Origin of the sequence: Reyranella sp. (assembly GCF_004296935.1) — a bacterium.
Classification (GTDB): Bacteria; Pseudomonadota; Alphaproteobacteria; order Reyranellales; family Reyranellaceae; genus Reyranella.
In genome coordinates this window covers 1-56,569 of record NZ_SCVH01000137.1, presented here as the reverse complement: position 1 = coordinate 56,569, position 56,569 = coordinate 1, and the positions used below count along the sequence as shown (strand labels likewise).

Here is a 56,569-nt window from a genome sequence, read left to right as displayed (position 1 = left end):
CCATGATGTACATCTGGGCATGGCACGCCGCGGCGTTGCAGCCGGCACGGTGGATCTCCTCGAGCACCGCGCTTGCCGCCGAGATGCCCAGACCCGACCCGCCATATTCCTCGGGAATAAGGATCGCGAGCCAGCCCGCTTCGGTAAGAGCCTTCACAAAGGCAGTCGGATAGCCACGCTCACGATCGAGATCACGCCAGTAGGCGCCGTCGAACTTGAGGCAGAGCTGACGAACGGCGTCGCGGATCTCGGGATGGGTCGGGGCGTAGGGATTTTCCATGGCGGCGCAAACTAGTCCGCCATCTGCCCCCACGCAATGCGACCCAGTTCGTCGATCAATGCACCATGGATGTCGGGACCAAAGCCATCGACCGTGGCCTCGCATCGTGCGGTGACGCCATCGACGGCGCCCGCCTTGTCGACGATCGCTCGCGTGACGGCAAGGTCGCGTTCCGCTGTCAGGAACCTGGCGAGCGTCGGCCGCCAATCGACGCGCAGCACGGCAAGTGCAGCCATCAATCCATAGGCGCCCCAGTTCGACACGCCGGCGACGACGAGATGATCGCAGGAGGTCACGCAGGCGATCTCGGCGCCGTTCGGCACCGTCCGCGCGATCAGGCCGGCCGGCAGCTTGCCCATGCCGATCTCGTTGCCGCCATCGCCGACCGCGAGCTTCGCCCAGGGGCCGCCGTGGAACAGGTCGTCGAGTGGCGCCGTCCAGGGCGAAACGTCGACGCCGCGCATGTTGCGTGGCCGGCCGTCGACACTGCGGCCGCAGCGTTCGATCGCGATTGCGTGGCTGACGCCGGCATTGCGCCATGTGCCCAACAAGCGATCGAGGCCTGCACTGTCGCCTACTCCCACTTCATCGACGGTGACGCCGCCGCCTGCCGCATCGACGGCAACACGCACGGCGTCGGCGCAAGGCGTATCCACGGCGATCCGTGCCGGCACGCCACACGCCGCGATCCCGGCGGCGAGGAGTGCCGTCCCAACCGGACCGTCGGTCTCGGGCGCGGCGACGTCTCCTCGTGGCACGAAGAAGCCGGTGATGAGGCCAACCGTCGATGCCCCGGCAAGGGATTGCGCCGCCGCCGACATATCGCCCCTGCTTGCCGCGATCAGTTCCCCCGTCTTGCGCCCGACATCGCGACAGACCAGGGCTTCGATGGCGGCGATCCGCCGCTCGGCCTCACTTCTCTTCAGCGACATACGCTCCCGTCCAGTCCTGCGGCGCATCGTGGATCAAACCGTCGATCCGCGCGCGCATCATTGCGTAATACCCCTGCTGCCAGCCGGCGGCCTCCGCAGCCACTTGGCAGTCATCGATCATCTTCAGCGCCTCGATAAAGGCTCCGGCTCGATAGTGCCTCAGCAGGGCCGTCTGGCGCTCCACCAATGCCAGAAAGGGAGACAACTGCGACATCACCCGGTCGCCCAGATATGAATAAGTGAAGCGCAGCGACCATCCGCAGGCGGGACGGCACGCGGGGTCGGCGGCCGGCGGGAAGAGCACGTTCGCCAGCACGAGCAGAGCGATGGCCACCGGGGGCGCGCAGCGCATTATTGCGGCCAAACAACCAGTTCATGCGCATCTGACGGTGGTCCCTCCTGCGAATGTCACTTTACGGAACGAGCTGGACTAAGCCAAATGCCGCACCTTGTCCGCCCTCAACAAACACGCCGCCCTGCACGGCATCTATCTCAAGCTGAGCTCACTGGTGCTGTTCTGCACCATGGACGCCATGGTGAAGGCGCTTGGCGACACCTATGGGTCGTTTCAGCTCATGCTGTTCCGCAGCGCCATCGCCCTGATTCCAGTTGCGGTCCTGATCTGGCGCGCCGGCGGCCTCAAGATCGTGCGCGCCAACCGGCCGTGGCTGCAGGCGGCTCGCGTCGTCATCGGCTTTGGCAGCCTGCTGGGCTTCTTCTACGTCTTCCCGCGCATGCCGCTGGTCGATGCCTATGCGATCTCCTTCGCCGCCCCGCTCTTCATGGTGGCGCTCTCGGTGCCGTTGCTGCGCGAGCCCGTGGGTTGGCGACGCTGGAGCGCGGTCGCTGTCGGCTTCGCGGGCGTGCTGATCATGCTCGATCCATGGGGCATGGAGATCCACCCCATCTCCCTGATCCTGTTGGCCGCCACCTTCTGCTACGCGCTCTCGACCATCCTGGTCCGGTTGCTGAGCCGTCACGACCACGACATCGTCACCCTCTTCTGGTTCGCCCTGACGGCCAGCGGCGTGTCGTTGGTCGGTGCCATTCCCGAGTGGAAGTGGCCAACCCCGATGGACTGGGTCTGGCTGACCGTACTTGGCCTGCTGGGCGGCGTGGCACAGATCCTCATCACCCGGGCCTGGCGGCTCGCCCCGGCGGCCGTGCTGGCGCCTTTCGACTACACCTCGATCGTACTCGCCGTCCTGTTCGGCTACCTCTGGTTCCACGAAGAACCCTCGTGGACGGTCTGGTACGGCCTGCCGCTGGTCATCGGCTCAGGCCTCTATATTCTGCATCGGGAGCGCGTTCGAGCCCGCGAAAGAGCCCCGATACCCGCTTCTTGAGGGGCTTTCCCGCACCTCATTTGAGGATATTAGACGCATTGACGAACCGGCCTTCCAACCACATCTTGTAGGCATGACCGACACCACCTTCTCCGTGACCCAGAGCGCCGCCAAGCGGATCGCCTTTCTGGCCTCCAAGGAAGCCAAGCCCGTGATGATGCGCGTGGCCGTGCTGGGCGGCGGCTGTTCGGGCTTCCAGTACAACTTCTCCTTCGAGGACGCCCGCAGCGACGACGACCTCGTGATCGAGCGCGACGGTGCCGCCGTGCTGGTCGACAGCACCTCGCTGGAGCTGCTCAAGGGCAGCCAGCTCGACTATGTCGAGGAAATGGTCGGTGCCTCGTTCCAGGTGAACAACCCGAACGCCACCTCGTCCTGCGGCTGCGGCAACTCCTTCAGCGTGTGATCCGGCCGCGATGAAGATCGCGACCTGGAACGTCAATTCCGTCCGCAAGCGGACCGGAAACCTCATTTCGTGGCTGGAGCGCACCAAGCCGGACATCGTCGTGCTGCAGGAAATCAAAGCGCAGGAGCCACAGTTTCCCAGGCTCGAGGTCGAGGCTGCCGGCTACAAGGTGGCGATCGTGGGCCAGAAGGGCTTTAACGGCGTCGCCCTCCTCTCGCTGCATCCGTTCGATGTCACGGCGCGCGCCTTGCCCGGCCATGCCGACGACGAGCCGGCGCGTTACGTCGAGGCGCGCGTGGCGACACCATGCGGTCCCCTGACAGTGGGTGGCATCTACCTGCCCAACGGCAATCCCATCGGCACCGAGAAATTCGCCTACAAGCTCGCCTGGATGGAACGCCTGCTTGGCCATGCCCGCGAACTGCTGGCCAGGGAGGAGATGTTCGTACTGGGCGGTGACTACAACGTCTGCCCGACCGAGGTCGACGTCTACGATCCCAAGGCCTTCGCCGATGACGCGCTCTGCCAACCCGAGTCGCGCGCTGCCCTTCGGAAACTTCTCAATCTCGGCCTGACCGACGCCGTGCGCGCCTTCCATGCCGACGGCGAGTGCTACACCTTCTGGGACTACCAGGCCGGCGCCTGGCAGAAGGACAACGGGCTCCGCATCGACCACCTGCTGCTCTCGCCGCAAGCCGCCGACCGCCTCACCGCCGTCGGCATCGACAAGGCCGAACGCGGCAAGACCGAGCCGTCAGACCATGTCCCGGTGTGGTGCGAGCTCGACGTCGCAGCCTGATCGCTACTCAGCTCCCGCGCCGATCACGCCGCCATCGGCGATGATGCACTGGCCGCAGACGAAGGCGCCGGCCTTCGACGCGAGGAACACCGCGACGCCGCCGATGTCATCGGGCTGGCCGATGCGCTTCAGCGCCGCCTTGCTCTCGTTGGCCTTGCGGATCTCGGGATTGTCCCACAGCGCTTTGGCGAAGTCGGTCTGGATGAGACCAGGCGCGATGGCGTTGACGCGGATGTTGTGCTTGCCCCACTCCATGGCCAGCGACTTCACCAACGAGAGATCGGCCGCCTTCGACATGTTGTAGGCGGCGATATGGGCGGAGCCCACGAGCGCGCCGATCGACGACACGATGATGAAGGCGCCGTCCTTGCGCTCCGCCATCTCCGGCCCGACCATGTTCATGAGCCACAGGTTAGACATGACGTTGTTCATCATGATCTTCTGGAACACGTCCTCCTCCAGACCGGTGAGTGGACCGAAGTAGGGGTTCGAGGCCGCATTGCAGACCATGATGTCGATCTTGCCGTAGGCCTTGCGCGCCTCGGCGACCAGGTTCTCCAGTTGGGCCTTCTCGGAGATGCTGGCGGCGACGGCCGTCGCCTCGCCGCCTTTGGCCTTGATGCCCTTCACGACCTCCTCGCAGGCCGGCAGCTTGCGGCTCGAGACGACGACCTTGGCGCCGTGCGCGGCCATCTGCTCGCAGATCGAGCGGCCGATGCCGCGGCTGCCGCCGGTTACGACCGCGACCTTGCCTGTGAGGTCGAACATCATCTGAGATCTCCCGGATTCATTTCTTGGCGGACCTTAGCGGCGCACGGACAAACAGCGCAATCAACTCGACATGCGGCGACCACAGGAACTGATCGATCGGCAGCAATTTCTCCAGCCGGTATCCGCCGTCCTGCAGGGTCCGCGCGTCGCGGGCGAAGCTGCCGGGATCGCAGGCGCCGTAGACGACCCGTGGCACCTTGGAGCGCGCGAGTTCGGCCGACTGCGCCACGGCGCCGGCGCGCGGCGGGTCGAGCACCACGGCATCGAAGGCATCCAGTTCCGCCGCCATCAGCGGATTGCGGAACAGGTCGCGATGGACCGCCGTCAGTTTCCCGCTGCCCAGCCGGCGGCCGGCGGCCTCGACCGCCGCCATCGACGGCTTGTCGCTTTCATAGAGCGTCGCGCGCCACGGCCGTCCGACCGTGAGCGTGCCCATGCCTGCGAACAGGTCGGCCACGCGCTTCGCCTCGCCGAGCCATGACGCCACGGCCTCGCGCATCGCCTGCTCGGCCCGCCGTGTCGCCTGCAGGAAGGCGCCCGGCGGCGGCTCCAGCACGACGTCACCGAAGGTGAGGCGCGGTTGGCGGCGTGTGACCAGCGGCTCCGCCGTCGCACGATCGCCCCAGCTGAGACGCGCCAGGTCGGCGGTCCCGGCGAAGGCAACGAGCCTCTGGTTGGCGTCCAGCGACAGGGCGAAGCGCTTGTGTGGCCGCACCAGCACGTCGAGGCCGGCATCGGTGTCGTTCACGATCGCATCGGCCGAGGCGCCCTCGGGCAGGATACCGGCCAGTACCGTGCGCAAGAGCGGCAACAGCGCGACGAGCCTTGGGGTGACGACGAAGCATTCGGCGAGGTCGACGATTTGCTGGCTGGCGCGTTCATGGAAGCCCGCAACCGACCGCCGCCCTTGCCGGCGCACGACGAAGTCCGCCCGGCGGCGTTCGTTCGGCAATCCGCCAAGCGCCGGCTCGAAGGGAGGTGCCACGACACCACGCTGCTCCAGCGCCCGCACGATCAGTTCGTTCTTCCAGCCGGCATAGATGTCCCGCCGCCAATGCTGCAGGGCGCAGCCGCCGCAGGTGCCGAAGTGCTTGCAGGGCGCCGGCTCGCGGTGGCGCGACGGGGCGAGTATTTCTGCGAGATCGGCGACGATGCCTTCTCCCCGCTTGTCGCGCGGCTCGGCCTCGACGATTTCGCCCGGCAGGGTGAAGGGCACGAAGTAACGCTGCCCCTCCTCTTGTGCGACCCCGTCGCCGCGAGCACCGATCTCGAGGATATTGAGCGTGACGGTCACGCCGCGCTCAGCCGAGCCAGCTCTTCGCTGGCCTCATCTCGCCGACCAGCAGGCCGACGACGTTCCTGATCGGGGGATGCACGATTTCTTCACGCTGGTCGGCAGGCAGAACGCCGAGATGATCCAGCAGCGTCGCCATCGCGACCTCGGCCGCGCGGCCGGCGCCATCCCACATCTTGATCGCCACACCCAACCCGAGCGTCGGCAGCATGGCGCAGAACACGCCTTCCGCGCCGGTCTTGACCTGCGCCACGCCCGGCAGCGCGCCGTTGATGCGGGTGCAGAACCGGCCGCTGCCCGCGACCATGAAGGGCTCGGCATTCATCGCCGCCCGGATGCGGGTTGCCGCTTCGGCATGCTTGTTCGAGAGCCGCGAGGGGTCGGCCATGCTGGCCATTGCCCGCGCCAGGCTTTTCAGCGGTGTGGCGAGCGTGGGAATGCCGCAACCGTCGGTGCCGTGCGGGAAGGCATGGGCGTCGATGCCGCAGAGGTCGCTCATGACGTCGCGCAGGCGGCGCTGCACGGGATGGTCGTACTTGATGTAGCCCTTCGTCGGTTCGCCATACTGAACGGCCGTGGTCAGGAAGCCGCTGTGCTTGCCCGAGCAGTTGTTGTAGGCAGCCGTCGGCACCGCATTCGCGCGTATCAAGGCCTCGACAGTCTGCGGCAGGCGCGGCGCATGGGTGCCGCATTCGAGGTCGTCCTCGCCCAAGCCCACCTTCTTCAGCCACGCGCGCACGGTCTCGACATGTCGCGGCTCGCCGCTGTGCGAGGCGCAGGAGAGCGCGATATGTTCGTTGCCGAGCCCGAAGCGTTCGACCGCACCGCTTTCGACGAAGGCCATGGCCTGGATCGGCTTGTTGGCCGAGCGCGGCAGGATCGGCGCGTCGATGTCGCCCCACGAGGCCACCACCGTGCCGTCGGCTTTCACGACCGCGGCAATGCCCTCGTGCCGGCTTTCGACCACGGGACCGCGTGTGACCTCGATGACGACGGCGCCCCTGCTCACGCGCCGCGCTCCAGCTTGACGACCGTGACGTTGTCCTGATGTTCCTTGGCGGCGGCCAGAACCGCCTCGACCAGGCCGCCCGCGGGTCGCGAAGCTGCCGCCGCGATCTGTTCGTTCGTGAGGGACTGCACCCCGTCGCTGCACAACAGCAGCTTGTCGCCGGGACCGAGCCGGCGGTTGCCCTTGTCGATCAGGCTGAGCGGTTCGCCCATGACGGCCTCGCGCAGCGTGTGGCGGCCGGGATGGTGCTCGGCTTCCTCCGCCGTCAGCATGCCGCGCGCCACCAGCGCATCGATCTGCGGCGCCATCGAATGGTCGGCGTTCAGCTGCTCGAGCTTGCCCGCGGTCACGAGATAGAACGGCGAGTCGCCGACGCTGATCCAGCGGACCTCGTCGCCGCGCACGAGCGCCGCCACGACCGTGGCGCCCATGCCGTTGAGATCGGGCTTGCCCTCGGCGCCGACCCGCACCGCCTCGTTGGCGTCCTGCAGACCGTCGGCCAGGCCGCCGCCCTGCTCAATCGCATGAACGAAGGCATCGACGGCAAGCTTGCTCGCCACGGCGCCGCCCGCGTGGCCACCCATGCCGTCGGCCACGATCGCCAGCAGCGAGCCGTCGGCCAGGCTCACCAGCTTCCAGCTGTCTTCCTGGTAGGGCCGACCGCCCTGGTGCTGGCTGCCCTCTCCCCGCCACCGAACCGCCATGTCTAATGCCACACCGCCGGCAGCTTGCTGAGGCCGCGCAGCGTGAAGCTTCGCCGCCATGCCGGTGCGTCCTTCTCCGGAAGTTTCAGATTGGGCAGGCGTTCGACCAGAGCGGTGAAGACCAGCTCGGCCTCAAGGCGCGCGAGCTGGGCACCCAGGCAATGGTGGATGCCGCCGCCGAACGACAGCGGCCGGATGTTCTGGCGGCCGACATCGAGCTTGTCGGGGTCCGCGTACTGTGCCGGATCGCGGTTGGCCGCGCCCAGCAGCATCACGATGCTCTCGCTCGGTTGCAGCGTCACGCCGCCGACCTCGACCTCGGCGTTGGTGACGCGGCCGGTGAGCTGCACCGAGGAATCGAAGCGCAGGAGCTCGTCGATGGCGTTGGCGATCAGCGACGGATCGGCCTTCAGCCGTTCCCACTGCTCGGGATGGCGATGCAGCGCCAGCAACCCGTTGCCGATCAGGTTGGTCGTGGTCTCGTGGCCGGCGCCGAACAGCAGGCCGATGTTGGCTTCGAGCTCGGCGGCCGTCAGCTTGTCGCCCGCCTCCTCGGCCTTCACCAGTTCGGTCGTGAGGTCGTCCCTGGGCTCGCGGCGGCGCAGCTCGCAGAGCTGGTTGAAATAGGCCCCCGCCATCCTGGTGTTCATGTTGGCCTGGTCGAGTTCGGCGCGGGTCATCGGCACCGGCTCGAGGATGCGGCCGTTGACGTTGCTGCCGGCCAGGAATGGCGCGCGGTGTTCCTCGGGGATGCCCAGCATGTCGCAGATCACGATCACCGGCAGGCGATGCGCGAGGTCGCGCATCACGTCCATCTCGCCCTTGCCCGCGACACGATCGAGTTGTTCGTCGACCAGGGCCCGGATGCGCGGGCGCATGTCGGCGACGCGGCGGGCGGTGAAGGCCTTGGTCACCAGGCCGCGCAGCCGCGTGTGGTCGGGCGGATCCTGTACCAGCATGGTGTTGGCGAGGCTGGCGATCGCCGGCTCTTCCATCCGGTCGGTCCCGTAGCGGCGTATGTTGTTGCCCGCGAAGTCCTTGCCGAAGCGGCGGTCGCGCAAGGCGAAGGCCATGTCTTCGTAGCGCGTCATCAGCCAGAAGCCCTGCGGCGTCTTGAAGACCGGCGCGGTCTCGCGGAGCGCGCGGTAGAAAGGATAGGGGTCGGCGATGAAGGCCGGATCGAGCGGATTGAAGGCAGGCGGCGCGCGATCCTGCACGGGCGGGGTCATGTCATTCATGCCCCTTTCTGTAGCATGAACTCCCTTGCCGCGCGACCGAACGCGGCCCTAGCATCACCCCACTTTCCATCCGCCCGCACCATGCAGAAAGACCGTTACCATGCTTGGCGTGCCTGCCGCCTACGACTGGATCGCCCACCACGCCGGCCGCCGGCCGGCCACGCTCGCCATCCACGACCTGCAGACGGCACGGAAGTTCACTTATGCCGAACTCGATGCGCGGACGGATCGCCTCGCGGCGGCGCTGGCCGCGCTGGGCATCGCCCGCGGCGACCGCGTCGCCCTCCTCGCCCCCAACTGCGCCGAGTACTTCGAGGTCCAGTTCGCCTGCGGGCGGCTGGGTGCCATCATGCTGCCGCTCAACTGGCGCCTCACGGTGCCCGAGCTCGAATACATCCTGGGCGATTCGACGCCCACGCTCCTGATCCACGACAAGGCGTTCGCCCAGCAGGCGCGCGAGCTGTCGAAGCACCTGCTCGAGATCGATCATGACAGGCCCGACGGCGCCCCCGACAGCGCCTACGAACGCGCACTTGCCGCCGCACCCGCCGCCTCCGCGCCGGTGGCCCTGAGCCACGACGACGCGGCCATGGTGATGTACACGTCCGGCACCACGGGCCATCCGAAGGGCGCGATCATCACCCACGGCATGGTGTTCTGGAACTGCGTCAACCTCGGCATCCCCGCCCTCATCACGCCCGAGACCGTGCAGCTCGTCGTGCTGCCGCTGTTCCACACCGGCGGCCTCAACTGCTACGCCAACCCGGTGCTGCATGCCGGCGGCACGATCCTGATCATGCGCACCTTCGATCCCGGCCTGGCACTCGACTATCTGTCCGACCCAAGTCTCGGCATCACCCATTTCTTCGCCGTGCCGGCGCCGTATCAATTCATGATGCAGCATCCGAAGTTCCAGGGCGCCGATCTCTCGCGCCTCAGGATCGCCGGCGTCGGCGGCGCGCCCTGCGCGCTTTCGATCCTCGAAACCTGGACCGGGCGCGGCGTGCCGCTGGTCCAGGGCTGGGGCATGACCGAGACGAGTCCCGCTGGCACCATGCTCGATGCCGCCGACGCCATCCGCAAGCTGGGCTCGGCCGGCAAGGCGCTGATGCACACCGCCATCCGCATCGTCGACGACGAGGGCAACGACGTCGCGCCCGGCGGCATCGGCGAGCTGCTCATCAAAGGTTCCAACATCACGCCGGGCTACTGGAACAAGCCCGACGCCACCAAGAGTTCCTTCACCGGCGACTGGCTGCACACCGGCGACGCCGCGCGCCTGGACGAGGAAGGCTTCGTCTATATCGTCGACCGCTGGAAGGACATGTACATCTCGGGCGGCGAGAATGTTTACCCCGCCGAGGTCGAGAACGTCCTGTTCCAGCTGCCGCAGGTGGCCGATGCCGCCATCATCGGCGTGCCCAACGAACGCTGGGGCGAGGTCGGCATGGCCATCGTCGTGCGCAAGCCCGACCAGGCGCTCGACGAAGGCGACATCATCCGCCACTGCCTCGCCCGACTCGCCAAGTTCAAGGTGCCGCAGTCCGTGGCCTTCGTCGACGTCCTGCCGCGCAACGCCACCGGCAAGGTGCTGAAGCGCGAGCTGCGTGCTCAATTCACCCCTTAGAGCAGCCGCTCCTAGACCAACGGCACATAGTCGTACTCGCCGACGCCCTGCAGGATCAGAAAGGTGAGCGACCCTTCCCCGGCGTTCGTCACCAGATGCGGCCGACCCGCGACGGCCACGAAGCTTTCGCCGACGCCCAGCCGCACATCCTGCTTGGGGTTCTGCAGGAACAGCCGCATCTTGCCTTCCAGCACATAGAAGGTGTCGCTGATGTTGGTGTGGAAGTGCCACGGTACCGTCTGCGTCGGCGACAGCTGCAGTTCGCTGATCCGGAAGCCGGGGCGTTCGGCATGGCGCGCCCGACGCTCGACCTCGTAGAGATGGCTGGCGTCCTTGACGGCTTCGAGCTTCCTTTCCGCCTTCATTTCCATCTCCTTCGTGGGACACGGGTTGCCGTCGATAAGCCTGGCATGCTTCGGCCGCTAACGCCTTGATGCTACGCTTTTTCTCCCGGCTGGTCCCGATCGCGCCGTGGGACACGGAATGACCTGTTTAAAGTCGTCCGCTTTTCCCCATCGGCTCGCTCAAATGCGTTGTCCCGCCGGCACGCAAAGCCCTATGAACGATCTGCACGTTTCGAACAGGATACTAGTAGGATATAATAGGAAAGTCAATATGCTGACGATTTATGGCGTCTACCGCTCCCGCGCCTCGCGCAACATCTGGCTGGCCCACGAACTCGGCCTCCCCTTCAAGCAGGTGCCGGTGATCCAGCACTATCGCCTGCCCGACGCCAAGGCCGCCGGCGCGCCGCTCAACACCCGCTCGCCCGAGTTCATGAAGGTGAACCCCAACGGCCACATCCCCTCGATCGACGACGACGGGCTGGTGCTGCACGAGTCGCTGGCCATCAATCTCTACCTGGCGAAGAAGCACGGCGGCCCCCTCGCCCCGGCCAACGTCGCCGAGGATGGCGAGATGGGCATGTGGGCGCTGTGGGCGGCGACCGAGGTCGAAACCCATGCGCTCAACATCCTCTACCACCGCTCCGGCAATCCGGCGGTCTCCAGGGAGATGGCCGACGCCGCCGTCGAGGCGCTGAAGGCGCCCTTCGCCGTGCTCGACGCCGCGCTCGCCAAGACCGGCTTCCTGGTCGGCGGCCGCTTCACGGTAGCCGACATCAACGTGGCCGAGATCATGCGTTATGCGCAGGCCGAGCCCGCGCTGTTCGAGGCGGCCCCGCGCGTGAAAGCCTGGCTCGCCGCCTGCCAGGCGCGACCCGCCTTCAAGAAGATGATGGACGCGCGCAACAAGGAGCCGGCCTAGAGCGTCGACCGCAAGAATAGACTCGGCTCATTGCTGGGAGCGCGCCACTCCAGTGGCGCATCATCTCTTGAGCATGAGCGCCACTGGAGTGGCGCGCTCCCAGCAAGACTGCTCTAGCGGCCCCTGAATGCCTTTGCGATCTGGTCCTGCATCGGCTTCACGAGGTAGGACAGCACCGTGCGCGGCTCGGTCTGCATGAAGACCTCGACGGGCATGCCGGCAACCAGCCGCAGCCCTTGAAGGCGGGCAAGCTCGCTGTCGGGCACGAGGATGCGTACTGAATAGTAGCTCTCGTTCTTCTTCTCTTCCTGCGTGACATCGGCGCCGATGCGCACGATCTCGCCGTCGAGCTCGGGCGTGGTGCGCTGGTTGAAGGCCGGGAACCGCACCACCGCCCGCTGGCCGACATGCACCTGGTCGATCTCCTGCGGCGCGATCCTGGCCTCGATGATCAGCGCATCGGAGTCGGGCACGATCAGCATGACCGGCTCGCCGGCCTGGATCACGCCGCCGATCGTGTGCACGCTGCGCTGGAAAACCCTGCCGTCCTGCGGCGCCACGAGATCGACGCGCTTCAGCTGGTCCTCGGCCGCGACCCGCCGTTCGATCAGCTCGGATTTCTTGCCGCGCATCTCGGCGAGTTCCTTGCCGACCTCGGTCCGCAGATCCTCGTCGACCTGGAGGATTTTGAGCTGGATCTCCGCGATCCGGCCCTTGGTCTGGGCCATCGCGGCAATCAGCGCGCCGCGCTCGCCATCGAGCCGGGCACCGTCACGTTCGAGCGTGGTCACCCGCGCGAACGGCACCAGGTTCTTGGACCACAGATCGCGAACGCCCTTGAGTTCCTGCTGGATCCAGTCGATCTCCCGGGCTTTCGCGGCCTCCTGTTCGCGATTGCCCAGGATCTGCTGCTCGAGCTGGGCGACCTGCTCCTTGAGCTGGGACTTCAGTCCCTCGCGTCCGGAGCCGCGGATCTCGAACAGCCGTTGCTCGCCCGCCATCACCTGCAGGACATCGGGATCGGCGGCCCTCGCCAGCAGGTCGGGCGGAAAGGCCACCCGCTGGGCCGCGTCGCGTTCGGCCTCGCTCCGCGCCTGGCGCGCCGCGAGTTCGTCGAGCGCCTTGGTCACGATCGCCAGGCCGGCACGGGTCTGGGTCTCGTCGAGCCGCACCACGACATCGCCTGCCTTGACGCGATCGCCTTCCCGGACCCTGAGTTCGCCTACAACGCCGCCGGTGGGGTGCTGGACCTTCTTCACGTTCGAGTCGACCACGAGCTGGCCCGACGCGATCACTGCCCCGGACAGTTCGGTCGTCACCGCCCAGCCCCCGACGCCACCGATCAGCAGGACGATGGCCGAGCCGCCGAGCACGAGGTGCCGGCCGATGGATTGATGAGAGCTCATGATGCCGCCACGCGCAGCGGCGTTGCTGCCACGGCAGGCGGCCGCTTCGGCAACAGTTCGCGGAGCACGGCGTCTTTCGGCCCGAAAGCCTGCTGGCGGCCGCCGCGCATCGCCAGGAGAGTGTCGACGCCGGCGAGCGCGCTCGGGCGATGGGCGATCACGACGACGATGCCGCCGCGCGCACGAACACCCAGGATGGCGCGCGTCAGCGCTTCGTCACCCTCGCTGTCGAGACTGGAATTGGGCTCGTCGAGCACCACGAGGAACGGATCGCCGTAGAGGGCCCGGGCGAGCCCGACGCGTTGACGCTGGCCGGCCGACAGGGCAGCGCCGGCCTCGCCAATCTGTGTCTCGTAGCCGTCCGGCAGGCCCAGGATCAGTTCGTGGACTCCGGCGGCACGGGCCGCGGCGATGATCGCTTCCGACGACGGCGCAGTCTCGAAGCGTGCGATATTGTCGGCCACGCTGCCGGCGAACAGCTCCATGTCCTGCGGCAGGTAGCCGATATGCGGACCGAGCGCTTCCGGCGACCATTGATCGAGCGCCGCACCGTCGATGCGGATCCTGCCTCGAGCCGGCGTCCAGACTCCTACCATGGCACGTCCCAGCGACGACTTGCCCGAGGCGCTGGGACCGACGATCCCCAGCCCCTGCCCTGCCTTCAGTTGAAACGCCGCGTCCAGGACGACAACCCTGCTGGTGCCGGGAGGAACGAGGCTCACGGCCTCGAAGGTGAGCGACTGAGCCGGTTTCGGCAGCGCCATGCGCGGCATGTCGGCAGGCATCTTGGCCATGAGGTCGTTGAGGCGGCGCCAGCTCTGCCGGGCCGCGACGAACCCCCGCCAGTGCGAGATCGCGAGTTCTATGGGCGCCAGCGCCCGCGAGGTCAGGATCGAGCTTGCGATGATGATGCCGGCAGTGGCCTGGCCATGGATCACGAGATAGGCGCCGATTCCGAGCACGCCCGACTGCAGCACCATGCGGAGAACCTTCGAAAGGCCGCCCAGCCCTCCGGCGACGTCGGCGGCGCGCCGCTGCGCTGCCTGGTAGCCACGGTTGCACTCGCTCCATAGCGCGCCGAGGCGTCCCGCCATCCCCAACGCATGGACGACTTCGGCATTGCGCCGGCTCGCTTCGGCCAAGGCACTGCGGTTGTTCGCCAGCGCCGCGGCCTTGCCCGCGGGCGCGCGCGTCAGGAACTCGGTGAGCAGCGTGACGACGACGAGGACGAGCCCGCCCACCGTCGCCGCGATCCCGATCCAGGGGTGAAACAGGAAGCAGATGCCGAGATAGAGCGGCATCCAGGGCAGGTCGAACAAGGCCGCCGGCCCCACGGTCGACAGGAAGGAACGAACCTGGTCGAGGTCGCGCAGCGGCTGGAGACCATGCTGCCCCGGTGCCTTCAATGGCAACTTCACCAGAACATGATAGACGCGCTGGCTCACCGCCTCGTCGAGGGAACCCGCGATCCGCACGAGGACCCGGCTCCGGATGATGTCGAGCACGCCCTGGAAGCCGAACAGGACGAGGGCCAGCACGCTGATGCCCACGAGGGTGGGCACGCTGCGGCTCGCCAGCACCCGGTCGTAGACCTCGAGCATGTAGAACGAGCCTGTGAGATAGAGCACGTTCAGGATGGCGCTGAACACGGCCACGCCGAGGAAGGCCTTGCGGCAGGTGGCAAGTGCTGCCGACAGTTCCGAGAGCGGCTTCTGGTCTGGACGTGTCGTGGGGCGCATCAGATTACACGATATGGTCGAAGTCGTTCAGGATGCCGGAAAATTCGAACGGGTTCTGGGCGATGCCGCTGCTGTCCGACGAGGTGTAGTGGGCGCCGGCCGAGTTGCCGTTGTCGCGCGCCACCGACCACATCGAGAGCATCGCCACGTCGGGATCGTTCGCGGCGTAGTCGAGCAATGCCCGGGCATCGGCCAGGGTGAACACTTCGGAGACGATGTCGTTGACGCCGATCATCGGCGTGATGCCGATCTTGGCGTCGAGGCCCATGGCCGCGAGTTGCTGCTGGGTCGCCTCGGAGGCCTGGATGGCGCTCAAGCCCATCTGGCCGTTGTTGTCCTGCCCCTGGCCGTAATCCATTGCCATGATATTGACCATGTCGATCCGCACGCCGTCGTTCATCGCGCTCTGCAGCAGGTTCAACCCGCTGTCGACGAGGCCGAACGGCATCACCGGCAGGGTGAACGACACTTTCAAATCGGGGTTGGCCGCCTGCAGCCCGACGATGGCCTGGTCGCGCATCGTGATCGACGGCTGGTCCAGCACCGCCGCCCCTTCGATGTCGAAGTCGATCGAGGTGATGTTGTAGCGGTCGATCACCGACTGGTACTGGGCCTGCAGGACGGTCGCGTTGGGCGCGACCAGCGCCGCTTCCGTCCCGGCCGCACCGCCGAACGAGATGGTGATGTTGCCGCCGGCCGCCTGGATCGCCTGGACCTGCTCCAGGATCGTCGTGGTCGCCCCCGACGTCGTGTAGAGCGTGTCTTCGTCGATCGATCCCGCGCCCTGCCAACCGATGCCCTCGCTGGATGCGAGCACGAAGGCCAGGGTGAAGTTTTCGATGCCGCCTGCCTGTGAGATGCCGACCAGGTCGGCATCGACCGGCATCGCCATGTCGATGTAGGGCGAGAACATCTGTTCCAGGCTGCCGTGCGGATCGAGAATGGTGGTGTGCACGGAGATCGGGCTCGCCTGCGCCGACAGGCCCAGGGCGTCGATCGCCGCCACGGAAAACTGGTAGTCCGTATCGGCCGTGAGGTCGGTGACGGTGTAGTGCGTGCCGGTCACGGTGGCGATCTGCTGACCGTTCTCGAACACCGCATAGCCGGTGACCGTGCCGCCGCCCGGCACGCTCGATGCATCCCAGCTCAACATGGTCGAAGTGCTGGAGACGGTCGTGGCTTCGAGGCCGGTCGGCACCGATGGCACCGAGTCCGGCAGGTCCTCTACGACAGCATGGACCTGGACGGCCGACGGGTTCAGCTGCCCGGAAGCGACGAAGCCGAAGCTCGCCTCGCCGCCCTGCGCGAGCTGGCCGTTCCACGCCACATTGCCGATCACATAGCCGTTGGCATCGTGCGAGATGATCCGCGCGTTCCAGATGTCGGTGATCAGGTACGGCATGTCGATCGCGATCTGCCAGCCGCCGCTCAGGTTCGCGCCGTCGTTGTGCACGGTCACATTGCCGTTGAAACCGCCGCTCCAGGAATCGGTCACGCTGAACTGACCGCTGAGGTCGCCCGTCGGACCCGGCGGTGGCGTCGTCGTGTCGTCATTGGTGATGGTGCCGGCGCCGCTACCGTCGGCCAGGGTGGCGCCGACCGGGTTCGTGAGCACGACCGTAAAACCTTCGTTGGCTTCGACGACGGCATCGCCGATCGCCGCGACCTGGATGGTCTTCTGGATTTCTCCTGGAGCGAAGGTGAGCGTGCCGGACTGCGCGACATAGTCAGCTCCGGCCGTCGCCGTGCCGTTGGCGGTGGCGTAGGTCACCGTCACGGCGGTGGCCGAAGCGGCCGACAGGCTTACCGTGAAAGTGGCCTGCCCCGGTGCGGCAGCGCTGCCTTCAGCGAAGGTGGCGTTGCCGATGGCGAGCGTCGGTGCGGGCGGCGGCGGCGCCGCGTCGTCGTCAACGATGGTGGCGGTGCCGGTGGCGCGCGACAGGGTGGCGCCCGATGCGTTGCTCAACACCACGGTGAAATGCTCGTTCGCCTCATCGATATCGTCGGCCGCGATCGGGATCGAGATCGTCTTGGTCTGCTCGCCCGCGGCAAAGGTGACGGAGCCGCTGCTGCCGATGAAGTCCGCCGTGCCGGCGTCACCCGCCACGGTATGGAAATTCACCGTGACGGTGCCGGTTGCCGGCGCGGAGAGCGTTAGCACGAAGTCGGCATGGGTGGCCGCCCCGGGCTCGCCGTCGCCGTCCCCCACAGCGTTGCCGAAATCGAACTGGATCGGCGTCAGATAGGCCATCTTGTTCTGGTTAACGCTCTGCCAGTCGTTGGCCAGGATGCCGCCGGTATCACCGGAGTTGGGATTCCACGACCAGAAAGTCCAGCTCACACCCTGATCGCCGGCCGGCAGGTCGTGCGTGCCGTTGTTGTCAAGATCGCCCGAGAGGTAGGAGGTGATGGCCTCCAGCCACGGCGCATCCTTGGGGTCGGTAAGATTGGTGCCGAACTCGCCGATGTACACCGGCGCGATCCCCTCCTTGTAGATGTAGCCCCACATCTGGTCGAACTTGGCCGGCAGGCCGGCGGCGAAGTCGTCGCCCTCGAACCAGGGCTGGGGCCAGACCGAGTTCGGATAATCATGCGCCGAGTAGACCAGCTTGTTGTCGACCGCGAGGTCGATCGGCCGGTCGCGCACGCCCATGAGGTTGCCGCCCCACCAGTAGTTCTCACCCTGGTAGGAGGCTACGCCCTCGACGAAGATCAGCATGTTGGGATTGACCGCGCCGATGGCGTTGCCGGCACGTTCGGCCGCCGCCGCCCAGTCGTTGGGTCCGCCACCGCCCCAGGTGCCGGCATGAGGCTCGTTGTGCAGGTCGGCGCCGATCACCGTGGGATTGTCGGCGTAACGCTCAGCCAGCATCTGCCAGTCGGCGATCCACTGCGCCTCGCTATGCTGGGCGTCGTACCACAGGCCGTTGGCCGAGGCGCCTGCGCCCGAGTCGTTGCGATGGTGATCGAGGATGATTTTCAGCCCGATCTCGCCGGCATAGGCCACGATCTTGTCCATGACCTGCATGGCCGTGAGACCTTGCAGATCCGGGTTTGCCGAGTAGTTGATGTTGGGCGTGCCGGTGGCGCGGAGCGTGTCGTTGGAGAACGGCAGGCGGATGGTGTTGAACCCGAGGTCCACCATCTGGTCCATCATACTCTGGTAGTTGCGGGTCCAGAGGCCATGCGGCGCCAGGTCAGAATTTTCGAAGCCGAACCAGTTCACGCCGGCGATCTGGACCGAGTTGCCCGCGGCATCGACGATCTGGTTGCCCGAGGTGCTGAACCAGCCCGACGCCGTCCCGCCGGTGCCGGGATCGCCCTCGATCACCGAGGCATCGGAGATGCTGAGCGTTGGCAACGGCGGCGGCGGGCCCACATCGTCGTTGGTGATCGTGCCAGCCGCCGTGCCATCGGCAAGCGTGGCGCCCAGCGGATTGGAGAGCACGATGCTGAAGCCTTCATTGGCTTCCACCGCTGCATCGCCGATCGCCGACACGGTGATCGTCTTCTGTGTCTCCCCGGGCGCAAAGGTGAGCGAGCCGGTCTGGGCGGCATAGTCGCTGCCGGCGGTCGCGGTGCCGTTCGCCGTGGCGAAGTTCACCGTCACTTCCGAGGCGGAGGCCGCCGACAGGGTGACCGTGAAGGTGGCATGGCCCGGTGCCGCGACGCTGCCTTCGGCAAAGCTCGCGTCGCCGATGCTGATCGTCGGTGGCGGCGGCGCCGCGTCGTCGTTGGTGATGGTGCCCAGGGCTGAGCCGTCGGCGATGGTGGCACCGCTCGGCGACGACAGGTTGAGGGTGAGCGTCTCGTTGCCTTCCACGACCGTGTCGCCCGACACCTGGACACGGACCACCTTCGATGTCTCGCCGGCCGCGAAGCTGAGTGTGCCCGCAAGCGCCGCATAGTCCGTGCCCGCGGCTGCCGTTCCGTTGGCGGTGGCATAGGCCACCGTCACGGGACCGGCCGCAGCCGCCGAGAGGGTGACGGTGAAAGCGAGTTCGTGGCTGCCGCTGTTGCCTTCGGTGACCGTTGCATCGGCCACCGAGAGGGTCGGCACCACCGGCTCGGGATCTTCCCCAACGGCAACGCCGTTGATCGTGAAGCCAGAGGCCGCCGTGCCGGCACTGCCGGGCGTCGCCTGGAAGCCGAACGAGACGTCCCGGCCGCCGGCCACCTGGCCGTTCCAGCCGGCGTTGCGGACCACGTAGTGATCGCCGACGTGGCTCACGATCTCGGCGTTCCAGATGTTGGTGATGGTGAACGAGGCATTGAACTCGACGGTCCAGCCGTTGAGGCCGACGGCACCGGCGCCGACCGTCATCGTACCCGTGAAGCCGGAACCCCAGTTGCTGCCGACGTCATAGTCGAGCGAGGCACCACCGGTTGGCGGCGGCGGCGGCGCCGCATCGTCGTTGCTGATGGTGCCGACCGCCGAGCCATCGGAGATGGTGGCCCCGCTCGGTGACGACAGGTTGAGGGCAAGGGTTTCGCTGGCCTCGACGGCGCTGTCGCCGGTGACCGGCACGAGGATCGTCTTGGACGTCTCACCCGCCGCGAAGGTGAGCGTGCCCGACTGGGCGCCGTAGTCCGAGCCTGCCGTTGCCGTGCCGTTGGCAGTGGAATAGTGGACCGCGACCGGTCCTGCGGCCGCCTGCGAAAGCGTGACTGTGAAGGCGAGCTGCGATGTACCGGCGCTGCCTTCCACGACCGAGGCGTCGCCGACCGAAAGAGACGGCACCACGGGCGGCGGCGGGTCGCCCGCGCCATTGAGCACCAGGCCCGATGCCGCCGTGCCGCCGGCACCGGGCGTCGCCTGGAAGCCGAAGGTGGCGGTCCCACCCGCCGATATATTCGAGTTCCAGGCGACGTTGCGGACCACGTAGTGATCGCCTACGTGGCTCACGATCTCAGCGCCCCAGATGTCGGAGATGGTGAACGAGGCGTCGAACTCAACGGTCCAGCCGTGGAGATCCTGGGCTCCGGCCGGCACGATCATGTTGCCGACGAAGCCCGATCCCCAGTTGTCTCCAACGGTGTAGTCGATGCTCGCCATCTCGCTGCCCCTCCCAGGAACGCCGCGTCATGCAGCCGCAGTCGCGATATGTCACCGCCGCCGGGCGATCGCATCGGCCCGGACACCGCCACTCGGTGAACCCGGCAGAAAAATCGGTGAACGCGGCGGCAAGCGCGGCCTGGCGGCGGGCGCGCGCTTGCCTGTGGCCATCAAATGCCCTTTGCTCCCGTGGACAATTCCCAACCAGAAATCGCCGGAGCCACCAGCTTGACCGCAACCGTCTTCAGCAGGACTGCCGGCGCGGCCCGTACCCGATGGAACGGTGTGCCGGTGTTCTGGCAGGCGCAGATCGTAGGCTGGGGTCTGTTCGCGATCGTCGACCTGGTGAACCTGCGGCTGCTCTTCCACGACTTCCCGGTCGCGCTTCGCCGGACGACCCTGATCGTGGTGTGCCTGGTGCTGATCTCCACCGGCATGCGCAGGATTTATGCTTCCCGACACTTCGGTAACACACTGACCCCGCGGACGGTCGCCTGGATCGCGCTCCTGTCGGTGGGCGGCGGCGCGGTCGTCTCGGCTCTGGTGTTCGTCGTCCGCGATCTTGCCGGCTGGTCGATCCCCGGCCGCACCGCGCTCGACGAGTTCGTCTTCCCGCTGACGCACTACTCCATCATGCTGGCGGGCTGGAGCCTCTGCTATTTCTGGATCCACGCCGAGGTGGCCGAGCAAGCCGAGCACAAGCGCGCCCTGCGGGCGGAAGCCGAGGCGCTGCGCGCCGAGCTCGAGGAGCTGCGGCTGCAGCTCGATCCCCACTTCCTCTTCAATGCGTTGAACGGCGTGGCCGAGGAGATTCCGGAACATCCCGATGCGGCGCTCGCCATGCTGCGCGACCTCACGGCCTATCTTCGGCACTCACTCGACGGCATCAAGCAGACCGTCGTCACGGTCGAGGCCGAGGTCGGCGGACTCTCGGCCTACCTGCGTGTGCAGCAGGCGCGCTTCGGCGACCGCCTCCGGACGAGGGTCCACATCGATCCCGCCGCAGCATCGCGCCGGATCGCGAGCTTCCTGCTGCAGCCGCTGATCGAGAACGCGGTCAAGTACGGCCGGCGCGAGAACGGACTGGATGTCGGCATCGACATTCGCCTGGTGGGCGATGCGCTCCATATCGAGATCGACAACACCGGATCGCTCCACGATGTGCCGAAGACGCGGCAGCGCCGCTCCGGCATCGGCCTGGAGAACGTGCGCCGGCGCCTCGCCCTGCACTACCCCGGGCGCCACCAGTTCACGCTCGGCGATCGCGGCGGCGGAGAGAACAAGGTGGTGGTGAAACTCATCCTCGAGGGCGATCCGTGCGAGTCCTGATCGTCGACGACGAGCCGCTGGCGCGCTCGGCGATGCGGCGCCTGCTCGCCGCCCATCCCACGGTCGAGATCGTGGGCGAGGCCGACAGCACCCAGCAGGCCATCAGCGCCATCGAGCGCACGCAGCCGCAGCTGGTCTTTCTCGACATCGAACTGGGCGGCAGCGACGGCTTCGACCTGCTCGCCGCGCTGGAGCGGCCGCCGATCGTCGTGTTCGTCACCGCCTATGCCGAGCATGCGGTCGAAGCCTTCGCCGTGGATGCCGTCGACTATCTCCTGAAGCCGGTCGCGCCGGAACGCCTGGCCGAATCGCTGGCCCGCGTCGAGCGGCAACTCGCCCAGGCGGCGCCGACCACCGGCTCAGGCATCATCGAACTCAAGACACCGAAGCGGACGGTGCTCGCCCAGGCGGCCGAGATCGTGGCGTTGCGCGCCGACGGCGATTTCACGCGCGTCCACGTCGCCGATCAGCCCGAGGTGATGATCTGGCGGACCCTGGCGCATTTCGAGAGCCTGCTGCCGTCGCCGCCCTTCCTGCGGCTCGGCCGATCGCTGATCATCAACCGCGACCGCCTGCGCAACATCGAGACGCAATCGCGCGCGAGCGCGCGCATCACGCTGCAAGGAATGGCCGAACCGCTGATCCTTGGCCGCGCCGCCGCCGCACGACTGCGCGAGGCACTGATCGACGACAAGCCCTGACCGTGCGACTTCAGGCCAGCGCCGCCAGGATGCGTTCGCGCGTGAGCGGCATGTCGCGGAGGCGGACACCGAGCGCATGATGAACGGCATTGCCGATCGCCGCCGCGGTCGGGCCCACCGTGCATTCGCCGACGCCGAGCGCCGGATTGCCCGAAGCCTCGACGAACTCGACCCGCATTTCGGGAATCTCGCTGAAGCGCAGGATCGGGTAGCTGTCCCAGTCGCGCGAGGCGATGCCCTCGCCGTCGAAGCGCACCTGTTCCTTGAGCGTCCAGCTCACCGCCTGGACGATGCCGCCCTCGAGCTGGTTGCGCGCACCGTCCGGGTTGACCACCAGTCCGGCGTCGGCCACGCACCAGACACGATCGACGCGCACCGTCTCCTCGACGGTGACGGCCGCGACCACGGCGGCATAGGCGGCGCGGTTCTTGTAGCGGGCGAAGCCGAGTCCGAGCCCCTTGCCGGCACCGCCCGTGCCACGCGACGCCCAGCCGGCACGCTCGGCCACCGCCTCGACCAGTCGCCGGGCGCGCGGCTCGGACAGGATCGAGAGGCGGTAGGCCACGGGATCCTCGCCCAAGCGCGCCGCCAGATCGTCGATCAGCGATTCGATGGCATAGACATTGGGCAGCGCGCCGAGGCCGCGCAGCGCCGAGGTGCGGACCGGCGGACGCATCACCAGGTGATGGACGATGCGGTGCGCCGGCACGTCGTAGATCGGCGCCGCGTTGCGTGTTCCCCCACCGCCGCGCTGCTCCGTCGGATCGAACGGCGCCACTTCGGGCGGCGGATTGGCCAGCGCCTCCGAGGCCAGCAGGAAGCCGGTACCGGTGCCCGGCCGCTGGACATGGGTCGGGCTCCAGATCTCGGTCGTCCAGTCGGCCGGACGGCCCCGCGCATCGAGATCGACATGCAAGGTCACCAGCATGGCGGGCCCGACGGGTTCGAAACCGAACTCCTCCTCGCGGCGCCATTGCAGGCGGATGCACTTGCCGGGAAGCCGCAGCGCGATCAGGGCCGCGTCGAGAGCGGCATCGTCGGCGCCGTTGTGGCCATAGCAGCCGGCGCCGTGCAGATGCTGGCAGGTGATGGACTCGATCGGCAGGCCGAGCGCCGCCGCCAGGTTCTGGCGCAGCGGATGCATGCCCTGGCCATGCGAGCGGATCGTGAGGTGACCATCGCGGTACTCAGCCAGCGCGCAGGACGGCGCCATCGACCCGTGCGAGATGTAGGGCCGCGAGAAGGTCGCCTGTACGAGGTTCCTGGGTGGCGTCGCCGGTGGCGGCGCACCGATGTGGCGATCGTCGCTGGGCCGGCCCTTTAGCCATGCGGCCTCCTGCTGCTCGGGCTCGATGCGCCGCACGCCATTCCATTTGGCATGCCGCGGCGCCGCGACGGCGGCGGCCTGGGCCACGGCCTCGACCGGACTGACAAAGGCCACGAAATTGGCGTCGCGCACGATCTGCAGCTCGCCCTTTGCCGCACGCCGGATCGCCGCTTCGTCGAGCGAGGCGAGCACGGCGCCGCGGTTGGGTTGGCGCAACGTGCGCGCATGCAGGACATCGGCCGGCAGGACATCGTGCACGAAGGCGGCGCCGCTCATCTTCCCCGGCAGGTCGACGCGCGGCACGCTTTGGCCGACCACCTTGTACGAGGCGACCGGCTTGGGTGGCGCCGTGCCGGTCACGGCTTGCGTGAGGTCGATCTCGGCCGCAACCGTCCAATAATCCTGGCCGGTGGGGGCGCCATTCTGCAGGAACCTGCCGTCGACCACCGTGAGCTCGTCACGACTGCAGTTGAGCCTGAGTGCCGCGCGTTCGAGGGCCTTGGCCCGCACCTCGGCGCAGACCAGCCGCACCGAGCCGCCGGACACGTCGACCGACAACGACGACGTCGTATAGAGCTCGTCGGGCCCATGGGTCGTGTCGCCCGAGAGCACGGCGACGCGACCGAGCGGCACATCAAGTTCCTCGGCCGCGATCTGGCCGATGGCGGTGACGATGCCCTGGCCCATCTCGACCTTGCCAGTGGCGATGCGCACGGTGCGGTCGGCCTGGAATTTTATCCAGCGATCGAGGCGGGGGTTCTCGATCAGGCTTGCCGGGAGAACAGACGCGGTCATGCCGGCCTCCTCCCTTTTGTTCCTTGCGCACGAAGCGTTGCCGCCGCGCGTTCGACCGCACGCAGGATGCGCTGGTGCGCGCCGCAGCGGCAGAGATGCTTGTCGAGCGCGGCCACGATCTCGGCGCGGCTGGGATCGGGGTTGCGGTCGAGCAGCGCCTTGGCGGAAATGAGGATGCCGGACAGGCAGTAGCCGCATTGGCCGGCCTGCTCGTCGAGGAACGCCTGCTGCAGTGGATGCGGCCTGGCCTCCATACCGAGCCCTTCGATGGTCGTCACCTGGCGGCCCGCCACCGTGCCCAGTTCGCGGGTGCAGGCATAGGTCGGCTGTTCGTCGACCAGCACCATGCAGCAGCCGCACTGCTCCAGGCCGCAGCCGTAGCGCGTACCCATCAGCCCGAGGTGGTTGCGCAGCACTTCGAGGAGAGACGTTGTCTCCGGCGCGCCGACCGATCGGGCCTCGCCGTTGACCGTGAGGATAATGTTCATGATCGCCTCCCTCCGGCGATCAGATCATCCTCGGCACCTGCTCGGCAAGCGAGGTGTCAGGCCGCCTGTTCCGCAGGCGCCGCCAGGCGTGCCTTGGCCGCGGCGACAGCATCGGCAGAGAACTGCTCGGGGTATTTCAGCACGAGGCTCTCGCCCGTCATCTCGGTGAGGCCGTTCGCCGTCAGCAATTCATAGCCTTCGGTCGGTGTCTTGCTGGTCACCCAATCTTCCAGGCACTGGATCACGCCCTTGCTTTTCAGCTTCAGCCGCGTCCGGCTGGCGCGGGTGGCACGTCCGTTCTTCTGGCTCAGCAGGTGCTCGTAGGCCGCCAGGGTCTCGTGGAAATCGCGGTGCAGAGGGTCGGTCTGATCGGCGCCCTCGAGTTCGCACAGCCGCCGGAATGCCTCGCGCCAGATGTCGTCACGCCCCAGTCGTTTGGCGTTCGTCATCAGCGTCCGGAGATCGGCCGGATTCGTGTAGCCCGAAATCGGCTTGGCCATCGTCTGCTTCAACACAGCCGGTGGCTTGGCGACAGTCGTCTGCTTCGCGTTGTTCTTTGCCACGACAACTCCTGCACTTCGTCCAGCACTGGGTGTGCAAGAGATGTGAGCATATCACATTGCCCGGCACCCGCGTGGATTGCTTGCAGCGGCGGAAACGCCGGAAACACTCATGGAAGCGCCGCCGCGTGTCTGCCTAATGCAGCCGAAACAAGGCACTTTCCGCCTTTCCGGCCACATCGCGGAGTCACGCCGCCCGGCTCAGCCAGTTCACGGACACGCCGAAGCCGAGACGCTCGTAGAAGCGCAGGGCGTGTCGGTTGACGGCATGGACACCCAGTTCGACATGGCTGGCGCCCTGCCCGCGCGCCCATTCCATCGATGCCGCCACCAGTCTTTCCCCGATTCCCCGGTCGCGGCGGTCAGCCCGAACCACGAGATTGTCGATCACCACCACCTTGCGCGGCACGGCACCGGCGAACGGCGCCGGCGGTCGCGGCAGCAGCACGGCAAGGCCGATGACGTCCGCCTCGTCCTCGGCCCCCTCCGCGGCCACCAGCACGGTCGAGCCCGGGCCGGCCAGCCACTGGCCCACCTGCTCCCAGGTCCGCGCCGGCCCGTCGAAGCGGCGGAAGAAGTCCGGCCGCTTCAGGCGGTGGAACTCGTCCAGCTCCTCGAACAGGGCACAGAGCGCGGGGTAGTCGCGCAACGTGGCCGGGCGCACCGCGGTCGACATCACGCCGCCAGCACCAGCCGATCGTGGGCCGCGGCGAAGCCGAAGCTCTCGTAGAACCGCCGGCCATCGCGGTTGACGTCGCCGACGACAGCCTCGACCTGCACGGCGCGGCGCTGGCGCGACCATTCGACGGCGGCGGCCAGCAGGCGCCGGCCGATGCGGCGGCCGCGCAGGTCGGCGCGCACCACGAGATTGTCGACCTCGACGACCTTGTGCGCCCCGGCGCCGGGCACCGGCACGATGCGCGTCAGCAGCACGGCAACGCCCAGGAGTCCCATCTCGCTCTGCGCCACCAGCAGGGTCGTGCCGGGGCTTTCCAGCCAGGTGAGCACCTGCTCGCGAGCCCCGGCCGGGTTGTCCAGCAGGTCGCACAGTTCTTCGCAGTCGCGCGGCCCCGCCAGCCGTACGCGAATCGGCAAGTGCGGCGGTTCTATCGCTTCAGGTTCTGTTTCGATGATCGACATGTCGTCCTCCGGTTGCGGTCCCGCCGCGGCCCGGAGGCCTATCCAGAAACACAGAAGCCGCCGGGATGCGGCGGCTTCGTTGAGTCATGACCCTTCGCGCCGCCTATGTAAGGGGCGTAAAATACCAAGCGTTCTGGGACAGGGTCGTGCGCATAACGAATTATACGTTCCAGATCGCAGAACTGTCAATGCTTCGAGTCTAAACCGCTTCAGCACAAGAACCTCACCCTGAGGAGCGGCCGCAGGCCGCGTCTCGAAGGGTGGGCGACAGCCGGCTGTGTGGCCCATCCTTCGAGACGCCGCGCTTTGCGCGGCTCCTCAGGATGAGGTGGGGTGCGATCCGCTAGCCTATTCCGCCGCGACGGCCATCGCCTGCTTGAGGCCGGGCATGGTGAAGCCGAGCTTGTCGAGCTTGGCGATCATGTCCTTGCCGGTCTTCTCGTCGATCTCGACCAGCGGCGGGCGAACCGGGGTCCAGTGGGAATCGGCGCCGTAGTGCGCGATGCAGTACTTGAGGCCGGGGATCATGACGTAGCCCTGCATGACGCCGCGCACCTCGTTGATCCAGGCCTGCAGTTTCTCGCCCTCGGGCGTCGCGTACTTCTTGTAGGTCTCCGCGATCTTGCCCGGGTTGATGTTGGCGGTGGCGCTGATGCAGCCCGCGCCGCCCGACTTGATGTTCTCGATCAAGGGCTTCTCGTTGCCCGAGAAGACATCGAAGCCGTCCTTGGCGAAGGCGTCGATCATGCTCTTGGTGTGGGGCCAGTCGTCCGACGAATCCTTCATGCCGGCGATCTGCTTCGGGTACGCCTTCATCAGCCGCTCGACCAGCTTGCGCGTGATCGGCACCGCCGACACCGGCGGGATGTGATAGAGATAGACGCGGAGCCGATCGTCACCGACGCGCTGCACCACCTCCGAGAAGAAGCGGAACAGCCCCTCCTCCGGAACGCCCTTGTAGTAGAAGGGCGGCAGCATCAGCACGCCCGACACGCCGAGCCTGGTCGCATGCGCGCTCACCTCGGCCGCCTCGTTGATCGAACAGGCTCCGGTGCCGGGCATCATGCGCGCCGTCGGCACGCCCGCCGAGACGATGGCGTCGAGCAGGCCCATGCGCTCCTTGGCCGACATCGAGTTGGCCTCGGAATTGGTGCCGAACACGGCAAGACCGCAATCCTGGCTCAGCAGCCACTTGCAGTGGGCGATGAATCGGCCGACATCGGGCGACAGATCGCGCTTGAAAGGTGTGACGACCGGCGAAAGTACGCCTTTGATCCGCGCTGCGACCATGATTTGATTTCCCCCTCAGGAAATAGCGTGGGAGTGGCGCGCCTTTTCTGCAACGAAGCGCCGGAGACGTCCAGTGGCAGGTTCATCGAGCGAGATTCTTCCCGAGGACGGCACCGCCGGCACCCTCGTGGGCCGTGTATGGCGAAAGGGCTCGCCGGGCGGCCCGAGCGTGGTCGCGATTCGGTCCGACGGGGTTTTCGACATCACTTCCGCCGCCCCGACCGTGGCCGATTTGTGCAATGCGGCCGATCCGCTGGCCCAGGCAAGCACGCCGGGCGAGCGCATCGGCGCGCTGGAAGAAATCGTTCCGAGCCTGCTGGCGCCGATCGACCTGCAGGCCATCAAGGCGGCCGGCGTCACCTTCGCCGTCAGCCTGCTCGAACGGCTGATCGAAGAGCACGCCAAGGGCGATCCCACGCGTGCCGAGACCGTGCGAGGCGAGCTGAATTCGATCATCGGCGCCGACGTCAGCACCATCAAGCCGGGTTCGGGCGAGGCCGAGGCACTGAAGAAGACCCTGATGGCGCGCGGCGCCTGGTCGCCCTATCTCGAGGTCGGCATCGGCCCCTATGCCGAGATCTTCACCAAGGCGCCGGCCATGGCCGCCGTCGGCTATGGTGCCGAGATCGGCATCAGGTCGGACTCCGACTGGAACAATCCCGAACCCGAAGTGACCTTGGTGGTGAACGCCAAGGGTACGATCGTGGGTGCGACCCTGGGCAACGACGTCAACCTGCGCGACATGGAAGGCCGCAGCGCGCTCCTGCTCGGCATCGCCAAGGACAACAACGGCTCCTGCGCCATCGGCCCCTTCGTGCGGCTGTTCGATTCGACCTTCTCGCTCGACGACGTGCGCAAGGCCAAGGTCGAGCTGGAAGTGACCGGCCCGGACCAGTTCCGTCTGCGCGGCGCGAGCGATCTCTCCAAGATCAGTCGCGATCCAACCGACCTGGTGCGCCAGGCGATGGGCGGCACGCACCAGTATCCCGACGGCATGGTGCTGATGACCGGCACGCTGTTCGCGCCGACGCAGCCGCGCACGCCGGGCGGCACGGGCTTCACCCACATGGTGGGCGATCTCGTTTCGATCCGCTCGCCCAAGCTCGGCACCCTCACCAACAAGGTCAACCATTGCGACAAGATCCCGCCCTGGACCTTCGGCACGTCGGCACTGATGCGCAATCTGGCCAGTCGCGGGCTTCTCAAGTGACCTCTCTCCCCGTCATTTCTTTCAAGCTCCTCTCTCGCTCTAGCGGGGGAGAGGAACATGAGGGGACAGGGCGATGACCGACCTCACTCGCCTGCCCGCCTCCATCCTGCGCGAACAGATCGCGGCAAAGAAGGTCTCGCCGGTCGAGCTGACGAAGGCCGTGCTGGCGCGCGCGGAGAAACTGCAGCCGGTGCTGAACTGCTTCATCACCATTGCCGGCGAGCAGGCGCTGAAGGCGGCACATGCAGCGGAAGCGGCCATGATGGAGGGCAAGCCGCTCGGGCTGCTGCACGGCATCCCCTTCGCCGCCAAGGACCTCGTCAACACCGCCGGTGTGCGCACCACCTTCGGCTCGCTGCTGCACGAGGATAATGTTCCCAAGGAGGATGCTGTCGCAGCCGCGCGCATGAAGCAGGCGGGCGCCATCCTGTTCGGCAAGACGACGACGCCGGAGTTCGGCCACAAGGCGCTGACCGATGCGCCGCTGTTCGGCCGCACGCGCAATGCCTGGAGTGCGGCGCACACATCGGGTGGCTCGAGCGGCGGGGCGGCCGTCGCGGTGGCGACCGGCATCGGCCCGATCGGCATCGCCACCGACGGCGGCGGCTCGACCCGCATCCCGGCCGCGGCCAACGGCATGGTCGGGCTGAAGCAGAGCAACGGCGTCATCCCGCACAGCCAGGTGGCCGACGCCTTCGGCAACTACACCTACGTGACGCCGATGACGCGCACGGTGATGGACACCGCGCTGATGCTGCAGGCCATGGCCGGGCCGCATCCCTCCGACCCCTGGTCGATCGGCCTTGCGCCACAGGACTACATCGCGGCCGCCCGGCCCGAAGGCACCCTTAACGGCAAGCGCATCCTGTTCAGCGCCAGTTTCGGCAAGACCACGGTGGCCAAGGAGGTGCGGGCCGCGTTCGAACGCGCGCTCGGCAAGCTGCGGGCGCTGGGCGCCGAGCTGATCGAGCTCGACGAGGATCTGCCCGACATGGAGCCGATCTGGAAGGTGATCAATCACACGACCTGGAAAGCACGCTTCGACGATCTGATCCGACGCGACGGCAACCGCATGTCGTCCTCGCTGGTGCGCCAGGTGGCGATGGCGGCGGAATGGAGCGGCGCCGACTACCAGCGCGCCCAGTTCCAGCGCACCGAACTTTTCCGCCGCGTGCAGGGCTGGTTCGAGACCGCCGACTATCTGGTGACGCCGACCCTCTCGCGCACGGCACTGCCGATCGACCAGGACCTGTTCGAACCGATCCGCGTCGACGGCGTCGAGGTGGGAGAACTGCGCCGCAACTGGTTTCCCTACACCATGCCCTTCAACATCACCGGCCATCCGGCGTTGACGCTCTGCTGCGGCTACGATTCGGAAGGCCTGCCGATCGGCCTGCAGATCGTCGGCCGCTTCCGCGACGATGCCTCGGTGCTGCGCGCCGCGGCGCTCTATGAGAATTCCGAGGACTGGCTGTCGCGCTGGCCCGATCTGTGAAACGGCCACCTCCCCTGTCAGCGGAAGAAATCCAGGCGCGCGTGCTCCATCGCGACGGGCTGATCCTGGTCATCGACAAGCCGGCCGGCCTCGCCGTCCATGCCGGCCCCAGTCGCGCGCCCAACCTGGAGGAATGTTTCGACGCCCTGCGCTTCGGCCTGCCGCGGCCGCCGGCGTTGGCCCATCGTCTCGACGCCGACACCTCGGGCGTGCTTGTGCTGGGCCGCCATCCCAAGGCGCTGGCCAAGCTCGGGCGCCTGTTCTCCGGGCACACGACCGAGAAGACTTACTGGGCGGTCGTCGAGGGCGCGCCGCCCGCCGAGGAAGGCGTGTTCGACAAGAAGCTGCTCAAGCTCAACAGCAAGACCGGCTGGACGGTGAAAGTATCGGACAAGGGCCAGACCGCCGTGACGCGCTACCGCACCCTGGGGCGCGCGCCGGGAATGACCTGGCTGGAACTGAAGCCGGAGACCGGCCGCACGCATCAGATCCGCGTCCATTGCGCCGACGCCGGCTGCCCGGTGATCGGCGACCGCTTCTACGGCCGGCCCGAGCCCGGACAGCAACTGCATCTGCATTCGCGGGCGATCGTGCTGGCGCTGTCGAAGAACAAGCCGCCCGTGGTCGTGACCGCCCCGCCGCCGTCGCACATGATGGCAGCGCTCCTGGCTTGCGGCTTCAGTCCTTCGACCTGACCCAGATCCGCAGCTTGTCGCCGACCTCGAAGCCCGCATCGCGCGCCGCCGCGAGTTCGTCGCCGGATTCGTAGCCGACCAAGGGCAGCCGCGGGAACGTCTGCGCGGCCAGCAGAGCCAGCGAACGCCAGACCGCGCGCGCATCGGCGGCGTCGGCGACCACGTTGGACAATCCGACGACACCTTCGGCGCGATAGAGCATGCCGCCGGCCACGACCTGGAAGCCGCGGCGGCCGGTGAACATAGCGAAATCGGGGTCGTCGAACGGCAGGCCCCCCGCTCCCTTAGCCGTTCCCTGGGTTTCACGCTGCCAGACGATGTCCGACGAAGGACCAGGCAAGGGCATCACATTGCGGATCCAGCGTGCCTCGAACGGCGGCTCGAAGCCCAGGCGCGAGAGATCGAGGGTGCGGAAGCTGTCCTTCACCGACCAGCGCCCGGGCAGGTTCGACTTCACCAGAAGGTCGACGGCCTCGCGCTGCTCGGCCGCCACCGCCTTGCCCGGCTGCAGGGTGACGACGTTGGGATAGAAGCGCGGCACCGGTTCGGCGTTGACCCAGCTGTGCACCAGGAAACGTCCGGGATGGCCCGAGGCGCGGCAGACCGCGTCGCACCAGCGTGCGTTGTTGAGCGCGGCCGGGAGGGTGAAATCCTTCAGGCCCGCACTTCCTCTCGCTGGAAGATCACATAGGCGGCGGCAAACACCACGATCATGCCGGCGATCAACCCCGTCATCTGCGGCCAGATCAGCAGCAGACTCTGGTCGAGCGGCAGCGGCGCGCCTGGAATGACGCCGCGCATCTGCGCCGGCAGCATGCTGCCGAAGGTTCTTGTCTCGGGATTGAGCAGGCCGACGACGGCCTCGCTGAACAGGGTGCCCGGCGAGAACCGGGACAGCACAAGGCCCAGCTGCTCGACCGCGAGATATTCCTCGGCACTACGGATCTGCGAGGGCGCGAAGCCCAGGGTGATGGCCGAGGCGATCATCGGCCACAGGAGGAAGAAGAACAGCCAGAGGCCCAACGCGCAGAGCGCCGATGTGGCCGTCGAGCGGAAGATCACCGAGAACAGCAGCGAGGCCGCCAGCCACACCCCGCCATAGGCGATCGCCGCCAGCAGGAAGCAGGCACCACGGGCGACCTCGACTCCGCGCGGCGGCAGGCCGAGCAGCAGCAGGCCGGCCCCGAACACGATCAGCCAAAGCGCCGTCATGACCACGGCGAGCGTGGCGAGGCCGCCCAGGAATTTTCCGAGGAGCAGCGCGTCGCGATAGATCGGCTGCGACAGCACGCGCGAGAGGGTGCGGCGGTTGAATTCGGAGTTCACGGCATCGAAACCGAGGCCGATCGCCATGACCGGGATGATGAAATTGAGCGCGAAGACGAAGGAGATCGGCAGGCTCTCCGGCGCCGAGGTGAAGATGCGCAGGAACAGGTAGGAGTCCTGCTCGGTGACGGTGCGCAGCTGCTGCAGCGACGAGGCCACCGGAAAGGCGCCGAAGACGATGACGAACAGCATCAACACCATCATGCGGGCGCTGGAAAGGTGGTCGGCGAATTCCTTCATGAACACCGGGCCGAGGCCGGTGAAGGGCGAACCCTCACGGCGTATACCTGCAGAGCGGGCGGGCTTACGCGGCATCGCGTTGCTCCTGGAAGTAGCGCGTATAGACCTCTTCGAGGCTGGGCTGCAGGTCGGCCAGGCGCGTCAGCGATCCGCCCGAGGACACGATGCGCTGGGCTACTGAAGCACGCACGTCGCGATCGGCGACCACGCGCCAGGCCCCCTCACCCTCAGGCACGACCGTCTGCACGCCCTCGATGCCGCGCAACGCGGCCGCTATGTCGATGCCCGAGGCCTCGACCAGAATGGGATGGCCCGCCCCCAGTACCTGGTTGGCGAGTTCGACCACCGAGCCCATCAGGGCGATCTTGCCGTGGTTGAACAGCGCCACGCGATCACAGACGCTCTGCACGCGGTCGAGCAGGTGCGAGGAGATCAGCACGGCGACGCCCGCCTTCTTGAGACCGCGGATCATCTCCAGCAGTTCGAAGGTCGCATGCGGATCGAGGCCGGAGGTCGGCTCGTCGAGGATGGCGATCTCGGCCTTCTTCATCACGATCTCGGCGATGCCGAGGCGCTGGCGCATGCCGCGCGAGAAGGTCGAGACGCGCTTGTCGAGCACGTCGGCGAGCTGGACGCTCTCCATGGCGTCGCTGATCCGCTTCTCGGCGTCGCGCCGCGGGGTGGCGAGCAGCCGCGCGGTGTAACGCAGGTTCTCGCGCGCGGTGAGATGGTCGTAGAAGCCCACGGCATCGGGCAAGTAGCCGACCCGGCGCTTGACCTCGAGCGGCTGGCGCACCGGATCGAAGCCCAGCACGTCGACCGTGCCGCCGCTTGTCTCGGTGAGGCCGAGCAGCATCAGGATGGTCGTGGTCTTGCCTGCGCCGTTCGGACCCAGCAGGCCGAAGATTTCGCCGCGGCGGATATCCAGATCGATGGCGTCGACGGCGCGGTTCGCGCCGTAGAGCTTCAGCAGCCCGCGGACTTCTATGACGTTGTCGGTCACAGTCTATCGCCGGCCGAAACGCGCGACCGCGCCCAGCAGCACAAGCAGCGCCACGGCGATGATGCCGATGCCTACCAGGCCCCACAGTGTCGAGGTCGTGACGGTGATGCGGAAATCCGCCGCGCTCGATTCGCCGCGCGCGGTCGAGCGGAACGAAGCCACGTAGTCGCCGGCGATCGCCTTGTCGGCCGGCGTCACCATGACCTGGACCTCCTTCTTCTCGTTGGGCGCCAGGGTCGCGATGGTCTTGGGGTTGAACTCGACCTTCCAGTTGGTGGGCACCGTGCCCGACATCTCGATCTCGTCGACCGCCGCGGTGCCGTCGTTGTTCAGCACCAGCGTATAGGTCGAGGTCTTGCCGATCTCGGCCTCGCCCGAGAGACGGCCGTCCTTGGTCGTGAGCGCGAGCCTCCCTTGGCCGCTGATCTGCAGGGTGACGCGAAGGTCGGCCGTGGCGCCCTCGGCCGCGACCTTGACCAGCACCGGATAGTCGCCGGCCTTGACGTCACGCGGCGGCGTCACCTTGACCTTGATGTCCTTGGTCTGTCCCGCCTCGACCGGGATCGAACTGATCTCGTTGGAGCCGAAGCCCTCGGTGAAGGTGGTCTGGAAGTTGGCCGGCCCCTGGGCCGACAGCGCCACCGTGAGGTCCTTGCCGCTGTCATTGCCGACGGTGACCGTATATTCGAACGACGAGCGCGGCGTGCCGCGCAGCGACGGCAGGCGCGACTTCAAGCTGAGCTTGGCCGGCGCCTCCGTGCCGACGGTGAGCGTGAGCGGCAGCTCAGTCGTCTGCAGCCGCGCGCCCTTGGCGCTCAGCACGACCTGCTGCGAGCCCGGCTTGGCATCCTTGGGAACCTCGACGCGAAGCTGCAGCGAGACGCTCTCGTTCTGGCCCGGCATTGCCGACGCCACCGCCTGGCCGCCGCCCAGGATGTCGATCTTCCATCCCGCCGGCACGCCGGACAGCGTGAGTGCCATCGGCTCGGGCGCCAGTCCGGAGTTCTGCATTTTTATCCGGATGGTCGTGATCTCGCCGGCCCGCACGGTCTGCGACGGATAGTCGGTGAGCAGGAACAGACCCTGCATCACCGGCGACATCGGGGCCTGGGCGAAGGCCTGCGAAGCGAGGACGGGAAGAACAAGAGCAGCAAACAGAGCGATCAGACGGCGCATCGTTGGTTTCCTTGAGCTCAAGCGGTGGCGCTGGGACGCGCCTTCATGCGGCCGAACCAGGCCGTGAGATTCCTGCAGTCGGGGCTGAGCGGCTGGCCGACGTTGGCGAAGAAATCGAGAAAGGCGAACAGGAAGATGTCGGCCAGGGTGAGCTTGTCGCCGGCGATGAAGGGCTTGCTGCCCAACAGCCCGTCGAGCCAGACCAGCTTCTTGGCGGCCGCGGCCTTGAGATCGTCGGCGGCCTGCGGAATGCAATGGACGCGATCCTGGAACATCTTCAGGCCTTGCGAAAAGCGGAAGCCGTTCGCGCCGGGTTCGGCGATGTTGAGGTCGATGCGGCGGACCCACATGCGGGTCTTGGCGCGCTCCTCCGGCGTGTCACCGATCAGCGAGGGCGTGTCCTTCTTGATCTCGTCGATGTACTCGCAGATTGCCGTGATCTCGGCCAGCACAGTGCCGTCGTCGAGTTCCAGAGCCGGGCATTGGCCCGACGGATTGACCTTGAGGTAGGGCTCGCGGCGGTTCTCGCCGCCGCGCAGATCGACCTCGACCTTGGGCACGTCAAAGCCTTTCTCGGCCATGAACATGCGGACCATGCGCGGATTGGGGCCGACCGAATTGTAGAACTTCATTCTTCCTTTTCCTCCCTCAGCGCCCCGATCTTACCGCCAGGGCTCGACCAGAATCTTGGTGTGTCTCTCCGGATTGGCCAAGGCCTCGAACGCTCCCTTTACACCATCCAGCCCGACTTTGGACGTGATCAGCGCCTCTGCATCGACCTTGCCGTCGGCCAGCAGGCGGAGCGAGCGCGCGAATTCCTCCGGCGTGTAGCCCAGGACGAACTGGAGGTTCAATTCCTTGAAGATGGCGAACATCGGCTCGATCGTGTCGGGCTCCATGCAGACGCCGGCCACGATGATCCGGGCATCGCGCGGCGCCTTCTCGAACACCTGCTGAAGCAGGCCCGGAACGCCCACGCATTCGAAGATCGCCGCGCGCCTGTCGGCCGCCAGTTTGGCATAGGGCGATTCCTGCGCCGGATCGACCACGACATCGGCGCCCAACTTGAGGGCGAGCTCGCGCCGCTTGGGCGAGAAATCCGCCGCCACGATCGGCTTGATGCCTTTCAGCCGCAGCGCCGCGATGACGGCGAGGCCGACCGGGCCGCACCCCACGACCAGCGGCGCTTCCTCGCCGGTCAACGCCCCCTTCTCGACCGCGTGCACACCGACGGCCAGCGGTTCGGTCAGCGCTGCATGCTCCGTCGGCAGGCCGTTGGGCACTTCGAGCATCAGCGGCGCCGACAGCAGCATCTGTTCGGCGTAGCCGCCGACGTAAGTGTTGGAATAGCCCATGCCCTTGGGCCCATCGGCCTCGATCATCAGCGGCATGGCGCAGACGCGCGTGCCGACCTTCAGCCGGCGCTCCGTCTGCGGGCCGTAGTCGAGCACCTCGCAGCAGAATTCGTGGCCGAACACGATGTCGCGCGAAAGGTCCATCGGCACGCGGCCAGGCGTGCGCCTGGCCACGGCCACCATGCGATGGGCGTGCTTCGCGGCATGCAGGTCGGAGCCGCAGATGCCGCAGGCCAGCGTCTTGACCAGGACCTGCCCGACGCCCGGCACTGGCGCCGGCAATGTGTCGACGACGATGTCGCCGCCGCGAAAGATCGCCGCCCTCATGCGATGAAACCCTTTGTCGTCTGAACGAAATCATTCAGCCGGTCGTGGTGCACCCAGTGCCCGGCATTGTCGAACTCGACGACCTTGGCGCTCTTGAAATGTACGAGGCGGCCGTCCTTCTCCGGATTGGAAGCCCAGCTCTCCTTGCCGTAGACCAGCAGGGTCGGACAACTGATCTCGGTCCACAGCGTCTCGATGTCGGCGTAGCTCATGTCGTAGGGCGGCCAGGCGCGGACATAGTTGTCGAACTTCCAGCTATAAGTGCCGTCCTCGTTCTGGTTGACGCCCTGCTGGGTGAGATGGCGCGCCTGCTCGGCGCTCAGGTGCTTGTTCTCCTCCTGCATGCGCTTGAAGGCGTCCTCGATGGTCGGATACTTGCGCGGGCCGCGGGCCGACAGCTTGCGCTGCTCCTCGACCCACTCACGCATACGCTCGGCCATCGTCTTCTTGCGCTCGGCGATGACCCTGGGCGACGGGCCCAGTCCCTCGATGGCCACCAGCCGGCGCACCTTGTCGGGATAGATGCCGGCGTAGCGCAGGCAGATGTTGCCGCCCAACGAATGGGCCACGATCGTCACCGGCGCCAGCGCCTGCTGATGGATGAGCTGCGCCAGATCGTAGATGTAGGCCGCCATGGAATAGTTGCCGTCGGGCGACCACTGGCTGTCGCCGTGCCCGCGCAGGTCGGGGCAGATGATGTGCCAATCCTTGCGCAGCGCCTGCGCCACCCAGTCCCAGTTGCGGCAATGGTCGCGGCCGCCATGGACCAGCAGCAGCGGCGGCGCCTCGGGATTGCCCCAGTCGACATAGTGAAGACGCAGACGCTGAGAGAAGAAAACCCGGGAAGTGGGCCCCGGCATGCCGTTCAGAGTGGAGGTCATGCGGTCTTCTATAGCGAATCCCGGCGGTTTGCGTCACTCTCGGGAACATGATGAGCCCTGAGCAAAACGAGCTGATCACCCGTGTCGGTCCGGGCACCAAATGCGGCGCCCTGATGCGCCACTACTGGCATCCGGTGGCCCTGGCCGACGAATTGCCCCAGGAGCGGCCGGCCAAGGCGGTACGCGTGCTCGGCCAGGATTTCGTGCTGTTCCGCGACGAGCGCGGCCGGCACGGGCTGCTCGACCGGGACTGCCCGCATCGCGGCGCCGATCTCGCCTTTGGCCGCCTCGAAGACGGTGGCCTGCGCTGCCTGTTCCACGGCTGGCTGTTCGACGTCGACGGCAAGTGCCTGGAGACGCCGGCCGAACCGGAGGGCTCCGTACTCTGTCAGCGCGTCCGACAGAAGAACTATCCCATCATCGTCAAGAACGGGATCATCTTCGCCTACCTGGGCGAAGGCGAAGCACCCGCCTTCCCCGACCTCGACTGCTTCCTGGCGCCGGGCACGCATGCTTTCGCCTTCAAGGGCCTGATCGACTGCAACTGGCTGCAGGCGCTCGAGGTCGGCATCGATCCGGCACACGCCTCGTATCTCCACCGCTTCTACGAGGACGAGGACACCGGCGGCGCCTACGGCAAGCAGTTCCGCAGCGCCTCCGCCGATTCCGACATCCCGATGACGCGGCTGCTGCGCGAATTCACGCGGCCGCGGCTCGACGTCGAGGCGACCGACTACGGCATGCGCCTTTTCGCGCTGCGCAAGCTCAACGAGCAGCACACTCATGTGCGCGTCACCAACCTCGTCTTCCCCTACGCCTTCGTGATCCCGATGAGCGCCGAGATGACGATCACACAATGGCATGTGCCGATCGACGACACGAGCTGCTACTGGTACGCGATCTTCACCAGCTTTGGCGCCCCGGTCGATCACGCCGCGATGCGCGAGCAGCGGCTGAAACTCTACGAGCTGCCTGACTATCGGCCGCGTCTCGGTCGCCACAATGCCTACGGCTACAGCGTGGCTGAGCAGCAGAGCCAGACCTTCACCGGCATGGGCTTCGACATCAACGTCCACGACCAATGGGCGATCGAGAGCCAGGGCCGCATCCAGGACCGCACGCGCGAGCATCTCGGCACCACCGACAAGGCGATCGTGGCCTACCGCCGCATGCTGCTGTCCGCCATCGGCCAGGTCGCCAACGGCGAGAAGCCGCCGATGTGGCTCGATCCGGCGCGCGCCTCCACGATCCGCGGCCCGATCGCCATCGACGGCATGGGCCCGACCGAGGGCTGGGAGGCCTACTGGAAGGACGTCGATGCGCGGCGCCGCAGCGGCTCGAGTTGGGCCGCCAAAACCATCCCGCCCCTCGTGGCTTGAAGAGCGGCATGCATCTCGCTGAAAAAGCCGGCCTGTGGACGGCCGAGCGTCAGGCCGCCGCGCGCGAAGCCGAGCGCCGCATCCAGGCGGGCGAGCTCACCGTCGTGCGCCTCTCCTTTGCCGACCAGCACGGCATTTTGCGCGGCAAGACTTTGGTCGTCGGCGAGATTGCCGCGGCGATGAAGAACGGCGTCGGCTTCACCACCACCATGCTGCTGAAGGACACTTCGCATCGTACGGTGTTCCCGGTGTGGACGCCGGGCGGCGGCTTCGGGATGAAGGAGCTGGAAGGCGCGGCCGACGTGATGATGCTGCCGGATCCCGCCACCTTCCGCGTGCTGCCCTGGGCGCCGCACACCGGCTGGATGCTGTGCGACATCTTTTATGCCGATGGCCGGCCGATGCCGCTCAGCACGCGTCACATCCTGCGCCAGAGCCTCGTGGCACTGGCCGAGCAGGGCTACGACCTGGTGACGGGGCTGGAGGTCGAGTTCCATCTCTTCAAGCTCGGGAAGAACCATCTCGCACCCGGCGACGCCGGCCCGTCCGGCGAACCGCCCGAGGTCTCGCTGCTCAACCAAGGCTACCAGTATCTGACGGAACTGCGCCACGACGAGATGGACCCGATCCTCGAAATCCTGCGCAGCAACATCGCGGACCTCGTCTTGCCGCTGCGCTCGATCGAGGTCGAGTTCGGGCCGAGCCAGGTCGAATTCACTTTTCGCACGGCGCCGGGCCTCGAATCGGCCGACACGATGATGCTGTTCCGCAGCGCCGTGAAGCAGGTCGCCCAGCGCCACGGCTATCACGCCACCTTCATGTGCCGGCCCAAGCTTCCCAATGTCATGTCGAGCGGCTGGCACCTGCATCAGTCGCTGAAGGACCGGAAGACCCACGCCAATGCCTTCGTCGATGTCACCGAACCGTTGTCCGCGACCGGCATGCACTACATGGCGGGGCTGCTAAAACATGCGCGTGCCGCCGCGGCCTTCAGCACGCCCACCCTGAACGGTTACAAGCGCTACCGCCCCTTCTCGCTCGCGCCCGACCGCGCCGTCTGGGGTCGCGACAACCGCGGCGTCATGGTCCGTGTGCTGGGCGGACCGGGCGATCCGGCAACGCATCTGGAAAACCGCGTCGGCGAGCCCGCCGCCAACCCCTACCTTTATATGGCGAGCCAGATGGTGAGCGGCCTCGACGGCATCGGGCGCAAGCTCGATCCCGGTCCCTCGGCCGACACGCCTTACGAGGCCAAGGCACCGGCGCTGCCACGCAGCCTGGGCGAAGCGCTGGAGGCGCTGCGCGGCGACCAGGTGCTGCGCGAGGGTTTCGGCGACTTCTTCGTCGATTACTATCTCAAGCTGAAGCAGGCCGAGATCGACCGTTTCAATGCCGACGTCAGCGACTGGGAGCAGCGCGAGTATTTCTCGCTTTTCTGAGAGGAGCGCCGCCGTGAGCCTCGAATTCCTGATCACGTCTTTCATCATCGTCGCCTCGCCCGGCACCGGCGCGCTCTACACGCTGGCGGCGGGTCTTTCGCGCGGCTCCCGGGCCAGCGTCGTGGCGGCGTTCGGCTGCACGCTCGGCTGCGTTCCGCACATGGCCGCGGCGATCCTGGGGTTGGCGGCGCTGCTGCACACCAGCGCGCTTGCCTTCGAGACCTTCAAGCACCTGGGCGTCGCCTACCTTCTCTATATGGCCTGGAACACGCTGCGCGAACGCGGCGCCCTCAGCGTCGCCGAGGAAACCGGCGCCCGGACGGATTTGCAGGTGACGGTCGAGGCCGTCCTGATCAACATCCTCAATCCCAAGCTGTCGATCTTCTTCCTCGCCTTCCTGCCGCAGTTCGTGAGCACGGACGAGGCGCAACCGGTGCCGCACATGCTGATGCTGAGCGCCGTCTTCATGCTGATGACGTTCGTGGTCTTCGCCGCCTACGGCCTGTTTGCCGCCTCGGTGCGCGACCATGTGATCTCGCGGCCGCGCGTGATGACCTGGATGCGCCGGACCTTTGCCGGCGCCTTCGCCGTGTTGGGCGCCAAACTTGCCTTAACCGAACGCTGACGGATTAGCCGCCCGACAGCATCTTGCTCCAGCGCTTCTGCATTTCGGCGGGACTTACCTGCTCCTTGGGCGCCGCGAGCGACCAGCGGTAGCCGAACGGGCAAGCCACCATACCCATGCGGTCGCCGTAGAACTCGTCCTGGGCCGGCCGCACCACGGTGGCGCCCGCCTTGACGGCGCGGCCGACGGCGGCGTCGGCGTCCGGCACTTCTATGCGGAAGGCAACGGGCGAGCCGCCGACGGAGGCAGGGCTCTTTGCCCCGAAGTCGGGATATTCGTCGTTCAGCATCAGGACGCTGTCGCCGATCCTGATCTCGGCATGACCGACGCGGCCCGCCGGTTCGACCAGACGGAACAGTTCCACCGCGCCGAACGCCTTGACGTAGAACGCGATCGCCGCCTTGGCGTCGTGCACGGTGGCATGAGCCCGCAAGGTCTGCTGTGGGGCCTTCTGCTTTGCTGGCATGGCATCACTTGTGTTATATTACGTTACGTACCGTAACATAAATAGATGGCCCGTCAACCCCCGCCACCCTCCCCCGCGCGCGGCCGCCCGCGCGATCCGCGCACCCGTGCCGCCATCCTGGCGGCCGCCCGGGCGCTGCTCGAACGCGGCGGCCTGACCGCGGTCAGCATCGAGGCGATCGCGCAAAAAGCAGGCGTGAGCCGTCCCACCATCTACCGCTACTGGCCCAACGCGCCCGCCGTGGCGATGGCGGCTTTTCTCGAGGCGACGGGTGCTCCCGACGCGGCTCGGACCGCCCGCACGCCGCTTGCCGCATTGCGCGCCCAGCTCCACGCGGTCGCCGACGCCTTCGCCGCCCCGACCGGCCGCAGCGTCGCGGCCATGGTCGCCGCGGCGCAGTCGGAGACCGAACTCGCCAAGGCGTTCCGCCACGAATTCATCACCCGCAACCGCGATGCCACGCGCCTGCTGCTGGACCGCTGCGTCGAGGACAAGCTCGTGGCACCTCCTGCCGACATGGAGCTCGCCCTCGACCTGATCTTCGGGCCGTTGTTCTACCGCCTGCTGATGGGCCACGCGCCGATCACGCGCGCCTTCGTCGACCGGCTCATCGATACAGTCATCCCCGCGTCCGCCTGAGCGCCGCGTCGGTCTCCGTCACCAGCTTCGCCACCATCTCGCCCACCGGCATCTCGCGCGCCAGCGTCGGCGCCTGGCCGCTCCACAGCGGCGTGAAGTCGGTCGAGCCCTTGGCCTCGGCCGCACCACGCATCGGCTGCGTGGCCTCAGCCGCGAGCGGAAAGGCCGGCGCATCGGCGCTCATCGGGCCGATCTCGCGCACGATGCGGTTCACGATGCCACGCGCTGGCCGGCCGGTGAAGACGTTGGTGAGCGTGGTGCTGTTGTCGTTGGCCTGCTTCAACGCCGCGCGGTGAAGCGGCGCCGTCTTGGCCTCGGGCGTCAGCATGAAGGCGGTGCCGATCTGGACGCCGGCCGCGCCCAGCGCCAGTGCCGCCGCAATGCCGCGGCCATCGCCGATGCCGCCGGCCGCGATCACCGGCACCTTCACGGCATCCACGACCTGCGGCACCAGCGCCATCGTGCCGGCCTGGCGCGAAATATCATCGACCAGGAACATGCCGCGATGACCGCCGGCCTCGGCGCCCTGGGCGATCACCGCATCGACGCCCTCGCCTTCCAGCCAGCGTGCCTCCTCGGCCGTGGTCGCCGAACAGAGGATCAGGATCTTCGCCGCCTTCAGGCGCTTCACCAGGGTGCCGTCGGGGAGGCCGAAATGGAAGCTTGCCACCTTGGGCAGAAATTCCAGCAAGAGATCGCAAAACGAGGCGTCGAACGCGGCACGCGATGGGCCCTTGGCATCGGGCGCGAGGCCGAGTTCGGCATAGTACTTTGCAAGCCTCTGCCGCCAGCGCACGTCGCGCGCGGCATCCGCCGTGGGCGCCTTGTGTGCGAAGAAGTTGATGTTGAACGGCCGGCCGGTGCCCTGCTTCACCATCTGAAGCTCCTGGCGGGTGCCCTCTGGTGTCAGCATCGCGGCCGCGATGGAACCCAAGCCACCCGCCTCCGAGGTCGCGATCGCCATCTGCGGCGAGGTCACGCCCGCCATCGGCGCCTGCAGGATGGGATGCTCTATGCCGAAGAGGTCGAGCAGACGACGGTCCTGCCACTTCATGTGTGCCACTCCTGAAAGGGACTGACGGCACTCTAGCGCGTCGATTATCATCTTAAATAGCGATTTATAATGATCGATATCATCTGCTAACATGATGCCCGTGGATGCCAAGGATCTTGTCACTTTCGAAGCCGTCGCCCGGCTGGGCGGCATGGGCCGGGCGGCGCACGAACTGAACACCGTGCAATCCAACGTGACCCAGCGCGTGCGCCGTCTGGAAGAGGCATTGGGCGTCGCCCTGTTCGAGCGCAGCCGCGCGGGCGCCCGGCTGACGCGGGCCGGCGAGCGGCTGATGCCCTATGCGGCCCGGGTCGGTGCCCTGCTGGCCGAAGCGGGCCGCGCCGCGCGCGACGACGGCGCCCCGCTCGGCACGCTCACCATCGGCTCGCTGGAGACCACGGCGGCGTTGCGGCTGTCGCCCGTGCTTGCCTCCTATGTGACCGCCCATCCCGGGGTCGACCTCGTCCTGCGCACCGGCACCACCGCCGAACTGATCGAACGAGTCATCGATCGCGAACTGGAAGGCGCCTTCGTCTGCGGGCCGGTCGTGCATCCGCTGTTGATCGCCACACCGGTCTTCGAAGAGGAGCTGGCGCTGCTGAGCGCCCCGTCCGAACGCTCGGTGGCATCCCTGCTCGCCCGCCCCGATCTTCGCCTCGTCATCCTGCGGACCGGTTGCTCCTACCGCCAGCGCCTGGAAGAGGTGCTGGCGCGACGCGGCATCGTCGGCTTGAGACGCCTGGAGTTCGGCACGCTCGAGGCGATCCTGGGGGCGGTCGCGGCTGATCTCGGCATCACCCTGCTGCCGCGCGCCTTGATCGGGCCCGCCTGGCGCGGCGGACGCATCACGGCGCATCGCCTGCCTTCGACCGAGTCGCGCGTGCAGACCGTCTTCGTGCGCCGCCGCGACATGCTCTGCTCCAGTGCCCTGACGGCCTTCCAGAAGCACGCGACCACGAGGAAAGTCAGATGATGCGCGGCAGCACGATAATCGCGCCGCCACAGAGGTTGCCTCTCTGAATTGTGACTTCCGCGGATGGCCTTTCTCGACCATTCCACGGTGCGGCCTGTGCTGGGCCGAGCGTTGGAGGACCATATGGCGTTGAGACTTCTCCTGATGGCGCTGTTCCTGATGCCGCTGGCCGCCTGTGGCGAGCCGCAACCCTGCCCGTGGGATTGCACGCGCATGCGCGGGAACTGACGCGACGCCAGCATACTTGCAAATAGACTGCTTCTCCCGGACGCTGCGGCGTCCCAAGGAGAAGCTTTCATGGAACTCTGGCAATACGACGCGACCGACCTGGCGCGCCTCATCCGCACCGGGCAGGCCTCGGCCCGCGAAGCCGTCGATTCGGTGCTGGCCCGCCTGCACAAGGTCAATCCGGCGATCAACGCTGTGGTCCGCGTGCTGGAGGACGACGCCCGAGCCCAGGCCGAAACCGCCGACGCCGCCCGTGCGCGCGGGCATGCCTTGCCGCCTCTGCACGGCGTGCCGGTCACGACCAAGATCAATGTCGACCAGGCGGGGCTGCCGACCGACAACGGCGTCGTGCCGCTGAAGGACCTCATCGCCAAGGAAGACAGCCCGGTCGTCGCCAACCTGAAACATGCCGGCGCAATCATCGTCGGCCGCACCAACGCGCCGGCCTTCTCGATGCGCATCTTCACCGACAATGCACTGCACGGCCGCACGCTCAATCCGCGCGATCCGTCGGTGACACCCGGCGGCTCGAGCGGCGGCGCGGGCGCGGCCGTCGCCACCGGCATCGGCCCGATCGCGCATGGCAACGACATCGGCGGCTCGGTCCGCATCCCCGCCTATTGCAATGGCGTGGTCGGCCTGCGCACGGGCTTTGCCCGCATTCCGTCCCTAAACCCCACGGCAGCGGCGGCGGGACGGCCGATCGGCGCCGTGCTGATGGCGGTGCAGGGTCCGCACACCCGCACGGTACGCGACGCGCGCCTGGCCCTCGAGGTGATGGCGCGCGGCGACCGGCGCGATTGGCGCTGGAATGACGTGCCCATGCAGGGTCCGCCACCGGCACGGCCGATCAAGGTCGCGATCGTGCCCGAGGTGCCAGGTGGCAAGAGCCATCCCGCACAGGTCGCGGCGGTGCGCCAGGCCGGCAAGCATCTGCAGGCCGCGGGCTACGTCGTCGAGGAAGTGCTGCCGCCCGACATCGAGCGCGGCGTCGAGCTCTGGCACGAGATCTGTGTCACCGACGTCATCGGCGGCCTGTGGCCGACCATGCAGAAGATGGGCGATCCCGACGGCATTGCCGCCATGCGGGGCTGGCTCGACATCCACAAGCCGGTCGACCTCGCGACCTATGTCGCCGCCCTCACTGAACGCGAAAGCCTGCTGTTCCGCTGGATGACCTTCTTTCAGCAGTGGCCGCTGGTGATCCTGCCGACGCTTTCCGACCTGCCGCCCAAGCAGGTGGCCGACGTCACCCGCGACGGTCAGGCGACGGTGCTGGACGCGATGCGCCCCGCCCTGCTCGCCCCGCTGCTCGGCCTGCCCGGCCTTGCCGTGCCGGTTGGCAGCCACGGCAAGCTGCGCACCGGCGTCCAGATCATGGCGATGCGCAACCGCGAGGACCTCTGCCTCGACGCCGGCGAGGTGATCGAGGCGGCCGAAGGCATCGTCGCACCAATCGATCCGGTGAAGGGATAGACGACATGAGCAGCAAGGCATCGCATTCCATCGGCTGGATCGGCCTCGGCCGCATGGGCGAGGCAATGGCCGCCCGCCTGGTCAAGGCCGGTCACGGCGTCTCGGTGTGGAACCGTACCGCCTCCAAGGCCGACCCGCTGGCCCAGATCGGCGCCGAGGTCGTCACCGACAAGACGGCGATGGCCCATTGCGCCACCGTCTTCACCATGGTGTCGACCACCGACGACCTGAAAGACATTCTGTTCGGCCCAGGTGGTGTAATTGGGGGCGGCGTTCTGTCGGGCAATGCCCGGCCCCAGCGCATCGTCGACATGTCGTCGATCTCCGACACCGGCTCGGCCGAGATCCGCAAGAGGCTGACAGAGGCGGGTGTCGCCTATCTCAGTGCGCCGGTCTCGGGCAATGCCAAGGTCGCCAAGGCGGGCAAGCTGCTGGTCGTGGCCTCCGGACCGAAAGCCGAATACGACGCGGTCGAGCCTCTTCTCTCGGCGCTCGGCCGGTCGGCGATGTATGTCGGCGAGGGCGAGCTCTCGCGCATCTGGAAGATCGCGCACAACACCATGTTCGGCGTCATCATCCAGTCGCTGTGCGAGATCACGCTGCTGGCCGAGAAGGCCGGCATCCCGCGCCATGTGTTCCTGGAATCGATCAACCAGAGCGTCCTGGGCTCGATGTACACCAGGTACAAGACGCCGGCCTTGGTGAACCTCGATTTCACCACCACCTTCACGCCCAAGCTGCTGCTCAAGGACATGGAACTGGGCATGGGCGCCGCCAAGTCGTTCGGTGTGATGATGCCGACCGCCTCGGTGACGCGCGACTCCGTGCTGGCGCTGTCGCATCAGTATCCCGGCGACGTCGATTTCTCCGTGCTGTTGCTCGAGCTGGCGCGGGCCGCCGGCATGAAGCTCGAACCGGAGAACGTGAAGGTGAGCGACGGGCTCGCCTGACCATGGCTTTGTTGCTGAAATCCGGCATCGTCGTCACCCAGAACCCGGCGCTGGGCGTGCTGCCTCGCGGCGACGTGCTGATCGAGGACGGCCGCATCGCCGCCATCGCGCCGTCCCTGGCGGCAGGCAATGCCGAGACAGTCGATTGCACCGGCCACTTCGTGATGCCGGGCCTGATCAACGCCCATATGCACACCTGGCAGACGGCGCTGCGCTCGGTCGCCGCCAACTGGACCCTGCTGGAATATTTTCGCCACGTGCACGCGGGCCTCGCCACCGTGTTCACGCCCGACGACATCCATATCGCGACCCTGGCCGGGGCGCTCAACCAGCTCGACCACGGCGTCACCACCCTGGTCGATTGGTGTCACAACAACCCCACGCCGGCGCACACCGATGCAGCCATTGCGGGCCTCAAGGAAAGCGGCATCCGCGCCGCCTTCTTCCATGGCTCGCCCAAGCCCGATCCCAAGCCCGGCGAGCCGCATTTCTCCGAGGTCCCTCACCCACGCCGCGAGATCGAACGCCTGCTGAAAGGCCCGCTCGCCGACCGCGTCGGACACGTCACGCTCGGCATGGCCGTGCTGGGGCCGCACTATTCGACCCTGGACGTCAGCGCCCATGATTTCGCGCTGGCCAAGGAAATGGGACTGGTCGCCTCGATGCACCAGGGCGGCGGCGAGGCCAAGACGCCGGGCGGCTGGGAGACCCTGATGGCGCAAGGGCTGGTCGGGCCGCACATCAACATCGTGCACGGCAACAACCTCACCGACGCCCAGCTCAAGGCGTTCGTCGACCTCGGTGTCAGCTTCTCGATCACGCCCGAGAACGAGATGGCGCAGGGCCATGGCCATCCCATCACCGGCCGCCTGCGCGCGCTGGGCTCGGCGCCTTCGGTTGGCGTCGATCTCGAATCGGCGATCAGTGGCGACATGTTCACTGTGGCCCGCATGGCGCTCGCCTCGCAGCGCGCCCTCGACAATGCGGCGGAACGGGCCCGGAGCGGCGGCATTCCCGCGACCTCGACCGTGCCCGCTGCCGAGGCCCTGGACTGGATCACCACCCGGGGTGCCGCGATGCTGGGGATGGCCGATCGCATCGGCAGCCTGGCGCCGGGCAGGCAGGCCGATATTGCGGTAATGTCTCTGGGACCACTCGCCATGTGGCCGGTGCACGATCCGATGGCCACCGTCGTGATGCAGGGCTCGGGCGCGCGGGTGCGTGACGTCCTCGTGGCCGGAAGGTTCGCCAAGCGCGAGGGCAAGCTGGTATGGTCGGATGTGGCCGGCGTCCGCGCCAAGCTGGCGGCGTCAGGCGAACGAATTCTGTCGAGACTGGAAATAAAAAGCATCAGCCGCGAAATAGCGGCGACATAACGGGAGGAAATCAATGACACGCCTGATCGCACTTGCGCTCGCAGCGGCGCTCGCCGTCCTGCCCGCATCGGCGCAGAACTACCCCACCAAGCAGATCAACATCATCGTGCCCTTCACCGCGGGCAGCGCCACCGACGTCACGGCACGCGCCCTGGCGGCGGTCATGTCCAAGAACCTGGGCCAGACCGTCATCGTCGAGAACAAGCCCGGGGCCGGCGGAACGATCGGCGCGAACCAGGTCGCCAAGGCGGCACCCGACGGCTACACGCTGCTCGCCAACTCCTCGGCGCACACGGTCAATGCCGCGATCTATCCCACCATGCCCTATGACACCGTGAAGGATCTGCCGGGGGTCAGCCTGCTGGCCGTGCAGCCGAACATCATGGTCGCCTCGCCATCGAAGGGCTGGAAGACCGCAGCCGACTACGTGAAGGCTGCGAAAGCCGCACCGGGCAAGCTCACCTACGCAACCGCCGGTACCGGCAGCGGCACCCACATGAATGCCGAAAAGTTCAAGCTCGCAGCCGGCATCGACACGGTACACATCCCCTACAAGGGCACACCCGAGGCGCTCGGCGACACGATGAACGGCCGCACCGACATCTACTTCTGCCCGGTGATCGCCGCCCTTCCGATGATCCGCGACGGCCGCGTGGTGGCCCTTGCCAACGGCAGCCCCAAGCGCTCGTCGGTGCTGCCCAACCTTGCGACGACCGAGGAGCAGGGCTTCAAGGACAGCGGCTACAATTTCTGGGTCGGACTGTTCGCCCCGGCCGGCACGCCGCCAGCGATTATCGCCAAGCTCAATGCCGAGGTGAAGAAGGCGCTCGACTCGCCCGAGGTCAAGGAGCGGCTGGCGGCCCTCGGCACCGACTCCTCGCCGACCACGCCGGCCGAGCTCGACAAGATCGTCGCGCGCGAGGTCAAGGAAAACGCCGAGTTGGCCAAGAAGGCCAACATCAAGCTGCAGTGATGACCGAACCGCTTCTCCAAACCACCGTCGTCGGCAGCTACCCGCAGCCCGATTGGCTGGTAAACCGCGAGATGCTGTCGAAGGTCGTGCCGCGCACGCGCCTGAGGGAGATCTGGCGCGTGCCCGAGGCCTACCTGCAGCAGGCCCAGGACGACGCCACCCTGCTCGCCATCCGTGACATGGAGCGGGCCGGCATCGACATCATCACCGATGGCGAAATGCGCCGCGAAAGCTATTCGAACCATTTCGCCACCGCGCTCGAAGGCGTCGACCAGGAGAACCCCGGCTACGTGACGACGCGGTCGGGCCAGAAGACGCCGGTGCCGCGTGTCGTCGGCAAGCTCCGGCGCACGCGCCCCGTCGAAGTGCGCGACATGCAGTTCCTGCGCGCCAACACCGACCGGCCGGCCAAGATCACCCTGCCCGGCCCCTTCACCATGGGCCAGCAGGTCAAGGACGAGTTCTACAAGGACGCCGAGGCGATGTGCATGGACTATGCCGCCGCGGTGAACGAGGAAGCGCACGACCTGGTAAGGGCCGGCGCCGACGTGATCCAGCTCGACGAGCCGTGGCTGCGCAACAATCCGGAAGAAGCCAGCCGCTACGCGGTCAAGGTGATCAACCGGGCGCTAAAAGGCATCAGCGTGCCCACGGTCGTTCATCTCTGCTTCGGCTATGCCGCCGTTGTGCCCGGCCTCAGCAAACCCACGGGCTACACGTTCCTGCCGCAGCTCGCGGACACGATCGCCCAGCAGATTTCCATCGAGTCGGCCCAACCCAAGATCGATCTCGGCGTGCTGAAGGATCTCGCGCCCAAGAAGGTCATGCTGGGTGTCATCGACCTCAACGATCCCGCGATCGAGACGCCGCAGAAGATCGCCGAACGCATCCGCGCCGGCCTGAAGTACATGTCGCCCGAAAAGCTGCTACCGGCGCCCGACTGCGGCATGAAGTACCTGCCGCGGGCCACGGCCTTCGGAAAACTGAAGGCGCTGGCGGAAGGCGCCGCGATCGTGCGGAAGGAACTGAGCTAGCGCGCGACCACGTTGCCGCGAGACGGGACCATCACGGACTTCTCGACGTTGCCCCGCGTCGCCTTGCCGACCCATTGGCCGTCGGCGTCGCGCCGCAGGTCGTGGACGTTCTTGTAGCCCAGCGTCTGCAGACGGACCTTGGCATCGGCGCTGCCGATCGTGCCGGCCGGATTGGGCTTCGTCTGCGCAGCCGCCGCCCCGGCAAGGGTCATCAGAACGGCTGCGAGGGCGAAGCGTGTCATGACGCCAGTTTGCCCTTCAGAACATGGCCGAAGTAAGCCCCGGTCGCCTCGCCGTTCTCGAAAGCCACGGCGCCGTTCACCAGCGTGGCCTTGATGCCCTCGGCCTTCTGCACCAGGCGGCGGGCGCCGCCGGGCAGGTCTTTCTCGACCGTCGGCAGGGCGGGCCGGATGCCGTCCTCCTCGAACAGCACGAGGTCGGCCCGATAGCCCTCGCGCACGAGACCGCGGTCATTGAGCTCCCAGGCCTTGGCGTTGTCGTGGGTGATCTTCTTCACCGCTTGCTCCAACGTGAAGGCGCCACGCTTGCGCACCCAGTAGCTCAGCAGATGCGTCTGCAGCGAAGAGCCCATCTCCTGGCACACATGGGCGCCGGAATCCGAGAAGGTTGCGAGCGTGCGGTCGTGCTTGAGGATGCCGAGCACGTCGTCCGGCGACTCGTTGACCAACGGCTGAACATAGACCTGGTTCTCGTTGGCCAGCGACAGGTCGATCATGACCTCGACCGGATGCTGTCCACGCACCTTGGCGAGCTGCTCGATCGTCGGATCGTCCCAGTCGACGCCTTTCATTGCGAACAGATTGGAGTAGTCGGGCTTGCGCGGATCCGTGGTCGCCGCCCCGCCTCCCTGGAAGACATTGTCACGCGGTTTCATCCGGCCTTCGGCCGCGACCAGCTCGCGCCGCACCTCGGGATCGGCCAGTCGCCGCTTCTGCTCCGCCATCGGCAGGTCGCGGACCTTGCGCCACGCCGGCAGAACGTCGAAGGGCAGGTAGGATTTCAGCGAGAAGATCGCGTTGATCGAACGCGTCGTGCCCTGGCCGAACATGCGGCCGCCGGCGGCAACCGTGTCGTCGATGTACTTGGTCTGGTACGCCCAACCCGTCGGATCGTCGCCCTGCTTGGTCGCCAGCACGCCGAACATGATGGGTCGCTTGTAGGCGAGAGCGACTTCGCGCAGGCGCGCCAGGAAGGCGCGATGCGCCGCACCGCTCGCGATATCGGGGCCGACCTGGAAGATGCCGGCATCGAGCTCGGCCATGGCCGCGATGATGCGGTCGATCTCCTCCCACTCGGCGATGCGGCTCGCCACCGGCGTATCGTCGGGCGTGACGTGCGTGGAAGCGCGCGAGCTCGAGAAACCCATGGCGCCGGCACGCAGCGCATCTTTCACGGCGGCGGCCATGCGGACCATGTCGTCCTCGGTGGCCTTTTCGGAGAGCGCGCGCTTGCCCATCACGTACATGCGCAGCGCCGAATGGCCGATGTACATGCCGTAGTTGATCGCCTTGGGCAGGCGCTCGACGGTGGCGAGGTATTCGGGAAACGTTTCCCAGGTCCAGTCGATGCCGGCCGCCATCGCCTCGGTCGGGATGTCCTCGACCGCCGAGAGACAGCGCGCATACCAGTCGCGGTCCTCCGGCTTGCAGGGCGCCAGGGCAAAGCCGCAGTTGCTCATGATCACCGAGGTGACGCCGTGCCAGCACGAACAGCTGCCCAGCGGATCCCACGCGACCTGCGCGTCCATGTGGGTGTGCCCATCGATGAAGCCCGGCGAGACGATCAAGCCGTCGGCGTCGATGGTGCGCGCGGCGACCGACTTGATGCGGCCGACCTCGACGATCTTGCCGTCGGCGATGCCGACATCGGCTGTGAAGCGGTTCTTGCCCGAACCGTCGACGACCGTGCCGCCGCGGATCACCAGATCGAGGGCCATCAGAGGCGATCCTTCTGCTCGACGATCTTCCAGTAGGTATCCTTGGCCGAGATCTTGCCGCCGCGGAAGGTATAGATGTCGCAGCCCTGGTAGTTGAGGTCCTCGCCGTCGGCGCCCTTGCCTCTTACGGTCCAGACCGAGATCGCGCGGTTGCCGGCAAAGATGTACTCCTTGTGGTCCCAGCGCATGTCGGGGATCACCTTGAAGCGATCCGCCAGCGTCTTGCGGATCGCCTCCTTGCCTTTGAGAGTCCGCCCGACCGGCTCCGGCCCGCGCGCCAGCCAGAAGGTGGCGTCGTCGGTGAAGCAGGCGACGATGCGGTCGACGTCGCGGCTGTTGAAGGCCGCCGAAATCGACTTCATGAGTTCTGGTGTGGCGATGTCGGCGTTTGCGGCTGTGATGTCCGGCATACGAAACCTCCCGCGCGGCGTTTCGAAACGATTGCAGGCTTCTCCGGTGCCGGCAAGGTCATCCCCACATTGGCCCGCAGGCGTGCTAGCGTAGGCCCAACAAAAAGGGGAAACGCGCGGTGTACGACTACATCATCGTGGGCGGCGGCTCGGCCGGTTCGGTCATGGCCAACCGGCTCTCGGCCAGGAGTTCCAACAAGGTCTTGCTGTGCGAGGCAGGCCAGGACACGCCTCCGGGCAAGGAGCCACCGGAGATCGCCGACAGCTATTCGGGCACGGCCTACTTCGACCCGCGCTTCCACTGGACCGAGCTCAAGGTCCATACCCAGATCGTCAGCCACAACAATCCGCAGGAAAACCGGCCGCCGCTGCGCAAGTACGAGCAGGCGCGCGTGCTGGGCGGCGGCTCGTCGATCAACGGCCAGATGGCCAACCGCGGCGCGCCCACCGACTACGACGAATGGCAGGCGCGCGGCGCGGCCGGCTGGGGCTGGAACGACGTGCTGCCCTACTTCAAGAAGGTCGAGCGCGACCTCGATTTCGACGGACCGTGGCACGGCAAGGACGGCCGCATTCCGGTACGCCGCATCCCGCGCGAGCACTGGACCGGCCACGCCCAGGCGGTCGGCAAGGCCTTCGAGGAGAAGGGCTTCAAGTTCCTGCCCGATCAGAACGGCGAATTCGTCGACGGCTATTTCCCGGTCACCCACTCCAACGCCGACGAGCGGCGGGTGTCGGCGGCAATGGGCTACCTCGACACCGAGACGCGCAAGCGCTCCAACCTCACCATCTCGACCGACACGCAGGTGAAGTCGCTGCTGTTCGAAGGCACGCGCTGCGTCGGCGTGACGGCGGTGATCGGCGGCAAGGAACAGGAGTTCCGCGGCCGCGAGATCATCCTCTCCAGCGGCGCCATCCACTCGCCCGCCCATCTGATGCGGGCCGGCATCGGGCCGGTGGGCCAGCTCGCCGACCTCGGCATTCCGGTGATCTCCGCCCTTCCCGGCGTCGGCCAGCGGCTGATGGACCATCCCTCGATCGCGCTCTCGTCCTTCATCAAGCGCGGCGCGCGCCTCAAGGAACATACGCGGCGCCACATCCATGTCGGCCTGCGCTATTCCTCGAACCTGCCGGGCATCCCCAAGGGCGACATGTTCGTGGCGGTGGTCTCTAAGTCGGCGTGGCATGCCGTGGGGCAGCAGATCGCCTCGCTGCTCACCTTCATCAACAAGACCTATTCGGAGACCGGCCAGGTCAAGCTCGCCTCGCGCGACTGGCGGAGCGAGCCGGTCGTCGAATTCAATCTGCTGTCCGACAAGCGCGACATCGACCGCCTGATGAGCGGCTTCAAGATGATGGCGGCTGTGCAGATGACCGATGCGCTGCGCAAGGTGTCTGACGTGCCCTTCCCCGCGTCCTACAGCGACAAGGTGCGCCAGATCGGCGTGGTCAACACCAAGAACAAGTGGCTGACCCGCGCGGTCGCCGCCCTGCTCGACGGCCCGTCCGCCCTGCGCCGCTACATGATCGACAACTTCGTCGTCGAGGGCTTTACGTTCGACCAGGTGATGACCGACGACGAGGCGCTGGAGGCCTTCGTGCGCAAGGCCGCGATCGGCGTCTGGCACGCCTCCTGTACCTGCCGTATGGGCCGCGACGACGATCCCATGGCGGTCGTCGACACGTCGGGCCGGGTGCGCGGAGTCCAGGGCCTGCGGGTGGTCGACGCCTCGATCTTCCCGGTGGTGCCCTGCGCCAACACCAACTTCCCCACCCTGATGACGGCCGAGAAGATCTCGGAAGCCGTTCTCGCCGGTCACTGAGGAGAAGCGCATGTCGGTCGTGCTGGGAAGCGGCGAGCATCGCTATCGCGTGGTCGAGAACTGGGCCAAGCTGCCCGAAGGCTGGGAGTTCCGCGATGTCGCGGCCGTCGCCGTCGATAGCAAGGACCGGGTCTATGTCTTCAACCGCGGCCAGCATCCGATGATGGTGTTCGACCGCGACGGCAACTTCCTGCGCTCGTGGGGCGAAGGCCTGTTCAACCGCGCCCACGGCATCGACATCGACAGCGACGACAATCTCTACTGCACCGATGACGGCGACCACACGGTCCGCAAGATCACCACCGACGGCAAGGTGCTGCTGACCATCGGCGTGCCCGACCAGCCGGCGCCGTTCCTGAGCGGCAAACCGTTCAACCGCTGCACCCACACCGCCCTCTCGCCCAAGGGCGAGATCTACGTCTCCGACGGTTACGGCAACAGCCGCGTCCACAAATATTCGCCCGATGGCCGCCACCTGATGTGCTGGGGCACCACCGGCACCGATCCCGGCGAGTTCAACATCGTGCACAACGTCGTCACCGACGACGACGGCTGGGTCTATGTCGCCGACCGCGAGAACCATCGCGTGCAGGTGTTCGACGGCAACGGCAAGTACGAGGCGCAGTGGAACAACATGCACCGGCCTTGCGCGCTCTACTGCTGCGGCGGCAAGAATCCACGGTTCATCATCGGCGAGCTGGGACCGGGAATGCCGGTTAACACCCATCACACCAATCTGGGGCCACGTCTGGCCATCGTCGACAAGCAGGGCAAGACGCTCGCGCGGCTGGGCGGCGAGCACGGCCCGGGCCAGGAGACCGGCCGCTTCCTGTCGCCGCACGGGCTCGCGGTCGATTCGAAGGGCGATATCTATGTCGGCGAGGTGAGCTACACCAACTGGCCGAGCACCCATCCCGGCGTGCCGGTGCCGAAGTACCTGCGCTCGCTGCAGAAACTGGAAAAGGTCGCGTGATGGAAACTGCCGGCCGCCTGCACCTGATCGGCAGCATCCCGCTCGACAACAGCGAGCAGGTGTTCCGCCGCCTCGCATCGGAACTCGGCCCCTACCTGAAGCGCATGCCCGACGGCGAGACCGGCGAGCGCTCGCGCTGGGTCTATTTCCAGCGCCAGATGCTGCTCGATCATCCGGCGATGGAGATCGACCCCACGGTGCCGCCCTACAAGTTCATCCAGTGGGACGGCAAGGTCGTGCGCGAGGTCGAACAGGTTCGTTTCAAACCCGGCGTCGATCCTGCCACCGTCGTATTCGAGACCGGCTACGACAAGGCAGCCCTCGCCTCCTGGGAAGTCTTCAAGCGGCTGCGCGACGCCGGCGCCATTCCCAGGCATGTGCGTTTCCAGGTCTGCCTGCCGACCCCGCAGGCCAGCGGCTATCTCTATGTGAGCGGCCCGGCGCGCGAGACCTATTTCGGTGTCTATGAGCGCGCGCTGAAGACGGCATTGGCCAACATCGTAGCCGCCATTCCCGCAGCCGATCTCTCGATCCAGTGGGACGTCTGCCAGGAAGTGCTGGCCTTCGAGAATTATTTCAAGGACCGACCGGCGCATTACAAGGCGCAGATCTTCGAGATGCTCGGCCGCCTTGGCGATGCCGTGCCGACTGGCGTCGAGATGGGCTATCACCTCTGCTACGGCTCGCCGCGCGACGAACACCTGGTGCAGCCCAGGGACGCTGCGATCCTGGTCGAGATGATGAACGGGATCGCCGCCGCCACGAAGCGGCGCATCGACTTCCTGCATATTCCCGTTCCCAAGGGGCGCATCGACGAGGCCTACTACGCGCCGCTCAAGGCGTGGAAGCAGCCGGCGGGAACCAGGCTCTATCTCGGGCTGCTGCACCACGACGACGATGCCGGTGACAAGGCCCGCATTGCCGTGGCGCGGCGGTATGCGGACGATTTTGGGCTCTCGGCCGAATGCGGCTGGGGCCGGACCGAACCCGGGCGGTTGCCCGGGTTGCTGAAGGGACATCGTGTTGCTGCGGAGGGATTGTGATGGTTGAACGGATTCTGGTCGTCGGCCCCAAGGACACGCTGTCGATGGTCGACGATCTTGCGCCAAAGGGCTTCGAGATCGTGAAGGCGCTGCACAACTCGCCGGAGCAGAAGGCGGCGCTGCCGGGTACCCACTACTTCGTGGGCTTCATCCAGCAGTACGTGAACCCACAGCTCTTCAAGGAAGCGCCGCACCTCAAGCTCATCCAGATGCTGAGCGCCGGTTACGACAAGGCCGACCTCGATGCCGCGCGCAAGAGCAAGGTGCCGCTGTGCGCCAATGGTGGCGCCAATTCGACCGCGGTGTCGGAGCACGCCATGCTGCTGGCGCTGGCCGTCTCGCGCCGGATCATCATCCAGCACACCAACGTCACGGCCGGCCGGTGGCACGGCAACTCGCCGCCGCAGGTCCATGAGGTGCGCGACCGTGTGATGGGCATCATCGGCCTGGGCACGATCGGCAAGAAGGTCGCCCGGCTCGCCCTCGCCTTCGGAATGAAGGTGCACTACTACGACATCTCCCGCCTCAAGGAGGAGCAGG

Annotated in this window: 54 protein-coding genes (1 of these 54 cut by a window edge); 24 read left to right on the top strand and 30 right to left on the bottom strand. The window is 67.0% G+C overall.

Features of this window, described 5'->3' with window-relative positions; genetic code table 11:
• The 3 genes in view from EPO55_RS19365 to EPO55_RS19355 are tightly spaced (at most 11 nt apart) and all read right to left on the bottom strand, a layout consistent with a single transcriptional unit that may run on beyond the window.
• Positions 1–280 carry the 5' end (the start) of an acyl-CoA dehydrogenase family protein gene (locus EPO55_RS19365; protein WP_296338791.1) on the bottom strand. 887 nt of this gene lie to the left of the window's left edge, so the window shows 280 of its 1,167 coding nt (coding positions 1–280); it begins with the start codon at positions 278–280; the stop codon falls past the left edge of the window.
• 11 nt (positions 281–291) lie between these two features.
• Positions 292–1,212, bottom strand: coding sequence for a glutamate cyclase domain-containing protein (locus tag EPO55_RS19360; RefSeq protein ID WP_296338790.1), 921 nt, complete (start codon positions 1,210–1,212; stop codon positions 292–294).
• Complete coding sequence (locus EPO55_RS19355) at positions 1,193–1,546, bottom strand: hypothetical protein (RefSeq protein WP_296338789.1); 354 nt, start codon at positions 1,544–1,546, stop codon at positions 1,193–1,195. Before EPO55_RS19355 ends, EPO55_RS19360 begins: the two co-directional genes overlap by 20 nt.
• A 115-nt stretch (positions 1,547–1,661) precedes the next feature.
• Between EPO55_RS19355 and EPO55_RS19350 the strand changes: the two genes are divergently transcribed.
• The 3 genes from EPO55_RS19350 to xth all read left to right on the top strand — a co-directional run bounded on the left by EPO55_RS19350 (position 1,662) and on the right by xth (position 3,763).
• Entirely contained in the window at positions 1,662–2,558 is an 897-nt protein-coding gene (locus EPO55_RS19350; protein ID WP_296338788.1) for a DMT family transporter, read from the top strand.
• Positions 2,559–2,631: 73 nt separating this feature from the next.
• A complete protein-coding gene (gene erpA / locus EPO55_RS19345; protein WP_296338787.1) occupies positions 2,632–2,964 on the top strand; it encodes an iron-sulfur cluster insertion protein ErpA in 333 nt (110 codons plus the stop codon).
• Positions 2,965–2,974: 10 nt separating this feature from the next.
• On the top strand, positions 2,975–3,763 hold the full coding sequence (xth, locus tag EPO55_RS19340) for an exodeoxyribonuclease III (RefSeq protein WP_296338784.1): 789 nt from the start codon (positions 2,975–2,977) through the stop codon (positions 3,761–3,763).
• 3 nt (positions 3,764–3,766) lie between these two features.
• Here the strand turns inward: xth and EPO55_RS19335 are convergent, their stop codons facing one another.
• The 5 genes from EPO55_RS19335 to EPO55_RS19315 are packed head-to-tail and all read right to left on the bottom strand — an operon-like array spanning position 3,767 to position 8,770.
• The gene (locus EPO55_RS19335; RefSeq protein ID WP_296338783.1) at positions 3,767–4,534 is read right to left on the bottom strand and encodes an SDR family oxidoreductase; all 768 of its coding nucleotides are present in this window, start codon (positions 4,532–4,534) and stop codon (positions 3,767–3,769) included.
• A 16-nt stretch (positions 4,535–4,550) separates the two neighbouring features.
• On the bottom strand, positions 4,551–5,828 hold the full coding sequence (locus EPO55_RS19330) for an RsmD family RNA methyltransferase (RefSeq protein WP_296338782.1): 1,278 nt from the start codon (positions 5,826–5,828) through the stop codon (positions 4,551–4,553).
• A 7-nt stretch (positions 5,829–5,835) separates the two neighbouring features.
• A complete protein-coding gene (locus EPO55_RS19325; protein ID WP_296338781.1) occupies positions 5,836–6,837 on the bottom strand; it encodes an asparaginase in 1,002 nt (333 codons plus the stop codon).
• Positions 6,834–7,541: a protein phosphatase 2C domain-containing protein gene (locus tag EPO55_RS19320; protein WP_296338780.1), complete on the bottom strand. Its 708-nt coding sequence runs from the start codon at positions 7,539–7,541 to the stop codon at positions 6,834–6,836. The genes EPO55_RS19325 and EPO55_RS19320 overlap by 4 nt, the downstream gene beginning before the upstream one ends.
• Before the next feature lie 2 nt (positions 7,542–7,543).
• Positions 7,544–8,770 (bottom strand): cytochrome P450, encoded by a 1,227-nt coding sequence (locus tag EPO55_RS19315; protein ID WP_296338806.1) that lies wholly within the window; start codon positions 8,768–8,770, stop codon positions 7,544–7,546.
• Between the two features lie 109 nt (positions 8,771–8,879).
• Here EPO55_RS19315 and EPO55_RS19310 point away from each other — a divergent pair, with 109 nt between their 5' ends.
• Positions 8,880–10,406 (top strand): long-chain fatty acid--CoA ligase, encoded by a 1,527-nt coding sequence (locus EPO55_RS19310; RefSeq protein ID WP_296338779.1) that lies wholly within the window; start codon positions 8,880–8,882, stop codon positions 10,404–10,406.
• An 11-nt stretch (positions 10,407–10,417) separates the two neighbouring features.
• Here EPO55_RS19310 and EPO55_RS19305 read toward each other — a convergent pair whose 3' ends face one another.
• Complete coding sequence (locus tag EPO55_RS19305; protein ID WP_296338777.1) at positions 10,418–10,771, bottom strand: cupin domain-containing protein; 354 nt, start codon at positions 10,769–10,771, stop codon at positions 10,418–10,420.
• Positions 10,772–11,021: 250 nt separating this feature from the next.
• Between EPO55_RS19305 and EPO55_RS19300 the strand changes: the two genes are divergently transcribed.
• Positions 11,022–11,672: a glutathione S-transferase family protein gene (locus EPO55_RS19300; RefSeq protein ID WP_296338776.1), complete on the top strand. Its 651-nt coding sequence runs from the start codon at positions 11,022–11,024 to the stop codon at positions 11,670–11,672.
• A 113-nt stretch (positions 11,673–11,785) separates the two neighbouring features.
• Here the strand turns inward: EPO55_RS19300 and EPO55_RS19295 are convergent, their stop codons facing one another.
• From EPO55_RS19295 to EPO55_RS19285, 3 genes are read right to left on the bottom strand one after another with little or no spacing between them, the layout of a single operon-like run.
• Positions 11,786–13,078 (bottom strand): HlyD family type I secretion periplasmic adaptor subunit, encoded by a 1,293-nt coding sequence (locus EPO55_RS19295; RefSeq protein ID WP_296338774.1) that lies wholly within the window; start codon positions 13,076–13,078, stop codon positions 11,786–11,788.
• Positions 13,075–14,817 (bottom strand): type I secretion system permease/ATPase, encoded by a 1,743-nt coding sequence (locus tag EPO55_RS19290; protein ID WP_296338773.1) that lies wholly within the window; start codon positions 14,815–14,817, stop codon positions 13,075–13,077. Before EPO55_RS19290 ends, EPO55_RS19295 begins: the two co-directional genes overlap by 4 nt.
• Before the next feature lie 4 nt (positions 14,818–14,821).
• Positions 14,822–19,873 carry a Calx-beta domain-containing protein gene (locus tag EPO55_RS19285; protein WP_296338772.1) on the bottom strand — a complete coding sequence of 1,684 codons (5,052 nt, stop codon included), beginning with the start codon at positions 19,871–19,873 and terminating at the stop codon, positions 14,822–14,824.
• Between the two features lie 228 nt (positions 19,874–20,101).
• On the opposite strand from EPO55_RS19285, the gene EPO55_RS19280 reads away from it, so the two are divergent.
• Together EPO55_RS19280 and EPO55_RS19275 are read left to right on the top strand one after the other, a co-directional pair.
• Positions 20,102–21,202, top strand: coding sequence for a histidine kinase (locus EPO55_RS19280; protein ID WP_296338771.1), 1,101 nt, complete (start codon positions 20,102–20,104; stop codon positions 21,200–21,202).
• Complete coding sequence (locus EPO55_RS19275) at positions 21,190–21,903, top strand: LytTR family DNA-binding domain-containing protein (RefSeq protein WP_296338769.1); 714 nt, start codon at positions 21,190–21,192, stop codon at positions 21,901–21,903. Before EPO55_RS19280 ends, EPO55_RS19275 begins: the two co-directional genes overlap by 13 nt.
• Positions 21,904–21,913: 10 nt before the next feature.
• On the opposite strand, the gene EPO55_RS19270 is transcribed toward EPO55_RS19275, so the two are convergent.
• From EPO55_RS19270 to EPO55_RS19245, 6 genes are all read right to left on the bottom strand, one after another.
• Positions 21,914–24,025 (bottom strand): molybdopterin cofactor-binding domain-containing protein, encoded by a 2,112-nt coding sequence (locus tag EPO55_RS19270; protein WP_296338768.1) that lies wholly within the window; start codon positions 24,023–24,025, stop codon positions 21,914–21,916.
• On the bottom strand, positions 24,022–24,513 hold the full coding sequence (locus EPO55_RS19265) for a (2Fe-2S)-binding protein (RefSeq protein WP_296338767.1): 492 nt from the start codon (positions 24,511–24,513) through the stop codon (positions 24,022–24,024). Before EPO55_RS19265 ends, EPO55_RS19270 begins: the two co-directional genes overlap by 4 nt.
• A gap of 56 nt (positions 24,514–24,569) precedes the next feature.
• On the bottom strand, positions 24,570–25,076 hold the full coding sequence (locus tag EPO55_RS19260; protein ID WP_296338765.1) for a hypothetical protein: 507 nt from the start codon (positions 25,074–25,076) through the stop codon (positions 24,570–24,572).
• A gap of 184 nt (positions 25,077–25,260) precedes the next feature.
• Positions 25,261–25,749, bottom strand: coding sequence for a GNAT family N-acetyltransferase (locus EPO55_RS19255; RefSeq protein ID WP_296338764.1), 489 nt, complete (start codon positions 25,747–25,749; stop codon positions 25,261–25,263).
• Positions 25,749–26,213, bottom strand: a complete 465-nt coding sequence (locus tag EPO55_RS19250; protein WP_296338763.1) for a GNAT family N-acetyltransferase — start codon at positions 26,211–26,213, stop codon at positions 25,749–25,751. Before EPO55_RS19250 ends, EPO55_RS19255 begins: the two co-directional genes overlap by 1 nt.
• Positions 26,214–26,561: 348 nt before the next feature.
• Complete coding sequence (locus EPO55_RS19245; protein ID WP_296338762.1) at positions 26,562–27,503, bottom strand: dihydrodipicolinate synthase family protein; 942 nt, start codon at positions 27,501–27,503, stop codon at positions 26,562–26,564.
• A gap of 73 nt (positions 27,504–27,576) precedes the next feature.
• Here EPO55_RS19245 and EPO55_RS19240 point away from each other — a divergent pair, with 73 nt between their 5' ends.
• The 3 genes from EPO55_RS19240 to EPO55_RS19230 all read left to right on the top strand — a co-directional run bounded on the left by EPO55_RS19240 (position 27,577) and on the right by EPO55_RS19230 (position 30,903).
• Positions 27,577–28,713, top strand: coding sequence for a fumarylacetoacetate hydrolase family protein (locus tag EPO55_RS19240; protein ID WP_296338761.1), 1,137 nt, complete (start codon positions 27,577–27,579; stop codon positions 28,711–28,713).
• A 73-nt stretch (positions 28,714–28,786) separates the two neighbouring features.
• Entirely contained in the window at positions 28,787–30,208 is a 1,422-nt protein-coding gene (locus EPO55_RS19235; protein ID WP_296338760.1) for an amidase, read from the top strand.
• The gene (locus EPO55_RS19230; RefSeq protein ID WP_296338758.1) at positions 30,205–30,903 is read left to right on the top strand and encodes an RNA pseudouridine synthase; all 699 of its coding nucleotides are present in this window, start codon (positions 30,205–30,207) and stop codon (positions 30,901–30,903) included. Before EPO55_RS19235 ends, EPO55_RS19230 begins: the two co-directional genes overlap by 4 nt.
• On the opposite strand, the gene EPO55_RS19225 is transcribed toward EPO55_RS19230, so the two are convergent.
• From EPO55_RS19225 to EPO55_RS19195, 7 genes are all read right to left on the bottom strand, one after another.
• The gene (locus tag EPO55_RS19225; RefSeq protein WP_296338757.1) at positions 30,887–31,471 is read right to left on the bottom strand and encodes a hypothetical protein; all 585 of its coding nucleotides are present in this window, start codon (positions 31,469–31,471) and stop codon (positions 30,887–30,889) included. The two genes, EPO55_RS19230 and EPO55_RS19225, sit on opposite strands and share 17 nt — an antisense overlap.
• A gap of 86 nt (positions 31,472–31,557) precedes the next feature.
• A complete protein-coding gene (locus tag EPO55_RS19220; RefSeq protein WP_296338756.1) occupies positions 31,558–32,544 on the bottom strand; it encodes an ABC transporter permease in 987 nt (328 codons plus the stop codon).
• The gene (locus EPO55_RS19215) at positions 32,534–33,472 is read right to left on the bottom strand and encodes an ABC transporter ATP-binding protein (RefSeq protein ID WP_296338755.1); all 939 of its coding nucleotides are present in this window, start codon (positions 33,470–33,472) and stop codon (positions 32,534–32,536) included. The genes EPO55_RS19220 and EPO55_RS19215 overlap by 11 nt, the downstream gene beginning before the upstream one ends.
• 3 nt (positions 33,473–33,475) lie before the next feature.
• Positions 33,476–34,648, bottom strand: coding sequence for an NEW3 domain-containing protein (locus tag EPO55_RS19210; RefSeq protein WP_296338754.1), 1,173 nt, complete (start codon positions 34,646–34,648; stop codon positions 33,476–33,478).
• 17 nt (positions 34,649–34,665) lie between these two features.
• Positions 34,666–35,280, bottom strand: coding sequence for a glutathione S-transferase family protein (locus EPO55_RS19205; protein WP_296338753.1), 615 nt, complete (start codon positions 35,278–35,280; stop codon positions 34,666–34,668).
• Positions 35,281–35,310: 30 nt separating this feature from the next.
• Positions 35,311–36,330 (bottom strand): zinc-binding dehydrogenase, encoded by a 1,020-nt coding sequence (locus EPO55_RS19200; RefSeq protein WP_296338752.1) that lies wholly within the window; start codon positions 36,328–36,330, stop codon positions 35,311–35,313.
• On the bottom strand, positions 36,327–37,211 hold the full coding sequence (locus tag EPO55_RS19195) for an alpha/beta hydrolase (protein WP_296338751.1): 885 nt from the start codon (positions 37,209–37,211) through the stop codon (positions 36,327–36,329). Before EPO55_RS19195 ends, EPO55_RS19200 begins: the two co-directional genes overlap by 4 nt.
• A 47-nt stretch (positions 37,212–37,258) precedes the next feature.
• On the opposite strand from EPO55_RS19195, the gene EPO55_RS19190 reads away from it, so the two are divergent.
• From EPO55_RS19190 to EPO55_RS19180, 3 genes are read left to right on the top strand one after another with little or no spacing between them, the layout of a single operon-like run.
• Positions 37,259–38,590 (top strand): aromatic ring-hydroxylating dioxygenase subunit alpha, encoded by a 1,332-nt coding sequence (locus EPO55_RS19190; RefSeq protein WP_296338750.1) that lies wholly within the window; start codon positions 37,259–37,261, stop codon positions 38,588–38,590.
• Between the two features lie 8 nt (positions 38,591–38,598).
• Entirely contained in the window at positions 38,599–40,029 is a 1,431-nt protein-coding gene (locus EPO55_RS19185) for a glutamine synthetase family protein (protein ID WP_296338749.1), read from the top strand.
• A 13-nt stretch (positions 40,030–40,042) separates the two neighbouring features.
• The gene (locus EPO55_RS19180) at positions 40,043–40,654 is read left to right on the top strand and encodes a LysE family translocator (RefSeq protein ID WP_296338747.1); all 612 of its coding nucleotides are present in this window, start codon (positions 40,043–40,045) and stop codon (positions 40,652–40,654) included.
• 4 nt (positions 40,655–40,658) lie between these two features.
• On the opposite strand, the gene EPO55_RS19175 is transcribed toward EPO55_RS19180, so the two are convergent.
• Positions 40,659–41,120, bottom strand: coding sequence for a VOC family protein (locus tag EPO55_RS19175; RefSeq protein ID WP_296338745.1), 462 nt, complete (start codon positions 41,118–41,120; stop codon positions 40,659–40,661).
• Between the two features lie 45 nt (positions 41,121–41,165).
• Between EPO55_RS19175 and EPO55_RS19170 the strand changes: the two genes are divergently transcribed.
• On the top strand, positions 41,166–41,759 hold the full coding sequence (locus EPO55_RS19170) for a TetR/AcrR family transcriptional regulator (RefSeq protein WP_296338744.1): 594 nt from the start codon (positions 41,166–41,168) through the stop codon (positions 41,757–41,759).
• Here the strand turns inward: EPO55_RS19170 and EPO55_RS19165 are convergent.
• A complete protein-coding gene (locus tag EPO55_RS19165) occupies positions 41,740–42,813 on the bottom strand; it encodes a DUF561 domain-containing protein (protein ID WP_296338743.1) in 1,074 nt (357 codons plus the stop codon). The genes EPO55_RS19170 and EPO55_RS19165 overlap by 20 nt on opposite strands.
• A 91-nt stretch (positions 42,814–42,904) precedes the next feature.
• Between EPO55_RS19165 and EPO55_RS19160 the strand changes: the two genes are divergently transcribed.
• From EPO55_RS19160 to EPO55_RS19135, 6 genes are all read left to right on the top strand, one after another.
• Positions 42,905–43,786 (top strand): LysR family transcriptional regulator, encoded by an 882-nt coding sequence (locus EPO55_RS19160; protein ID WP_296338742.1) that lies wholly within the window; start codon positions 42,905–42,907, stop codon positions 43,784–43,786.
• 297 nt (positions 43,787–44,083) lie between these two features.
• Entirely contained in the window at positions 44,084–45,490 is a 1,407-nt protein-coding gene (locus EPO55_RS19155) for an amidase (RefSeq protein ID WP_296338741.1), read from the top strand.
• A 5-nt stretch (positions 45,491–45,495) separates the two neighbouring features.
• Positions 45,496–46,440 carry an NAD(P)-dependent oxidoreductase gene (locus EPO55_RS19150; RefSeq protein ID WP_296338739.1) on the top strand — a complete coding sequence of 315 codons (945 nt, stop codon included), beginning with the start codon at positions 45,496–45,498 and terminating at the stop codon, positions 46,438–46,440.
• Positions 46,441–46,442: 2 nt separating this feature from the next.
• The gene (locus tag EPO55_RS19145; protein WP_296338737.1) at positions 46,443–47,816 is read left to right on the top strand and encodes an amidohydrolase family protein; all 1,374 of its coding nucleotides are present in this window, start codon (positions 46,443–46,445) and stop codon (positions 47,814–47,816) included.
• Positions 47,817–47,829: 13 nt separating this feature from the next.
• Positions 47,830–48,789 (top strand): tripartite tricarboxylate transporter substrate binding protein, encoded by a 960-nt coding sequence (locus EPO55_RS19140; protein ID WP_296338736.1) that lies wholly within the window; start codon positions 47,830–47,832, stop codon positions 48,787–48,789.
• Positions 48,789–49,823 (top strand): 5-methyltetrahydropteroyltriglutamate--homocysteine methyltransferase, encoded by a 1,035-nt coding sequence (locus EPO55_RS19135; RefSeq protein ID WP_296338735.1) that lies wholly within the window; start codon positions 48,789–48,791, stop codon positions 49,821–49,823. Before EPO55_RS19140 ends, EPO55_RS19135 begins: the two co-directional genes overlap by 1 nt.
• Here the strand turns inward: EPO55_RS19135 and EPO55_RS19130 are convergent.
• The 3 genes from EPO55_RS19130 to EPO55_RS19120 are packed head-to-tail and all read right to left on the bottom strand — an operon-like array spanning position 49,820 to position 52,190.
• Positions 49,820–50,065: a hypothetical protein gene (locus tag EPO55_RS19130; protein ID WP_296338734.1), complete on the bottom strand. Its 246-nt coding sequence runs from the start codon at positions 50,063–50,065 to the stop codon at positions 49,820–49,822. The two genes, EPO55_RS19135 and EPO55_RS19130, sit on opposite strands and share 4 nt — an antisense overlap.
• Positions 50,062–51,780 carry an amidohydrolase family protein gene (locus tag EPO55_RS19125; protein ID WP_296338733.1) on the bottom strand — a complete coding sequence of 573 codons (1,719 nt, stop codon included), beginning with the start codon at positions 51,778–51,780 and terminating at the stop codon, positions 50,062–50,064. Before EPO55_RS19125 ends, EPO55_RS19130 begins: the two co-directional genes overlap by 4 nt.
• On the bottom strand, positions 51,780–52,190 hold the full coding sequence (locus tag EPO55_RS19120; protein ID WP_296338732.1) for a nuclear transport factor 2 family protein: 411 nt from the start codon (positions 52,188–52,190) through the stop codon (positions 51,780–51,782). Before EPO55_RS19120 ends, EPO55_RS19125 begins: the two co-directional genes overlap by 1 nt.
• Before the next feature lie 119 nt (positions 52,191–52,309).
• Between EPO55_RS19120 and EPO55_RS19115 the strand changes: the two genes are divergently transcribed.
• From EPO55_RS19115 to EPO55_RS19100, 4 genes are all read left to right on the top strand, one after another.
• A complete protein-coding gene (locus EPO55_RS19115) occupies positions 52,310–54,013 on the top strand; it encodes a GMC oxidoreductase (RefSeq protein ID WP_296338731.1) in 1,704 nt (567 codons plus the stop codon).
• A 10-nt stretch (positions 54,014–54,023) separates the two neighbouring features.
• Complete coding sequence (locus tag EPO55_RS19110) at positions 54,024–54,986, top strand: peptidyl-alpha-hydroxyglycine alpha-amidating lyase family protein (protein WP_296338730.1); 963 nt, start codon at positions 54,024–54,026, stop codon at positions 54,984–54,986.
• Entirely contained in the window at positions 54,983–56,029 is a 1,047-nt protein-coding gene (locus EPO55_RS19105; protein ID WP_296338729.1) for a hypothetical protein, read from the top strand. The genes EPO55_RS19110 and EPO55_RS19105 overlap by 4 nt, the downstream gene beginning before the upstream one ends.
• Positions 56,029–56,569, top strand: a 541-nt coding sequence (locus tag EPO55_RS19100) for an NAD(P)-dependent oxidoreductase (RefSeq protein WP_296338728.1), incomplete at its 3' end; no start/stop codon positions are given. The genes EPO55_RS19105 and EPO55_RS19100, both read left to right, overlap by 1 nt.

Coding starts and splice junctions, on each gene's coding strand:
- EPO55_RS19360 (WP_296338790.1), bottom strand. CDS start 1,212: ATGTCGCTGAAGAGAAGTGAGGCCGAGCGGCGGATCGCCGCCATCGAA.
- EPO55_RS19195 (WP_296338751.1), bottom strand. CDS start 37,211: ATGACCTCCACTCTGAACGGCATGCCGGGGCCCACTTCCCGGGTTTTC.
- EPO55_RS19285 (WP_296338772.1), bottom strand. CDS start 19,873: ATGGCGAGCATCGACTACACCGTTGGAGACAACTGGGGATCGGGCTTC.
- EPO55_RS19125 (WP_296338733.1), bottom strand. CDS start 51,780: ATGGCCCTCGATCTGGTGATCCGCGGCGGCACGGTCGTCGACGGTTCG.
- EPO55_RS19295 (WP_296338774.1), bottom strand. CDS start 13,078: ATGAGCTCTCATCAATCCATCGGCCGGCACCTCGTGCTCGGCGGCTCG.
- EPO55_RS19235 (WP_296338760.1), top strand. CDS start 28,787: ATGACCGACCTCACTCGCCTGCCCGCCTCCATCCTGCGCGAACAGATC.
- EPO55_RS19165 (WP_296338743.1), bottom strand. CDS start 42,813: ATGAAGTGGCAGGACCGTCGTCTGCTCGACCTCTTCGGCATAGAGCAT.
- EPO55_RS19155 (WP_296338741.1), top strand. CDS start 44,084: ATGGAACTCTGGCAATACGACGCGACCGACCTGGCGCGCCTCATCCGC.
- EPO55_RS19135 (WP_296338735.1), top strand. CDS start 48,789: ATGACCGAACCGCTTCTCCAAACCACCGTCGTCGGCAGCTACCCGCAG.
- EPO55_RS19315 (WP_296338806.1), bottom strand. CDS start 8,770: ATGACCCCGCCCGTGCAGGATCGCGCGCCGCCTGCCTTCAATCCGCTC.
- erpA (WP_296338787.1), top strand. CDS start 2,632: ATGACCGACACCACCTTCTCCGTGACCCAGAGCGCCGCCAAGCGGATC.
- EPO55_RS19255 (WP_296338764.1), bottom strand. CDS start 25,749: ATGTCGACCGCGGTGCGCCCGGCCACGTTGCGCGACTACCCCGCGCTC.
- EPO55_RS19175 (WP_296338745.1), bottom strand. CDS start 41,120: ATGCCAGCAAAGCAGAAGGCCCCACAGCAGACCTTGCGGGCTCATGCC.
- EPO55_RS19210 (WP_296338754.1), bottom strand. CDS start 34,648: ATGCGCCGTCTGATCGCTCTGTTTGCTGCTCTTGTTCTTCCCGTCCTC.
- EPO55_RS19110 (WP_296338730.1), top strand. CDS start 54,024: ATGTCGGTCGTGCTGGGAAGCGGCGAGCATCGCTATCGCGTGGTCGAG.
- EPO55_RS19170 (WP_296338744.1), top strand. CDS start 41,166: ATGGCCCGTCAACCCCCGCCACCCTCCCCCGCGCGCGGCCGCCCGCGC.
- EPO55_RS19130 (WP_296338734.1), bottom strand. CDS start 50,065: ATGACACGCTTCGCCCTCGCAGCCGTTCTGATGACCCTTGCCGGGGCG.
- EPO55_RS19185 (WP_296338749.1), top strand. CDS start 38,599: ATGCATCTCGCTGAAAAAGCCGGCCTGTGGACGGCCGAGCGTCAGGCC.
- EPO55_RS19220 (WP_296338756.1), bottom strand. CDS start 32,544: ATGCCGCGTAAGCCCGCCCGCTCTGCAGGTATACGCCGTGAGGGTTCG.
- EPO55_RS19145 (WP_296338737.1), top strand. CDS start 46,443: ATGGCTTTGTTGCTGAAATCCGGCATCGTCGTCACCCAGAACCCGGCG.
- EPO55_RS19245 (WP_296338762.1), bottom strand. CDS start 27,503: ATGGTCGCAGCGCGGATCAAAGGCGTACTTTCGCCGGTCGTCACACCT.
- EPO55_RS19140 (WP_296338736.1), top strand. CDS start 47,830: ATGACACGCCTGATCGCACTTGCGCTCGCAGCGGCGCTCGCCGTCCTG.
- EPO55_RS19205 (WP_296338753.1), bottom strand. CDS start 35,280: ATGAAGTTCTACAATTCGGTCGGCCCCAATCCGCGCATGGTCCGCATG.
- EPO55_RS19270 (WP_296338768.1), bottom strand. CDS start 24,025: ATGACCGCGTCTGTTCTCCCGGCAAGCCTGATCGAGAACCCCCGCCTC.
- EPO55_RS19300 (WP_296338776.1), top strand. CDS start 11,022: ATGCTGACGATTTATGGCGTCTACCGCTCCCGCGCCTCGCGCAACATC.
- EPO55_RS19250 (WP_296338763.1), bottom strand. CDS start 26,213: ATGTCGATCATCGAAACAGAACCTGAAGCGATAGAACCGCCGCACTTG.
- EPO55_RS19320 (WP_296338780.1), bottom strand. CDS start 7,541: ATGGCGGTTCGGTGGCGGGGAGAGGGCAGCCAGCACCAGGGCGGTCGG.
- EPO55_RS19190 (WP_296338750.1), top strand. CDS start 37,259: ATGATGAGCCCTGAGCAAAACGAGCTGATCACCCGTGTCGGTCCGGGC.
- xth (WP_296338784.1), top strand. CDS start 2,975: ATGAAGATCGCGACCTGGAACGTCAATTCCGTCCGCAAGCGGACCGGA.
- EPO55_RS19310 (WP_296338779.1), top strand. CDS start 8,880: ATGCTTGGCGTGCCTGCCGCCTACGACTGGATCGCCCACCACGCCGGC.
- EPO55_RS19150 (WP_296338739.1), top strand. CDS start 45,496: ATGAGCAGCAAGGCATCGCATTCCATCGGCTGGATCGGCCTCGGCCGC.
- EPO55_RS19160 (WP_296338742.1), top strand. CDS start 42,905: ATGATGCCCGTGGATGCCAAGGATCTTGTCACTTTCGAAGCCGTCGCC.
- EPO55_RS19200 (WP_296338752.1), bottom strand. CDS start 36,330: ATGAGGGCGGCGATCTTTCGCGGCGGCGACATCGTCGTCGACACATTG.
- EPO55_RS19335 (WP_296338783.1), bottom strand. CDS start 4,534: ATGATGTTCGACCTCACAGGCAAGGTCGCGGTCGTAACCGGCGGCAGC.
- EPO55_RS19120 (WP_296338732.1), bottom strand. CDS start 52,190: ATGCCGGACATCACAGCCGCAAACGCCGACATCGCCACACCAGAACTC.
- EPO55_RS19290 (WP_296338773.1), bottom strand. CDS start 14,817: ATGCGCCCCACGACACGTCCAGACCAGAAGCCGCTCTCGGAACTGTCG.
- EPO55_RS19265 (WP_296338767.1), bottom strand. CDS start 24,513: ATGAACATTATCCTCACGGTCAACGGCGAGGCCCGATCGGTCGGCGCG.
- EPO55_RS19305 (WP_296338777.1), bottom strand. CDS start 10,771: ATGAAGGCGGAAAGGAAGCTCGAAGCCGTCAAGGACGCCAGCCATCTC.